Annotated in this window: 49 protein-coding genes (1 of these 49 cut by a window edge); 21 read left to right on the plus strand and 28 right to left on the minus strand. The window is 71.7% G+C overall.

All coding sequences use genetic code 11. The features are described from left to right. Both ACFYQ6_RS06585 and ACFYQ6_RS06590 read right to left on the minus strand, forming a co-directional pair. Positions 1–439: the 5' portion of a type 1 glutamine amidotransferase domain-containing protein gene (locus ACFYQ6_RS06585; protein ID WP_361573194.1), read on the minus strand. 128 nt of this gene lie to the left of the window's left edge; 439 of the gene's 567 nt are visible here — the first part of the coding sequence; it begins with the start codon at positions 437–439; its stop codon lies beyond the left edge, outside the window. A gap of 128 nt (positions 440–567) precedes the next feature. Beyond that, positions 568–1,041, minus strand: a complete 474-nt coding sequence (locus tag ACFYQ6_RS06590; protein WP_361573192.1) for a DUF5709 domain-containing protein — start codon at positions 1,039–1,041, stop codon at positions 568–570. Between the two features lie 409 nt (positions 1,042–1,450). Here ACFYQ6_RS06590 and ACFYQ6_RS06595 point away from each other — a divergent pair, with 409 nt between their 5' ends. The 7 genes from ACFYQ6_RS06595 to ACFYQ6_RS06625 all read left to right on the plus strand — a co-directional run bounded on the left by ACFYQ6_RS06595 (position 1,451) and on the right by ACFYQ6_RS06625 (position 11,544). After that, positions 1,451–3,223 (plus strand): diacylglycerol kinase family protein, encoded by a 1,773-nt coding sequence (locus tag ACFYQ6_RS06595; protein ID WP_388761125.1) that lies wholly within the window; start codon positions 1,451–1,453, stop codon positions 3,221–3,223. Between the two features lies 1 nt (position 3,224). Next, positions 3,225–4,178 carry a YihY/virulence factor BrkB family protein gene (locus ACFYQ6_RS06600; RefSeq protein ID WP_361573191.1) on the plus strand — a complete coding sequence of 318 codons (954 nt, stop codon included), beginning with the start codon at positions 3,225–3,227 and terminating at the stop codon, positions 4,176–4,178. Next, positions 4,179–4,961 (plus strand): phosphatase PAP2 family protein, encoded by a 783-nt coding sequence (locus tag ACFYQ6_RS06605; protein WP_361573189.1) that lies wholly within the window; start codon positions 4,179–4,181, stop codon positions 4,959–4,961. Between the two features lie 75 nt (positions 4,962–5,036). Further along, on the plus strand, positions 5,037–5,663 hold the full coding sequence (locus ACFYQ6_RS06610) for an alpha-ketoglutarate-dependent dioxygenase AlkB (RefSeq protein ID WP_388761129.1): 627 nt from the start codon (positions 5,037–5,039) through the stop codon (positions 5,661–5,663). Positions 5,664–5,775: 112 nt separating this feature from the next. After that, entirely contained in the window at positions 5,776–7,092 is a 1,317-nt protein-coding gene (locus ACFYQ6_RS06615; RefSeq protein WP_361573185.1) for an ATP-grasp domain-containing protein, read from the plus strand. A gap of 35 nt (positions 7,093–7,127) precedes the next feature. Then, positions 7,128–9,161, plus strand: a complete 2,034-nt coding sequence (locus ACFYQ6_RS06620; protein ID WP_361573183.1) for a CocE/NonD family hydrolase — start codon at positions 7,128–7,130, stop codon at positions 9,159–9,161. Between the two features lie 169 nt (positions 9,162–9,330). Further along, positions 9,331–11,544 (plus strand): catalase, encoded by a 2,214-nt coding sequence (locus ACFYQ6_RS06625; protein ID WP_388761133.1) that lies wholly within the window; start codon positions 9,331–9,333, stop codon positions 11,542–11,544. A gap of 218 nt (positions 11,545–11,762) precedes the next feature. Here the strand turns inward: ACFYQ6_RS06625 and ACFYQ6_RS06630 are convergent, their stop codons facing one another. Beyond that, complete coding sequence (locus ACFYQ6_RS06630; protein WP_388761136.1) at positions 11,763–12,818, minus strand: YncE family protein; 1,056 nt, start codon at positions 12,816–12,818, stop codon at positions 11,763–11,765. Between the two features lie 141 nt (positions 12,819–12,959). After that, positions 12,960–14,771, minus strand: a complete 1,812-nt coding sequence (locus ACFYQ6_RS06635) for a hypothetical protein (RefSeq protein WP_388761139.1) — start codon at positions 14,769–14,771, stop codon at positions 12,960–12,962. A gap of 195 nt (positions 14,772–14,966) precedes the next feature. Here ACFYQ6_RS06635 and fes point away from each other — a divergent pair, with 195 nt between their 5' ends. Then, positions 14,967–16,238: an enterochelin esterase gene (gene fes, locus ACFYQ6_RS06640; RefSeq protein ID WP_388761142.1), complete on the plus strand. Its 1,272-nt coding sequence runs from the start codon at positions 14,967–14,969 to the stop codon at positions 16,236–16,238. A gap of 73 nt (positions 16,239–16,311) precedes the next feature. Here fes and ACFYQ6_RS06645 read toward each other — a convergent pair whose 3' ends face one another. The 8 genes from ACFYQ6_RS06645 to ACFYQ6_RS06680 form a co-directional block, all read right to left on the minus strand. Continuing rightward, positions 16,312–16,506, minus strand: a complete 195-nt coding sequence (locus ACFYQ6_RS06645; protein WP_361573173.1) for an MbtH family NRPS accessory protein — start codon at positions 16,504–16,506, stop codon at positions 16,312–16,314. Beyond that, positions 16,503–20,435: an amino acid adenylation domain-containing protein gene (locus ACFYQ6_RS06650; protein ID WP_388761145.1), complete on the minus strand. Its 3,933-nt coding sequence runs from the start codon at positions 20,433–20,435 to the stop codon at positions 16,503–16,505. Before ACFYQ6_RS06650 ends, ACFYQ6_RS06645 begins: the two co-directional genes overlap by 4 nt. Continuing rightward, the gene (locus ACFYQ6_RS06655; protein ID WP_361573169.1) at positions 20,432–20,659 is read right to left on the minus strand and encodes a phosphopantetheine-binding protein; all 228 of its coding nucleotides are present in this window, start codon (positions 20,657–20,659) and stop codon (positions 20,432–20,434) included. Before ACFYQ6_RS06655 ends, ACFYQ6_RS06650 begins: the two co-directional genes overlap by 4 nt. Before the next feature lie 6 nt (positions 20,660–20,665). Then, positions 20,666–21,298, minus strand: a complete 633-nt coding sequence (locus ACFYQ6_RS06660; protein WP_388761148.1) for an isochorismatase family protein — start codon at positions 21,296–21,298, stop codon at positions 20,666–20,668. A 122-nt stretch (positions 21,299–21,420) separates the two neighbouring features. Beyond that, positions 21,421–23,070, minus strand: coding sequence for a (2,3-dihydroxybenzoyl)adenylate synthase (locus ACFYQ6_RS06665; protein ID WP_361573165.1), 1,650 nt, complete (start codon positions 23,068–23,070; stop codon positions 21,421–21,423). Then, positions 23,067–24,266, minus strand: a complete 1,200-nt coding sequence (locus ACFYQ6_RS06670) for an isochorismate synthase (RefSeq protein ID WP_388761152.1) — start codon at positions 24,264–24,266, stop codon at positions 23,067–23,069. Before ACFYQ6_RS06670 ends, ACFYQ6_RS06665 begins: the two co-directional genes overlap by 4 nt. Positions 24,267–24,321: 55 nt before the next feature. Beyond that, positions 24,322–25,110, minus strand: coding sequence for a 2,3-dihydro-2,3-dihydroxybenzoate dehydrogenase (locus tag ACFYQ6_RS06675; protein WP_361573161.1), 789 nt, complete (start codon positions 25,108–25,110; stop codon positions 24,322–24,324). Continuing rightward, positions 25,107–26,090, minus strand: a complete 984-nt coding sequence (locus ACFYQ6_RS06680) for an iron-siderophore ABC transporter substrate-binding protein (RefSeq protein WP_361573159.1) — start codon at positions 26,088–26,090, stop codon at positions 25,107–25,109. The genes ACFYQ6_RS06675 and ACFYQ6_RS06680 overlap by 4 nt, the downstream gene beginning before the upstream one ends. A 161-nt stretch (positions 26,091–26,251) precedes the next feature. On the opposite strand from ACFYQ6_RS06680, the gene ACFYQ6_RS06685 reads away from it, so the two are divergent. From ACFYQ6_RS06685 to ACFYQ6_RS06695, 3 genes are all read left to right on the plus strand, one after another. Next, entirely contained in the window at positions 26,252–27,337 is a 1,086-nt protein-coding gene (locus ACFYQ6_RS06685; protein WP_388761155.1) for a FecCD family ABC transporter permease, read from the plus strand. 110 nt (positions 27,338–27,447) lie between these two features. Next, positions 27,448–28,488, plus strand: a complete 1,041-nt coding sequence (locus tag ACFYQ6_RS06690; protein WP_361573155.1) for an iron ABC transporter permease — start codon at positions 27,448–27,450, stop codon at positions 28,486–28,488. 8 nt (positions 28,489–28,496) lie between these two features. Next, a complete protein-coding gene (locus ACFYQ6_RS06695) occupies positions 28,497–29,315 on the plus strand; it encodes an ABC transporter ATP-binding protein (protein ID WP_361573153.1) in 819 nt (272 codons plus the stop codon). Here ACFYQ6_RS06695 and ACFYQ6_RS06700 read toward each other — a convergent pair. The 4 genes from ACFYQ6_RS06700 to ACFYQ6_RS06715 all read right to left on the minus strand — a co-directional run bounded on the left by ACFYQ6_RS06700 (position 29,299) and on the right by ACFYQ6_RS06715 (position 33,659). Continuing rightward, complete coding sequence (locus ACFYQ6_RS06700; protein ID WP_361573151.1) at positions 29,299–30,657, minus strand: MFS transporter; 1,359 nt, start codon at positions 30,655–30,657, stop codon at positions 29,299–29,301. The genes ACFYQ6_RS06695 and ACFYQ6_RS06700 overlap by 17 nt on opposite strands. 72 nt (positions 30,658–30,729) lie before the next feature. Beyond that, complete coding sequence (locus ACFYQ6_RS06705) at positions 30,730–31,650, minus strand: amidohydrolase family protein (RefSeq protein WP_388761158.1); 921 nt, start codon at positions 31,648–31,650, stop codon at positions 30,730–30,732. A gap of 273 nt (positions 31,651–31,923) precedes the next feature. After that, entirely contained in the window at positions 31,924–32,607 is a 684-nt protein-coding gene (gene ligK / locus ACFYQ6_RS06710) for a 4-carboxy-4-hydroxy-2-oxoadipate aldolase/oxaloacetate decarboxylase (RefSeq protein WP_388761161.1), read from the minus strand. Between the two features lie 26 nt (positions 32,608–32,633). Further along, positions 32,634–33,659 carry an amidohydrolase family protein gene (locus ACFYQ6_RS06715; RefSeq protein WP_388761164.1) on the minus strand — a complete coding sequence of 342 codons (1,026 nt, stop codon included), beginning with the start codon at positions 33,657–33,659 and terminating at the stop codon, positions 32,634–32,636. 209 nt (positions 33,660–33,868) lie between these two features. On the opposite strand from ACFYQ6_RS06715, the gene ACFYQ6_RS06720 reads away from it, so the two are divergent. Then, entirely contained in the window at positions 33,869–34,537 is a 669-nt protein-coding gene (locus tag ACFYQ6_RS06720; RefSeq protein WP_361573143.1) for a GntR family transcriptional regulator, read from the plus strand. A 252-nt stretch (positions 34,538–34,789) separates the two neighbouring features. Here ACFYQ6_RS06720 and ACFYQ6_RS06725 read toward each other — a convergent pair whose 3' ends face one another. From ACFYQ6_RS06725 to ACFYQ6_RS06750, 6 genes are all read right to left on the minus strand, one after another. Beyond that, complete coding sequence (locus tag ACFYQ6_RS06725; RefSeq protein WP_361573141.1) at positions 34,790–35,197, minus strand: SHOCT domain-containing protein; 408 nt, start codon at positions 35,195–35,197, stop codon at positions 34,790–34,792. 71 nt (positions 35,198–35,268) lie between these two features. Further along, positions 35,269–35,763: an FBP domain-containing protein gene (locus ACFYQ6_RS06730; RefSeq protein WP_356743607.1), complete on the minus strand. Its 495-nt coding sequence runs from the start codon at positions 35,761–35,763 to the stop codon at positions 35,269–35,271. 50 nt (positions 35,764–35,813) lie between these two features. Continuing rightward, positions 35,814–36,320: an NUDIX domain-containing protein gene (locus ACFYQ6_RS06735; RefSeq protein WP_361573139.1), complete on the minus strand. Its 507-nt coding sequence runs from the start codon at positions 36,318–36,320 to the stop codon at positions 35,814–35,816. Between the two features lie 73 nt (positions 36,321–36,393). After that, entirely contained in the window at positions 36,394–37,293 is a 900-nt protein-coding gene (locus ACFYQ6_RS06740; protein ID WP_361573137.1) for a hypothetical protein, read from the minus strand. Next, positions 37,290–38,309, minus strand: a complete 1,020-nt coding sequence (locus ACFYQ6_RS06745; protein WP_361573135.1) for an SPFH domain-containing protein — start codon at positions 38,307–38,309, stop codon at positions 37,290–37,292. The genes ACFYQ6_RS06740 and ACFYQ6_RS06745 overlap by 4 nt, the downstream gene beginning before the upstream one ends. Before the next feature lie 252 nt (positions 38,310–38,561). After that, a complete protein-coding gene (locus tag ACFYQ6_RS06750; protein ID WP_361573133.1) occupies positions 38,562–39,203 on the minus strand; it encodes a TetR/AcrR family transcriptional regulator in 642 nt (213 codons plus the stop codon). A 165-nt stretch (positions 39,204–39,368) separates the two neighbouring features. Here ACFYQ6_RS06750 and ACFYQ6_RS06755 point away from each other — a divergent pair, with 165 nt between their 5' ends. Together ACFYQ6_RS06755 and ACFYQ6_RS06760 are read left to right on the plus strand one after the other, a co-directional pair. Next, complete coding sequence (locus ACFYQ6_RS06755; protein WP_388761171.1) at positions 39,369–40,181, plus strand: phosphatase PAP2 family protein; 813 nt, start codon at positions 39,369–39,371, stop codon at positions 40,179–40,181. Next, positions 40,178–41,272: a hypothetical protein gene (locus ACFYQ6_RS06760; protein ID WP_361573129.1), complete on the plus strand. Its 1,095-nt coding sequence runs from the start codon at positions 40,178–40,180 to the stop codon at positions 41,270–41,272. The genes ACFYQ6_RS06755 and ACFYQ6_RS06760 overlap by 4 nt, the downstream gene beginning before the upstream one ends. A 72-nt stretch (positions 41,273–41,344) precedes the next feature. Here the strand turns inward: ACFYQ6_RS06760 and ACFYQ6_RS06765 are convergent, their stop codons facing one another. Further along, positions 41,345–41,920 (minus strand): PadR family transcriptional regulator, encoded by a 576-nt coding sequence (locus ACFYQ6_RS06765; RefSeq protein ID WP_361573127.1) that lies wholly within the window; start codon positions 41,918–41,920, stop codon positions 41,345–41,347. 33 nt (positions 41,921–41,953) lie between these two features. After that, positions 41,954–43,969 (minus strand): FAD-dependent oxidoreductase, encoded by a 2,016-nt coding sequence (locus tag ACFYQ6_RS06770; protein WP_388761174.1) that lies wholly within the window; start codon positions 43,967–43,969, stop codon positions 41,954–41,956. A gap of 380 nt (positions 43,970–44,349) precedes the next feature. On the opposite strand from ACFYQ6_RS06770, the gene ACFYQ6_RS06775 reads away from it, so the two are divergent. Both ACFYQ6_RS06775 and ACFYQ6_RS06780 read left to right on the plus strand, forming a co-directional pair. Continuing rightward, a complete protein-coding gene (locus tag ACFYQ6_RS06775; protein WP_361573123.1) occupies positions 44,350–44,901 on the plus strand; it encodes a DoxX family membrane protein in 552 nt (183 codons plus the stop codon). Positions 44,902–44,943: 42 nt separating this feature from the next. After that, on the plus strand, positions 44,944–45,786 hold the full coding sequence (locus ACFYQ6_RS06780; protein ID WP_361573121.1) for a DUF1206 domain-containing protein: 843 nt from the start codon (positions 44,944–44,946) through the stop codon (positions 45,784–45,786). Positions 45,787–45,825: 39 nt separating this feature from the next. On the opposite strand, the gene ACFYQ6_RS06785 is transcribed toward ACFYQ6_RS06780, so the two are convergent. The 4 genes from ACFYQ6_RS06785 to ACFYQ6_RS06800 all read right to left on the minus strand — a co-directional run bounded on the left by ACFYQ6_RS06785 (position 45,826) and on the right by ACFYQ6_RS06800 (position 50,412). Further along, on the minus strand, positions 45,826–47,205 hold the full coding sequence (locus ACFYQ6_RS06785) for a deoxyribodipyrimidine photo-lyase (RefSeq protein WP_361573119.1): 1,380 nt from the start codon (positions 47,203–47,205) through the stop codon (positions 45,826–45,828). Next, positions 47,202–48,713: an SDR family oxidoreductase gene (locus tag ACFYQ6_RS06790; RefSeq protein ID WP_388761179.1), complete on the minus strand. Its 1,512-nt coding sequence runs from the start codon at positions 48,711–48,713 to the stop codon at positions 47,202–47,204. Before ACFYQ6_RS06790 ends, ACFYQ6_RS06785 begins: the two co-directional genes overlap by 4 nt. 199 nt (positions 48,714–48,912) lie before the next feature. After that, positions 48,913–49,296, minus strand: coding sequence for a Sec-independent protein translocase subunit TatA (locus tag ACFYQ6_RS06795; RefSeq protein WP_361573115.1), 384 nt, complete (start codon positions 49,294–49,296; stop codon positions 48,913–48,915). Positions 49,297–49,419: 123 nt separating this feature from the next. After that, positions 49,420–50,412 carry a sporulation protein gene (locus tag ACFYQ6_RS06800; protein ID WP_388761182.1) on the minus strand — a complete coding sequence of 331 codons (993 nt, stop codon included), beginning with the start codon at positions 50,410–50,412 and terminating at the stop codon, positions 49,420–49,422. Positions 50,413–50,564: 152 nt separating this feature from the next. Here ACFYQ6_RS06800 and ACFYQ6_RS06805 point away from each other — a divergent pair, with 152 nt between their 5' ends. The 5 genes from ACFYQ6_RS06805 to ACFYQ6_RS06825 all read left to right on the plus strand — a co-directional run bounded on the left by ACFYQ6_RS06805 (position 50,565) and on the right by ACFYQ6_RS06825 (position 56,346). Further along, a complete protein-coding gene (locus ACFYQ6_RS06805) occupies positions 50,565–51,059 on the plus strand; it encodes a helix-turn-helix domain-containing protein (protein WP_361573111.1) in 495 nt (164 codons plus the stop codon). Between the two features lie 96 nt (positions 51,060–51,155). Beyond that, the gene (locus tag ACFYQ6_RS06810; RefSeq protein ID WP_361573109.1) at positions 51,156–53,285 is read left to right on the plus strand and encodes an MMPL family transporter; all 2,130 of its coding nucleotides are present in this window, start codon (positions 51,156–51,158) and stop codon (positions 53,283–53,285) included. A 514-nt stretch (positions 53,286–53,799) separates the two neighbouring features. Further along, complete coding sequence (locus ACFYQ6_RS06815; RefSeq protein ID WP_361573107.1) at positions 53,800–54,468, plus strand: TetR family transcriptional regulator; 669 nt, start codon at positions 53,800–53,802, stop codon at positions 54,466–54,468. Further along, complete coding sequence (locus ACFYQ6_RS06820; protein WP_361573105.1) at positions 54,465–55,241, plus strand: SDR family NAD(P)-dependent oxidoreductase; 777 nt, start codon at positions 54,465–54,467, stop codon at positions 55,239–55,241. Before ACFYQ6_RS06815 ends, ACFYQ6_RS06820 begins: the two co-directional genes overlap by 4 nt. 64 nt (positions 55,242–55,305) lie before the next feature. Further along, positions 55,306–56,346 (plus strand): NAD(P)-dependent alcohol dehydrogenase, encoded by a 1,041-nt coding sequence (locus ACFYQ6_RS06825; protein ID WP_356743630.1) that lies wholly within the window; start codon positions 55,306–55,308, stop codon positions 56,344–56,346. Positions 56,347–56,380: the final 34 nt, after the last annotated feature.

A 56,380-nucleotide genomic window follows, 5' to 3' on the forward strand; every position in this document is an offset into this window, starting at 1 on the left:
CCCCCGCGTTGCGGATGTCGGTCCGCAGCGAGGCGTACGAGGTCAGCCGCTTGCCCGAGACGACACCCGCTTCGACCAGGGCCCAGGGGCCGTGGCAGATGGCCGCCACCGGGCGTCCGGACTCCGTGAAGGAACGGATGATCCCGTTCGTCTCGTCCTGGAGACGCAGGGTGTCGGCGTTCAGGGTGCCGCCGGGGACGAGCAGCAGGTCGTAGTCGCCGGGGACGGCATCGGTCAGGGTGAGGTCGGGGCGGACCGTCTTTCCGGGGTCCTTGTCGCCGACCAGCGTGACGATGTCGTCCATCGACACCGCCGCGACATCCACCTGGGCTCCCGCCCCGCGGAGGTGTTCGACAGGCACCACCAGCTCGTCCTGCTCCACGCCGTAGTTGGTGACCACGGCCAGCACCTTCCGGTTCTTCACGTCGTTGTCGGTCATCGCCTGTCACCTTTCCTCCGGGGGCCACCGGGTCGTGGCCCGCCTCCGTGACGTTCCCCTGATCAGCGGGTGTACGCATCCGGACGCGCCGGTCAGGGGCGCCCAAAGCTCGGTCGCAGGGCCCGGGGTCAGGACCCCGTCCCGTCCTCCTGGATGTGCACCGCGGCCTCCTCGGCGGAGGCCGCGCCTCCGTCGATGCCCACGTCGCGGCCCAGCACCCTGTTGTTGCGGGCGGCGAGAGAGTCCTCGGCCGCCGCGACGCGTCCGGCCCGTTCGTTGCCCGCGTCGCCCTCCTCCGGACCGTTGTCCTCGGGCTCTTCCTCGGTCTCGCCCTCGGTCCGGGCCGCGAGGAAGGGATCCTCCTCGGGCTGCTCCTGCGCGATGCGCTGGTCGAGGGACTCGCCCTCCCTCTGCTCCTCGGCGGTCGTGCCGTACTTGGACACGCCCAGGGGCTTCTCCGGCGGGGAGTACCCCGTGTCCAGCATGTCGTCGAGATCGGGCTCGTCGATCACGTTCTCCGGATCGAGCTCGTCCGTCGGCCGGTTGTCCGCGTCCGATCCTTCCGGCTGGTAGACGTCGTCTCCGCGTCCTGCGTCCGACACCGGCTGCTCCTTCCGTTGAGGTATGCCGCATCCGCCGTCGCCCGTACTCCCGGGTCGTACGGCGTCGCCGCTCTCCTGCCCACCCGAGGCCAGGTCATTGATGCGAACCGGCCGGATCTCGCCGGTGGCTGTTCCGTTCGCCCGGCCCGCACGCTCCGTCGCCCGTGGGCGGACAGCCGGGCATATGGCCTGGTCAGTCCGCTACGGCCCGCTACCGGTCGGCCCCGGCAGCTTATGACCGATATCCGGCCGCTGCGACCGGGCGACGACGCCCGCCGCGGCGAGCAGGCACGGAGGCAGTGCGCAGCCGCAGGTCTGCCCGAGCGCAGAGGGGGCAGACGGCGAAACGCCGGGGCGGGCCGCCCCGGTCCGACTCGCGGCCGAGAGCCCCAGGAACGACGGGAACGCCATGCCCACCGACATACCGGAAAGACACACAGCCCTCCAGGGCGCACCCGCCGGGGTGCTGCCGCCCGGTTCCGCCGAGCCGCGCGAGGCCGAAGCCCCCCGCCCCGCAGCTGAGGCTGCCCGCCCCGCACCCGAGACAGCCGGGGGCATGGGACGCGCTGCCGGAATCATCGCCTCGACGGCGACGTGCCAAGCGGCGCTGATGGTGGGCCTCGGCCTCCTCATCACCGGCCCCGGGGCCGGCGTGTGGCCCATGACGTCCGAGGACGCGGTAGCCCGGACCCTGGAGCGAGCCCGCACCGGCACCCTCGACACGATCTCCCTCGTCGTGTCCGAGGCGGGCAACACGGCCACCGTCGTCGCAGGCACCCTCCTCAGCTGTCTCGTGCTCCTCGTGGTCCCGCGGCTGCCCCGGTGGAGGGAAGCGGTCTTCCTCGCTGTCGCCGTGTCACTCCAGTCCCTGGTCTTCCTGCTCATCACCGAGGCCGTGGACCGCACCCGGCCCGATGTCGAGCGTCTCGACGCCTCGCCCCCCACCTCCAGCTACACCTCCGGGCACACCGGCGCGGCGACGGCGCTCTACGCCGGTCTCGCGGTCCTGGTCCTGCGCCGGGCCAAGGGGCCGTGGCGCCGGCCCGTGGCCGTACTGCTGATGCTCCTGCCGGTCCTGGTGGGGATCGCCAGGGCCTACCGGGGGATGCACCATCCGACGGACATCGCGGGAGGCCTGCTCAACGGCGGGCTGTCCCTGCTGATCGTCGGCAGGGCCCTCCTGGCGGGCCCGCACGTGCCCGCGCCCGCCCCGTCCGGTGAGGCCCCGCTCACGGGGCCCGCAGCCGAAGCGCCGCAGGCCGGGGCGCCCGGCCGCACCGTGGTGGTCTTCAACCCCACCGTCACCGACGAGAGCGGCCGCGCCGCCCTGAGCGAGGTCCTGGAGCGTCACGGCCACCGGGCAGCGGAGTTCCTCCCGACCACGGCCGACGACCCGGGCGCGGGCCAGGCGGCCGGCGCGGTACGCGCGGGAGCCTCACTGGTCGTCGTCTGCGGCGGCGACGGTACGGTCCGGGCGGTCTCCGAGGCCCTGGCCGGCACCGGCGTACCGCTCGCGGTGGTGCCCTGCGGCACGGGCAACCTCCTCGCCCGCAACCTGGGCCTGCCGGTCAAGCCCGCCGAGGCGCTGGCCGCCGCGCTGGGCGGTGCTCCGCGCCGGATCGACCTCGGCCTGATCGAGGGCGACGGCATGGCCCCGGCGCACTTCACCGTGATGTCGGGGGCAGGGCTCGACGCCGCGATGCTGGAGAGCACCAGCGACCGCGCCAAGGCCGTGCTCGGCTGGCCCGCGTACGTGGTCGGCGGCCTGCGGGAGCTGCGCGCCCCCCGGATGCGCCTGACTGTGAGTCTGGACGGTGGGCGGCCCCTGCGCCGCAGCGCGCGGATGGTGCTCGTCGCCAACACCGGCAAGGTGCAGGGCGGGGCGGCGCTCGTACCGGCGGCCCGGCCGGACGACGGCCTGCTGGACCTGCTGATCCTCGATCCGCGAGGCCCGGCGGGCTGGCTCAGCGCCGTCGTCGCGCTGCTCCGCCGCGACACGGGCAGGAAGGGCGCCGAGGGTTCCCGTTCCGTGGAGTACTTCACGTTCCGCCGCGCGGACATCCGCTTCGACGCGCCCCAGCCGCGCGAGCTGGACGGGGACCCGGTGCCACCCGGCCGCCAGTTCACCGCCCGGGTCGTGCCCGGCGCGCTGACGGTCCTGCTGCCCGGGCGGGGGGAGTGACATGGGAACCGCCACTCGCGTCCCGCAGACACGGGACATGATCGGCAGCGAGCTCTCCGGTGACGAGGCGCTGGCCACCCTGAAGCGTTACGGCCGCTGGCCGCTGCTGCGGGACTCCTTCGTGCGTTTCCGCTACGCCGACGGCTTCAGCCACTCCCGCGCCCTCGCCCTGCAGACCGTGCTGGCCGTGGTGCCGCTCGTCATCGCCTTCGTCGGGCTGTCGACGGCCCTGCACACCGAGGACCTCGGGCGGGTCGCGGAACTGACGATCCAGCGGATCACAGCCGGGCCGAGCGCCGAGGTGGTCGACGACGCGCTGGACCGCAGCCGCCGGAACGCCGACGAGGGGGCCCAGGTGGCGCTCTGGTTCGGGCTCGTCTTCTCGCTGGCCAACACGACGACGGCCATGTGCCAGATAGAGCGCGGAGCCAACCGGATATACGGGGTCGAGCGCGACCGGGTCTTCCACCGGAAGTACCTGCGAGGGCTGGTGATGTCGCTGACCGCGGGCATACCGCTCGGCCTCGGTTTCGTCGCCATGGTGGCCGGACGCGACCTGGTGGCGGCGGTGGTCGACGTGTACGACCTGGGCACCGACGCCCGGTCCGCCTGGGACCTGCTGCGCTGGCCCGTGGGCATCGCCCTCGTGCTCCTCTCCGCGAGCGCGATATTCCGCCGCTCGCCACGACGGCGGCAGCCGGGCTACACCTGGCTCGCCTTCGGCGCCGCCGTCTACCTCGTGCTCTGGACCACGCTGACCTGGCTGCTCAGCCTCTACCTCCAGGTCAGTGGGTCCTTCGACACCGTCTACGGGCCGCTCACGGCCTTCATGTCCCTGCTGCTCTGGGCCTATCTCACCTCCATCGCCCTCTTCCTGGCCCTCTCCTTCGCGGCCCAGCTGGAGGCGGTGCGGGCCAAGCGGCCCGGACCCGTACAACCCGACCCTGGAGCCTGAATGCCCGCACGACCTCCTGCCCCCGCCCTCCGACCGGGGCGCCGTGACGCCGACCGGCGTTTCGGGATCCGGCTGTTCGGTTCCGCCGCCGTCGCCGCCGTGGCCGCCGTCCTCTTCGGCCTCCTGCTCGTCCTGGTGGAGAGCGGATGGCACCCGCTGCGGCGCCTGGACGCGGGCGCCGCGCGGTGGCTGAACCGGACCGCCCTGGACCACCCGGCGTGGACCGGCACCCTGCGCTTCCTGTCGGACGTGGTCTGGGACCCCGTGACCCTGCGCGCCGCGGTCGCGGTGCTCACCCTGTGGCTGCTGCATCGCCGCGCCTGGCGGCTCGCCGCCTGGTCGGCCGTCACCGCCGTGGCCGGAGGCCTGACCGGACTGCTGGTGAAGGTCGTCGTCGAGCGGGCGAGGCCCGCCCTGCCGGAACCGGTGGCGCACGCTCCCGGCTTCTCGTTCCCCTCCGGTCACGCGATGACCGCCACGACCTCGTTCGCGATCCTGCTGCTCGTCCTGCTGCCGATGGTGCACCGCAGGCTGCGTCCCCTGTTCTGGGCGGTCGCCGTGGTCTCGGTGCTGGGTGTCGGATTCACCCGCATCGCGCTGGGCGTGCACTGGTTCAGCGACGTGGTCGGCGGCTGGACCCTCGGGCTGGCCGTGGTCGCCCTGACGGGCTGGTCCTTCGAGGCATGGCGCGCGGACGCGGGACTGGGCCGCAGCGAGGTGGCCGAGGGACTGGAACCGGAGCTGAGCGTCGACGACGACCCGGAGGACCCCGGCGCCGGCTGACCGCACGCGCGGGGCGCGGGTCCCACCTCGCGGCCAAGGGAACGTTTGTTCTAATCAGCGCGTAGACTTGTCGCCATGTCTGTTCATCTCCAAGGTTCGCTCTTCGACCAGGCCGACGGCCCGTGCCTCAGCCCACTGACCGGGCTGCGGCGGACGGTCCTCGGTGACGGCGCGTGGACGGACCTGCTGCCCGGCTGGCTCGGCGGCGGCGACGAGCTCTTCGCGGAACTCGCGGCGGACGTCCCCTGGAGGGCCGAGCGCCGCCAGATGTACGACCGGACGGTCGACGTTCCCCGGCTGCTCGCCTTCTACGGCGAGCGGGACCCGCTGCCCAGCCCCGTGCTGTGCGAGGCCCGCGAGGCGCTCTCCTCCCACTACGGCGACGAGCTCGGCGAGCCCTTCGTCACGGCGGGCCTCTGCTACTACCGGGACGGCCGCGACAGCGTCGCCTGGCACGGTGACCTGCACGGGCGCAGCTCCTACGAGGACACGATGGTGGCGATCCTCTCCCTCGGTGCCCCGCGCGACCTGCTCCTGCGCCCGTGCCGGGGCGGCGACACGGTGCGGACGCCGCTCGGCCACGGGGACCTCATCGTCATGGGCGGGTCCTGCCAGCGCACCTGGCAGCACGCCGTCCCCAAGACGGCGCACGCCCAGGGACCGCGGATCAGCGTCCAGTTCCGCCCCCGCGGGGTGCGATGACCAGGGATCTCACCGGTCCGGGCCCCGTTCCGCGACGGGCCCCGCATGCCGGGAGCGGCTCCGGGCAGGCGGTGTTGTGGCAGGCAACACTTCCTACCGGAGGGACATCCCCATGCCCCAAGGGCAGCGCAAGAACATCTTCGTCGTCGGACTCGACGAGGCCAACCTGCGGACACTGGAAGCGGTCCCCGACGCCGGCTCGTACGAGTTCCACCGGCTCCTGACCGTCGAGGAACTGCAGGAGGGCGAGGTGTCCGTGCCCGCCCTGATGGACCGCGCGCGGGCCGTGCTCGACGCGCACGACGGCGTCATCGACGCGATCGTCGGCTACTGGGACTTCCCGGTGAGCACCCTGGTCCCGATGCTCGGCAAGGAGTACGGCGTCCGTACGACCAGCCTCGAATCCGTCGTCAAGTGCGAGCACAAGTACTGGAGCCGGCTCGAACAGCGCAAGGTCATCGATGCCTACCCCCGCTTCGGCAGGGTGGACCTCGACGCGGACGACCCGGAGCCCCCCGAGGGCGTGAACTTCCCCATGTGGCTCAAGCCGGCCCTCGCCTACTCGTCCGAACTGGCCTTCGGTGTATCGGACATGACCGAGTTCCGTGCCGCCGTCGACGAGATCAAGGCAGGCATCGGCCGGGTCGGCAGGCCCTTCGACTCCATACTCGACCTGCTCGAACTCCCGCCGGAGATGCAGGGCGTGGGAGGCCAGGTCTGCCTCGCCGAGGAGGCGATGACCGGCATCCAGGTGGCCGTCGAAGGTTACGTCTACCAGGGCAAGGCGCATGTGTACGGCGTGCTGGACTCGATCAACTACCCCTCTTCGCCCTGTTTCCTGCGCCACCAGTACCCGAGCACCCTCCCCGCGCCGGTGATCCGCAAGCTGCACGAGGTCAGCGAACGCACCATGGGCCAGATCGGCATGGAGTCGGCCACCTTCAGCATCGAGTACTTCTACGACCCGAAGACCGGCGACATCAGCCTGCTGGAGATCAACCCCCGGCACTCCCAGTCCCACGCCGAACTCTTCGACTACGTCGACGGAGCGCCCAACCACCACCGGATGATCAGCCTCGCCCTGGGACGCGACCCCGCGCTGCCCGGCGGTCTGGGCCGTTACGCGATGGCCGCGAAGTGGTACTACCGCTGGTTCGGCGACGGGAAGGTGCACGAGGTGCCCACCCCGGAGCGGATCGCCGCCATCGAACGCGAGATACCCGGCGTGCGCATCGACGTCGTACCGGAAGAGGGCCAGAAGCTCTCCACCGTCTCCCAGCAGGACAGCTACAGCTACGAGGTGGCGCACATCTTCACCGGAGGGGACGACGAGGAGGACCTCCGCCGCAAGTTCGACCGGAGCGTGGCCGCCCTCGGGCTGACCTTCGACGAGACGGAACCGGGAGGCCGCGGCACGAAGACCCGGTGAACCGGCACAGCACCACGAAAGGAGGTCGCCCAGGCATGCGTTACGTCGATCGACTGCCCTGCGCGATCCAAGAAGAGAAGCACGTCACCATCCCCATGGCGGACGGGATCAAACTCTCCGCCCGGATCTGGCGTCCCACCGCGTCGGACGCGGAACCCGTACCGGCCGTTCTGGAGTACATCCCGTACCGCAAGAACGACCTCACCTCCACCCGCGACGCCATCCACCACCCGTACATGGCAGGGCACGGCTACGCCTGCGTCCGCGTCGACCTGCGGGGGACCGGGGAGTCGGAGGGCGTGCTGCTCGACGAGTACCTCGAACAGGAACAGGCGGACGCCGAGTCGGTGCTCGCGTGGATCGCCGAGCAGCCCTGGTGCGACGGGAACACCGGGATGATGGGCATCTCCTGGGGAGCCTTCGCCGCTCTCCAGACGGCCGCCCGCAGGCCGCCGAGTCTGCGCGCCATCTGCATCGCCTCGTTCACGGACGACAGGTACGCGGACGACATGCACTACCTCGGCGGCGCGATGCTGTCCGACAACCTGGCCGAGGCCGGAACCATGTTCGCCTACGCCACCTGTCCGCCCGACCCGGCGGTGGTCGGGGAACGCTGGCGTGAGATGTGGCGGGAACGCCTGGAGGCGGCCCGCCCCTGGGTCCTGGAGTGGCTGCGTCACCAGCAGCGTGACGACTACTGGCGCCACGCGAGCCTCAGCGAGGACTACTCGGCCCTGCGCTGCCCCGTGCTCGCCTCCAGCGGCTGGGCGGACGGCTACTCCAACGCCGTGGCCAGGCTGCTCAGCCGGGTCGACGTGCCGCGCAAGGGCCTCGTCGGGCCCTGGTCGCACAAGCTGCCGCACCTCGGCGAGCCGGGACCCGCCATCGGATACCTCCAAGAGGTGGTGCGCTGGTGGGACCACTGGCTCAAGGGCGTCGACAACGGCGTCATGGACGGCCCCATGCTCCGCGCCTGGATGCAGGAGAGCGTCCCGCCCTCCACCTCGTACGAGGAACGGCCCGGCCGCTGGATCGGCGCGCCGTCCTGGCCTTCGCCGGACATCGCGGAGACCGTCTTCCCGCTGCGCGCGGGAGCCCTGGGGAATCCGGGGGAGCCGGCGGAAGAGCGGGAGGACCGGGTCCACACGGTGCAGTCACCCTTGTCCGTCGGGCAGTTCGCCGGTAAGTGGGCCTCCTACAACGCCCCGCCGGACCTGCCCTACGACCAGCGTGAGGAGGACGGCGGTTCCCTCGTCTTCCAGACCGAGCCCCTGGCCGAGCGCGTCGAGATCCTCGGCGCTCCCGTCGTCGAGGTGGAGGTGGCCGCGGACGCGCCGGTCGCCCAGCTGAACGCCAGGTTGTCCGACGTGGCACCGGACGGACGCTCCACGCGGGTGACCTACGGGGTCCTCAACCTCACGCACCGCGACAGCGAGGAGTCCCCGCAGGCCCTGGAACCGGGCCGGCGGTACCGGGTGCGCGTGCCGCTCCACAGCGTGGCGCAGGCGTTCCCGCCCGGACACCGGATCCGGCTCTCGCTGTCGACCTCGTACTGGCCGCTCGTCTGGCCCGCTCCGGAACCGGTCCTGCTCAGCGTGTACGAGAAGGGCAGCACGCTGACCCTGCCGGTACGCCCCGCCGACGTACCGGAGGACAAGGCCCTGCGTCCCTTCGGGGACCCCGAGGGGTGCGCGCCGCCCGCGGTCACCCGGCTGAGTGAGCCGGAGCAGGCGTGGACCGTGGCCAGGGACCTGGTCGACTACCGGTCGGTGCTCGACATCGTGAAGGACAGGGGACGGCAGAGGCACGAGGACACGGGTATCGAGACCGGGCTGCGCGCCCACGAGACGTACAGCTGGACCGGCGAGGACTTCGGTTCCGTACGCGGCGAGTCGGCCTGGGAGATGCGCTTCAGCCGCACCGACTGGGACGTCCGGGTCGAGACACGCACCGTACTCAGCTCCGACAAGGACACCTTCCAGGTGGACGCGACGCTCGACGGATACGAGGACGGCCGGAGGGTCTTCTCCCGGACGTGGAACGAACGCATCCCGCGGGAGAACGTCTGACCGCCCCGCCAAGCACCCCGACGGACTCTGCCGAACGGGTGGCGGCCGGGGACTCGCCGTGGCTGGCAGCCGGTGCGCGGCAGGTATTACCCGTGCCCGTGCGAAGCGGCGCCTCGGACGAATCCGTACGCCGGTCCGGTGACGGGCTCCACATCCAGGAGGACGAGAAGTGACGGACAAGCAAGGGAAACAGCCCATCCCGGGCGTACCCGCAAGCCTTCCCCCGTCGGTGGAGGAGCCGACGGAACCGCGTGAGCCGCTGCCGCCCAAGCCCGACCAGAGCGGCCCCGAGACGGTCAGCCCCACGGGCCAGCCCACCGGTGCGGACCCCGCGCGCACCGCACAGAGCGGTGCCTACCTCACCACCGCGCAGGGCGCGCGGCTCTACGACACCGATCACTCCCTGAAGGCGGGGCCCCGCGGACCCGTCCTTCTCCAGGACCACCATCTGCGGGAGAAGATCACCCATTTCGACCACGAGCGCATCCCCGAACGCGTGGTCCACGCGCGCGGTGCCGCCGCCCACGGTGTGTTCCGCGGATACGGGACGGCCGCGAAGGTCTCCAAGGCCGCCTTCCTGGCCAAGGACGTGGAGACTCCGGTCTTCGTACGGTTCTCCACCGTGCTCGGCTCGCGGGGCTCGGCCGACACGGTACGCGACACGCGAGGCTTCGCGACGAAGTTCTACACCGAGGAAGGCGTCTTCGACCTGGTCGGGAACAACATCCCGGTCTTCTTCATCCAGGACGCCATCAAGTTCCCCGACATCATCCACGCGGGGAAGCCCCACCCCGACCGCGAGATCCCGCAGGCACAGAGCGCCCACGACACGTTCTGGGACTTCGTGACGCTGCACTCCGAGGCGACGCACCACACGCTGTGGAACATGTCCGACCGGGGTATCCCGCGCTCGTACCGGATGATGGAGGGCTTCGGCGTCCACACCTTCCGGCTCGTCGACGCCGAAGGTGCCTCCACCCTGGTCAAGTTCCACTGGAAGCCCAAGCTGGGCGTCCACTCCCAGGTGTGGGAGGAGGCCCAGATCGCGGGAGGCGTCGACCCGGACTTCCACCGCAGGGATCTGGCGGACGCCATCGAGGCCGGTGCCTTCCCCCAGTGGGAGCTGGGCGTGCAGACCTTCCCGGACACCCCCGAGCAGATGTTCCAGGGCATCGATCTGCTGGACCCGACGAAGATCGTCCCCGAGGAGCTCGCCCCCGTGCAGCCGATCGGCCTGATGACGCTCAACGCCAACCCGTCGAACTTCTTCGCCGAGACGGAGCAGGTGGCCTTCCACCTCGGCAACATGGTTCCGGGCATCGACGTCACGAACGACCCGCTGCTCCAGGGGCGGCTGTTCAGCTACGTCGACACCCAGCTGACCCGGCTCGGCGGTCCCAACTTCCCGCAGCTGCCCATCAACCGGACCCATGCGCCGGTCAACGACATGCTGCGGGACGGCATGCACCAGACGGCCGTCCACCGTGGCGTCGCACCGTACCGGCCCAACTCCCTCGACGGCGGCTGCCCGTTCGTGGCGGGCGCGGACACCGGTGCCTTCGTCGAGGTGCCCGCGGAGGTGGCCGCGAGCCGGAAGGTGCGTGAGGCCCCCGAGTCCTTCGACGACCACTTCAGTCAGCCCCGCCTCTTCTGGCTGAGCATGACGCCCGTGGAGCGCGAACACATCGTCGCCGCTTACACCTTCGAGCTCGGAAAGTGCTACGAGCAGGCGATCAAGGAACGTGCCCTGAAGGTGCTCGCGCGGATCGACACCCAGCTGTGCGAGCAGGTCGCCACCGGTCTGGGACTGCCCGCCCCGCAGGCGGAGGGGGCGCTCGCCGACCCGGCCCCGAGCCCCGCCCTGTCGCAGGTCGGCGGTGTCTGGCCGGTCGACGGCCGGGTCATCGGCATCGTCGCCGACAAGGACGCCGACCTGGACGGTGTCCGGGCCGTACGCGACGCCGTGCAGGAAGCCGGCATGGTGCCCCTGGTCATCGCCCCCGCCGGAGGTGTCCTCGACGCGGGGGGTGACCCCGTCACCGTCCAGCGCACCTTCGCCACCGCGCGCTCGGTCGAGTTCGACGCCGTCCTCCTCGCCGGCGCCCCCGCGGCCGGCGCCGACGCCATCGGCGCCCGGGACGCGAAGGCCGGGTCCGGCGGCAGGGCCACCGACCCGCGGCTGCTCCTCCTGCTCGACGAGGCGTACCGGCACGCCAAGGCGATCGGCGCCTGGGCCGGCGGCGACGCGGTCCTCGCGTCGGCGGGCGTGCCGCAGGACGCGCCGGGCGTGGTGAGCGGCGGCTCCGGCACCGAGGTGCTGGAGCAGGTCGGGCAACTCCTGGGCGGACACCGGGTCTGGGAGCGCTTCCCCGCCACGCTCTGAGGGGCGAGCATCGCACAGCCGGCCACCGGCGGCACCTGAGGACGTCGGGTGCCCCAGGGCCGGCCCGCCCGTCGCCGTGAGGGCGTTCGCTCCGGTGACGGCAACGAGCCGGGTGTCCGGCCCGCCGCTTCTCGCGGTGGGCCGGACACCCGGCTGTGAAGTATGTGGGGGAGGCGGAGCGGCCACCGGCCGTGAGGCGTGGGGCGGTGGAGAGGCGGTCAGCGGGTGACGCGGAAGCTGTGGATCTGGTCGGCGCCGTTCAGGCCGGCTCCGGACTTGTCGACCACGTACGCGGTGCCGCCGGTGATCTCGACGTGGTTCGGGTTGGTGCCCGTGGTGACGGTCCTGACGACCTTGCCCGCCTTCGGGTCGACGACCGTCGCCGTGGCGGCGGTGCGGTTGACGACCACGATATTGCCCGTGCGGTCGTCGTTGGCGACCGACAGGGCGCCCGCTCCGGTGGCGACGGACTTGGTGACGAGGCCCTTCGTGAGGTCGATCACCGAGACGTCACCGCTGGTCTGGTTGGCGGTGTAGGCGGTCTTGCCGTTCTTGGACAGGGCGATCGAGATCGCACCGTCACCGGCGGGAATGAGCCGCGGGGTCGCGGACCTGGTGGTGACCTCGATGACCTGGTCGTTGTTGAGGTCGGCGGCGTAGGCGGTGCCGGTCCGCTCGTTCACGACGAGTCCGGTCGGACCGGTCCCCGCGACGGTGATCCGCTGCTTCTCCTGGAAGGTCTTCGAGTCGAAGGCGACGATGGTTCCGTCGGTGAAGGCGCTCGCCCACACGGTGTCGTGGCGCTCGTCGACCACGATCTCCCGTGCGTGGTTCACGTTCGGGAGGGTGGCGAGGTGCTTGCCGGTGCGCTGGCTGTAGACGGCGACCGTGTTGTTACGGGTGTTGGTCGTCCAGACGGTGTTGTGCTCGTCGTCCACGGCTACGCCGTAGACGGCCTCCAGGGCGCCCGTTGCCGCGTCGGTGACGGGCGGGGTGATGGTCTGCTTCACCTCGAAGGTGTCCGGGTCGACCTTCAGCAGGCTGGAGCTCACGACCGGCGGGCGGCCCACGGCGGCGGTCGTCCACAGGACGTCGTTCCGCTCGGAGTACGAGGACTGGTACAGGCCCTTCACGAGCGGCGCCACCGTGACGGCGTCGCTCGCGGCGTGCGCGGAGGCGGTCCCCGTCAGTGCGGCGGTGGTTCCGGCGGCGATCACGACGGCGACGGCGGCGCGGGTGACGGTGCGACGGCTTCTGCGGTTGGACGTGGTCATGCGGGGGTCAACTCCCTGACAGGGGTCTCAGTAGGAACAAGAACAACTTAGCTTAGGCTTACCTAAGTAACGCGCCTTCAGGTGTGTGACGCAGGCGACAACTTCGCTGTGCGGGTGTTGTGCCGGGTCACGCGCCCGGCGTCAGCCCTGTGCGACGGGCCCGGAGGTGCCGACGGGTCCGGCCGTTCCGCCGGGACGGCGGCGTACGACGAACAGGGTCGTGGCCGCTGCGCCCGCGGCGCCGCCCACGGCTGCCGCCGCGGCCGACCAGGCGATCGTCGGGTACGAGACGGAGCTCTCCGACGAAGCCGCGGTGACGGTGTTCGGCGCGGTCTCCGGCGTGGTGGCCGCCGCGTCGGCCGCGACGGCCGTGGTGCCGGGTGCGGTGACCGTGAAGCCGACCTTCAGGGTGGTGGAGGGGTTCGGGGCCAGGAAGCGCAGCCAGTGGGCTCCCGTGGGTGTTTCGGCGGGGATCGTGACCTCACCCTTGTACGAACCCGAGGCGTCGGCCTTCCACTGGCCGAGGATCTCCTCGTCGTCCAGCTTGATGGTGACGGTCTGTCCGGCCGGGAACTTCGTGACCTCGAAGGGGATCTTGCCTCCCGGCTGCACCTCGCTGGCCGAGATCGTGGCCTTCGCCCCCCGCGAGTTCGACGCGCTGGCCGGCGCGCCCGTGGCCGCGGGTACCGCGCCGGTGCCTGCGGTTGTGCCCGTGGAGCCCGAGGAGGAGCCGCCTCCCGCTTGTCCGGCAGAGGCTCCGGAGGTGACGGTGAAGTCGGCCCGGAGGCTCGTCGACGGGTTCGGGGCGAGGAAGCGCAGCCAGTGGGCGCCCTTCGTGGCGTCCGCCGGGACGGTGACGCTGCCGGACATCGAGCCGTCCGCGCCGATGCCGTTCGCCCACTGGCCGATGATCTCGGAGTCGTCCAGCTTGACCGTGAGCCGCTGTCCCGCCGGGAAGCCCGTCACCCGGAAGGAGACCTTGCCGCCCGCCGCGACCTGGGAGCCTGCGGTGATCGTGGCGGAGGTGCTGCCGGAGCCGGCGCCGGTCGAACCGCCGGTGGTGCCGGAGCCGCCGCCGGTGCCTGAGGGGTCCGAGCCGCCGGTGCCCGAACCGCCTGAGCCCGAGCCGCCCGTGCCCGAGCCGCCGTTGCCGCCCGTGCTCGACGACGTCACGAAGATGTCCGCCCGCAGGCTCGTCGAGGGGTTCGGCGCCAGGAAACGCAGCCAGTGGGCCCCGGCCGAGGCCGACTTGGGGACGGTGACCGTCGCCGTGAGGGTGCCGTCGGCCTTCACGGCCGAGTGCCACTGCCCGATGATGTCGGCGTCGTCCAGCTTGACCGTGACGCTCTGGCCCTTCGCGAAGCCGGACAGTGTGAAGGTCACCTCGCCACCGGCCGCGACCTCGGAGTCCGCCAGCCGTACCGCCGGCTCGGCGGCCGCCGGCGGCTCGGTCGGGGGCGGCGTGGGCGTGGGGGTCGGTGTGGGCGTGGGGGATGGCGTGGGGGTGCTGCCGGTCACCGTCAGGTTCTCGCTGCGGACGCTCGTCTGCGGGGCCAGGAAGCGCAGCCAGTGTTCGCCGCCCGGGGTGGCGTCGGCCGGGACGGTCACCGAACCCGAGACGCTCCCGTCGTCACCGATCGCGAACTGCTTGAGCAGGGTCCTGTCGTCGAACTTGACGCTCAGGGTGGCTCCGGCGGGGAAGCCGGTGGCCTCGAACGGCACATCGCCGCCCGGCTTCACGGCGGCGGTGCCCAAGGTGACCCCGGGGGAGAGGGTGTCGGCGACGAGGGCGACCGTGCCCGTCGCGTCCGCGTCCGCGGTGCCGGCGGCGACCGGGGCCCCGGCCAGCGCGCCGATACCGAGGGTCGCGCCTGCGGCGAGGGCGGCCATGCGTCCCAGCCGGGCGCGCGAGAAGGCGGACGCGGGTGTGCGGGAGGGTCTGGCGGGGTTCATGATGTGCTGCTCCTGGCGGGCGGAGAAGAGTGTGAGAGTGAGGGCATGCGGGACAACGGCCTTGTGAATCAGCCGGTCTGAGCCCTTCGAACTCGCTTAGGTTAGCCTAACCTCAGCTGTGTTCGGCATCCCGTTCGGGGCGTGGAAGGTAAGGTGACCCTAAGTTGCTGTTCCATCGTGTTCGGAGTACCTCTCGTGACCACCTCAGAGCCGCCGCAGGACGTCACGCGCCGGCCGCCCAGGATCGTGCGCCCGGACGACGTGCCCAGGCTCCCGCTGCCCGGATTCCCGCTCCCCGGACCCGGGGAGACCGAGGACTTCTGGGCCCGTGCGCGCGGCACCGGCACCCCGCTGCTCGCCCCTGATCCCCAGGGCAGTCCCGACCACAGTGCCGTGACGTTCCTCTGGCGAGGCACCCCTGCCACCCGGGCGGTGCAGGTCCTCCCCAACAAGATCGGTGATCCGCGCGCCCCTGAGGGCAACATGATGGACCGGGTCCCCGGCACGGACGTCTGGCACTGGTCGCTGCGTCTGCGCGACGACTGGCGTGGCACCTACGACTTCTACGTGGACGAGGGCGACGGCCCCGAGCCCGGTACCCCCGGCTACTGGCAGTGGCTGCGTACCCAGCGCCGCAACGACCCCTTCAACTCCTCCACGCTGCCACGGCGGTGGGACGGGGACCCGGTCTCCTGCGCCGAGCTCCCGGCGGCCCCCGCCGGCCAGGACTGGCTGCCGAGGCCGGAGGTCGCCCGTGGCCGGGTCGCCGCCCACGAGGTGCCGTCGGAGAAGCTCGGGGGCACCCGGCGGGTCTGGCTCTACGAACCCCCGTACGCCCCGGGGCATCCGGAGGAGCTCCCCGTCCTCGTGCTCCTCGACGGGGAACACTGGCAGCCGCAGCTGGGCCTGGCGAACCTGCTGGACAACCTCATCGCCGACGGCCGTATCCCGCCGGTGGCCGCCCTGCTGCCCGACTCCGTGGACTCCGGTACCAGGTGGACGCATCTGACCTGCCGTCCCGAGTTCGTGGCCTTCCTGGCCGACGAGCTGCTGCCCTGGGCGGCCGAACGGCTGCCGGTCACCGGGGACCCCGCGCGCACGGTCGTCGCCGGGCAGAGCCTGGGAGGGCTCTGCGCGGCCTACGCGGCGGTGTCGGCCCCCGGTCGTTTCGGCAACGTCCTGGCGCAGTCCGGCTCCTTCTGGTGGCCCGACGGGCCGCAGGCCGAGTGGCTCACCGACCGCATCGCGAGGACACCACGCCTGCCGGTCCGCTTCTGGCTGTCCTTCGGTGAGCAGGAGTGGGTCGCCCTGCCCGCAGCCCGGCGCCTGCGCGAGGTCCTGAATGCGGCGGGCTACGAGGACGCCCGCTACCGGGAGTTCAACGGCGGGCACGACTACCTCTGCTGGCGTACCGAAATCGCCGACGGCCTGGTGGACCTGCTCGGCCCGTTCACCCCCACGCCGTGACGCCAGGTGCCCGCGGCGTGAGGGCGCGCCCTCACGCCGCGGGCACCACACCGGTGCCGTGACGGCAGGTCACTCACGCCTGCGCCCGTCCCGGCTCCAGCGTGTCCACGCACGTCTCGTGCGGAGCCGGGCCGAAGCGCACCGACCACCCCGGGGGCATCTCTCGCCAGGCCGGCCAGAGCGACAGCCGGCCGTCGGTGTTCTCCAGCACCAGATGGGTGGCGACGCCCTCGGGGCCCGGGTCGAACGGTCCGCTCCACGTACTCACGCGTCCAGCTCCTTCAGACGGGCCGCCACGACGGCGGCGATGTCGTCGAGATGGCGGTCCTGCATCAACTGCGGATGGGTGCAGTCGAGATCGTGGTTGTCGATCGCCCCGGTCACGTGCGCCCGCCATGCCTCACGGGTGAGCCAGTCCTCCGCGCGCGGGGCGGCGGCCGTGAAGAACAGCAGATCGCCCGAGTAGGCCCGGTGGCGGTGTTCACGCATCATGCGGGCATGGTTCGGCACGATGTCGACGATCTTCGACAGCGTGCGGTCGCTGAGTCCCGCGAGCGGACTCCCCGCCTTGCGCAGGGTCGCCAGCACGTCCTCACGGTCGCGCTCGTGCGTGCGCTCGAAGCCCGCCATACGCAGCACGGCGGTCAGCGCGTCACCCTCCTCGGGCGCGGGCCGCTCACGCCACTGCTCGGCCGGGAAGGAGTCCAGCAGGGCGAGCAGCTCGACCTCCTCGCCGTCCTCCTGGAGCAGTACGGCCACTGTGTGCGCCAGCACCCCGCCCACCGACCAGCCCATCAGCCGGTACGGGCCGTGCGGCTGGACCGCGCGGATGTGCTGGACGTAGTCCTCCGCCTCCTCCTGGAGGGTGCGCGGCAAGGCCTCGTCGCCGGCCAGGCCGCGCGCCTGGATGCCGTACACCGGCTGCTCCGGGCCGAGCCTCGCGGCCAGTCCGGCGTAGCACCAGGCGATCCCGCCGGCCGGGTGGACGGCGAACAGCGGTGGCCGCCCGTCCCCGCCGCGCAGCCGCAGTACGACGTCCAGCGCGTCCTCGGAGGCCGGCCCCGTGGAGCCGAGCCTGGCCGCCAGCGCGGCCGGTGTCGGGGACTCGAACAGCGAACCGATGGTCAGCTCCGCGCCGAACTCCTCCCGGACGCGGCCCACGAGACGCACGGCGAGCAGAGAGGTACCGCCCAGGTCGAAGAACGCGTCGTCAGGGCCCACCGTGCCGACGCCGAGCACCTGGGCGAACAGCCGCGTCAGCGCCTCCTCCCGCGCGTCCGACGGCCGCCGCGAACCGGCGCCGCCGCTGAACACCGGCGCGGGCAGAGCGCGCCGGTCCAGCTTGCCGTTGGGGCTGAGCGGAAAGGCGTCCAGCGCGACCACCGCGGACGGCACCATGTGCTCGGGCAGTTCCCGAGCCAGCGAGGCGCGTACCGCCACGGGGTCGGCGCTGCCCGTGACGTAGCCGACGAGCCGCTGCTCGCCCGGCCGGTCCTCGCGTACGAGCGCACACGCGCCGTCCACCCCGTCATGGGCCGTCAGCGCCGTCTCGATCTCCCCGAGTTCGATGCGCTGCCCGCGCAGCTTGACCTGGTCGTCGGTGCGGCCGAGGTACACCACCTCACCCTGCTCGGTCCAGTGCGCCAGGTCCCCGGTGCGGTACATGCGCGCACCCGGACGCCCGAAGGGGTCGGCGACGAAACGGGACGCGGTCAGCTCCGGACGGCCGAGATAGCCCTCCGCGAGCTGGCGCCCGGCCAGGAAGAGTTCGCCGGGGACGCCCGGCGGGCAGGGCCGCAGCGCCGCGTCGAGTACGTACAGACGGGTGTTCCAGACGGGCCGGCCGATCGGTACCGGTCCGGTGGAGTCCGCCGCGCACGCGTGGTACGTCACGTCGACGGCAGCCTCGGTGGGGCCGTACAGATTGTGCAGTTCGGCGTCGGGCAGCTCCCGCCCGAAGGCGTTGGCGGTCTCACGGGGCAGGGCCTCACCACTGCAGAAGACCCTCCGGAGGCTGCCGCACGCGCCGGCGTCCGCCTCCGCCAGGAACACCTGGAGCATCGAGGGAACGAAATGGCAGGTGGTGACGGCCTGTTCGCGGATCAGCCGGGCCAGGTACGCCGGGTCCTTGTGGCCGCCGGGCTCCGCGACGACCAGCACCGCGCCCTGACGCAGCGGCCAGAAGAACTCCCACACGGACACGTCGAACGACGACGGCGTCTTCTGGAGCACACGGTCCTCGGACGTCAGCCCGTAGGCGCTCTGCATCCAGCGCAGCCGGTTGTCGATCGCCCCGTGCGACACGACGACGCCCTTGGGCCTGCCGGTGGAGCCCGAGGTGTAGATGACGTACGCCGGATGGGCGGGGGTGAGAGGCCGCGAGGGGTTCACCCACAGGTACCCGGAGACGTCGAGCCCGTCCAGGACCACCAGAGGTGTGCCGGTGTCCTCGGGAAGCCGGCCCGCCCGGTCGGTCACCGCGCACACGGGTGCCGCGTCCTGGAGCATGTACGTGAGCCGCTGTTCCGGGTAGTCCGGATCCAGCGGCAGGTAGGCCGCCCCCGCCTTCAGCACGGCGAGCAGCGAGACGACCAGCTCCACCGAGCGGGGCACGGACACCGCCACCACCGCGCCGGGCCGGGCGCCGAGCGTGCGCAGGTGCCGGGCCAGCCTGTTGGCGCGGGTGTTCAGCTCCTCGTAGGTGAGGGAGGTGTCCCCGTACACCAGCGCCGTCGCGTCGGGTGTGCGTGCGGCGCGTGACTCGATGGGCCCGATCAGCGTGGTGGGCGGGAGCGTGCGGTCGGTGTCGTTGAACGTGCCGACGACCAGCTCGAGTTCGGCCTCGGTCGCGATGCCGTGCGCGGCCGTCGGCACGTGCGGGTCGGTCCGGCTCAGCCGCTCCACCAGATGCAGGAAGCGCTCCTGGTGCGCCGACAGCTGCTCCTCCCCGTACAGGGCGGGGTTGCCGTCGTGGTCGATGCGCAGCCCACGGCCGTCGGCGCGGTCGTAGATGTTCAGCGTCAGGTCGTCGACCGGCCCGGCCGACAGATTGCGGGCCCGCGCGGGGGACCCCGCGAAGTCCACGTCGTAGTCGAAGGGCATGACGTTGACGAGAGGCCCGACCAGTCCGCGGTTCTCACCGAGCAGCCGCAGGTCACGGCGGATGTCCTCGTAACGGAAGCGCTGGTGGCGGCGGACCTTGCGGATGCCCAGCACGACCTGGCGGACCAGCTCGGCGAAGGTGGCCTCCGGGGACACCTCCAGGCGCAGCGGCAGTACGTTCATCACCATGCCCGGCACACGGAGCGAGACCGACCCGATCCGGCCCATCATGGGCAGGCCGAGCACGACCTCCCGGTGGCCGGTCGCCCGTGAGGTGTAGAGGGCCTGGGCGGCGATCAGCACGTCCGGCCAGGTCGCGCGGAGCTGTTCGGCCAGCTCCCGAATCCCCTCCGTCGCCTCGGGGCCCAGGTGGGCCGTGCGGCGCAGGAAGGTCCGCGAGGGCAGTGCCCCGCGCCCGGCGAGCCGGGGCACCTCGGGGCGGTCGGCGAACGCCTCGTTCCAGTGCCGCCGGTCCGCCTCGAACGCCTCCGACGAGCGGTAGTCGTCGTCCTCGGCCACGAGGTCGGCGAGCGTCCCGAAAGTGCGGGGGCCGGGCTCCGCACCCTTGACGAGCGCCGTGTAGACCTCGGCGGTGCGGCGTACGAGGAGCGAGTAGCCGAAGCCGTCCATGACCAGGTGGTGGATCCGCTGGTACCAGAGCCAGCGCTCCTCGCCCACGCGGAACAGGGCGTGCCGGAAGAGCGGCCCGGCCGTCAGGTCGAAGGGCTCGGCCAGATCGGCGCGCATCCACTCGTCCGCCCGCGCGCCCGCCTCGGCGGCGTCCCGCAGATCCCGTGTGGTCAGCGGCAGTCCGACCGAGGCGAGGACACGCTGGCGCGGGCCTTCGGGGGAGTCCTCGACGCGGACCCGCAGGGCCTCGGCCTCGGAGGCCACCCACCGCAGCGCCCGTGCGAACAGCTCGGAGTCCAGCGAGCCCTCGATCTCCAGGCACTCCGCCGTGTTCTGCGCGGGACTGAGCGGGTCGAGCGACTGGGCGAACCACATGCCGGACTGCGCTGCGGTCAACGGCAGTACGGCCGCTTCCCCGGCCGGCGCGGGCCCGGCGCCCTCGGCGTCGGTGAGCAGCGTGGTCATGAGACCCCCAGCAGCGGGGCCCATGCCTCGACGGCGGGCTGCTCCGCGAGGTCCGCGAAGCCAGCCTCGACACCGTGGTCGCGGCGCCAGCGTCCCAGCAGCGCCATGATGCGTACGGAGTCCAGACCGTGGTCCAGGAGGTTCTCGTCGAGCGGGATGTCCTCGGGGTCCTCGCCGAGGGCGTCGGCGACATCCTGGCGGATCAGTTCAAGGGTGAGCGCCATGGTGTCTCAGATCTCCTTCAGAAGCGTGTCGGTCGTGGTGACGACCGCGCAGCGGCCCGCGGCCCAGCGCAGGGCCATGTCGTGGTCCTCGCGCGAGAAGTCCGCCACGGCGTCCGCGACCAGGAAGGCCCGGATGTCACGCATCCACGCGTCGCAGGCGCTCATGAGCACGCCGATGTGTGCGTACACACCGGTGATCACGAGCTGGTCGCGGCCCGACTCGCGCAGCAGGGACTCCAGTTCGGTCCGTACGAACGCGCTGTACTTCCATTTGGTCAGGACGGTGTCCCCGTCCGCCGGAGCGACCCCCGGCGGGATGGCCAGGGCCTCGGGGTCGTCGGCGGCGCCCGGGCCCCAGAAGTCGAGCTGGAGCCCGCGCTCCTCGGGCGTCTGGCCGCCGCGCTGCACCGAGTAGACGACCGGGACGCCGAGGGCGCGGGCCCGCTCGATGATCCGGGCGGTGTTGTCGAGCATGCCGGTGAGCGGCTGCTCGCCGGGCGGGAAAGCGCCGAGGAAGTGGTTCTGCAGGTCATGGAGGAGCAGCACGGCGCGCGCGGGATCGACGGTCCAGTCCACACGGTTGGCGGGCAGCTCGGCGTCGGTCGGCAGTGCGTAGGGAGCGATGGCGGGAAGTGCCATGGGGTGGAACCTTTCGGTGCCGCTCGGGGCGGAACTCGGTGCTGATCTCGGTGCTGATCTCGGTGCTGGGCGGACGGGTCCCGGCGCTGGAGGTACGGGTCCCGGCGCCGGGCGGACGGGACTCAGCGCCGGGCGGACGGGGCGAGGCCGGGGGCGGTTTCGGAGCGCAGGCCCTTCTTGCTGACCTTGCCGATGCCGGTCTGCGGGAAGGCCTCGACGAACTCGACGAGGTCGGGGACCTTGTAGGCGGCCACACCGCGTTCGCGCACGAGGCGCTTGATCGCGGCCGGCTTCAGGACCTCGGCCCCCTCGCGCAGGATGACGTAGGCGAGGGTGCGCTCACCGAGGTACTCGTCGGCCACGCCGACGACGGACACGTCGTGCACCGAAGGATGGGCGAGGATGATGTTCTCGATCTCCTCAGGAGCGACCTTCTCACCGCCGCGGTTGATCTGGTCCTTGGCACGCCCCTCGACGACCAGGTGCCCCGTCGGGGTGCGGCGCACGATGTCACCGGTGCGGTAGAAACCGTCCGCGGTGAAGGCCTTCGCGTTGTGTTCCGGCGCACGCCAGTACCCGCGGATCGTGTACGGACCACGGGTCAGCAGATGACCGAAACCGCCCTCGGGAACGTCCTCGTCGGCGTCGTCCACGACCCGGACCTCGTCGTCCTCGGAGATCGGCCTGCCCTGGGTGGTGACCACGGTCTCGTGGTCGTCGTCCAGACGCGTGTAGTTGACCAGTCCCTCGGCCATGCCGAAGACCTGCATGAGCCGGCATCCGAGCGCCGGCTCCAGCCTGCGTGCCGCCGACTCGCTGTACTTGGCGCCGCCGACGAGGACCAGCTCCAGGCTCGACAGGTCGTGCGCGGTGTCCTGGCCGGCCTCCGTCCACACCAGGGCGAGGGGAGGCACCATGCCGGTCATGGTGACACGCTCGCGCTCGACGAGTGCGAAGGCCGTCGCCGGGTCGGGGCCGGGGCACATGACCACCGTCCCCCCGGCGTACAGCGTGCCGAGCCAGCCCGGCGAGCTCATGGGGAAGTTGTGGGCGGCGGGGAGCACCACGAGGAAGCGGGTGTCACCGTCCACGCCGCAGATCTCGTTGGACCCGCGAAGCGAGTAGATGTAGTCGTCGTGCGTACGGGGGATGAGCTTCGGCACCCCCGTCGTGCCGCCCGACAGCTGGAGGAACGCCAGGTCGCCGGGCGCGGGCTCGTACCCGGTGTCCACGGAGGCGCACGGTACATCCGAGAGCGCCGTGTGTTCGCCGGGCGAGCCGACGACGAACACGTGCCTCAGGCCCGGGGTGCGCTCCTTGACCTTCGACGCGAGAGCGAGGTGGTCGAAGCCGGCGTGCCGGTCCGGGATCACGTACGCGACGGCCTCGGTGAACGAGCAGAAGTACGCGATCTCCGTCTCCCGGTGCGCGGGCAGCGCGTAGACGGGCAGCGCACCGATCCGGAAGAGCGCGAAGACGACCTCGACGAACTCGGCGACGTTCGGAAGCTGCACGACGACCCGGTCGCCCCGGGAGATGCCGCGTGCCGCGAAGCCGGCCGCCATGCGGGAGGCACGTTCGTCCAGTTCCCCGTACGTCCACTCGCGGCGCTCGGGGGCCGGGTCGACGATCGCGACGCGGTCGGGGTGGGCGGCGGCGCGCTCGCGCAATACGCCGCCGAACGTCTCGCCGCGCCAGTGGCCGGCCGCGCGGTAGCGCTCGGCGAACTCGGCGGGCCAGGTGGGCGCGTCGGCGCCCGTGGCGGCGGTCACAGGGCGGCTCCCACGGCGCTGAGGAACGTACGGAACTTGGCCCCGGTCTCCGCCGTCTCGGCGGCCGGCGAGGACTCGGCCACCACGCCCGCCCCGGCGAACAGCCGCAGGGTGCGGCCTTCGGCCTCGGCACAGCGGATCGTCACGACCCAGTCCCCGTCGCCGTCCGCGTCCTGCCAGCCGACCATGCCCGTGTACGCCCCCCGGTCGAAGGGCTCCGAGTCCGCGATGACCTGCCGGGCCACGTCGGTCGGGGTGCCGCAGACCGCCGGGGTGGGGTGCAGGGCGGACGCCAGGTCGAGGGCGGTGGACGCCGGGTCGCGCAGCTCTCCGGTCAGGGTCGTCGACAGGTGCCACATGGCGGCGGTACGTATGAGGGTGGGGCGTCCGGGCACGTCCAGGCTCACGCAGAACGGCGCGAGTGCCTCGCGGATGGCGTCGACGACGACCGCGTGCTCGTGGAGGTCCTTGGGCGAGTCGAGCAGCGCGGCCGCCCTGCGGACGTCCTCCGCCAGATCGCTGCTGCGCGGTGCGGAGCCCGCCAGCGGGTTGGCGACCAGCCGCGATCCCCGGCGCGCCACGAGGAGCTCGGGACTCGCTCCCACGAGCGTGCGGCCCGGGCCGCTGGGAACGGCGAAGGTGTAGCCCTCCGGGTCACGGCGGGCCAGCCGGCTCAGCATGGCCGGCAGATCGAGCTCACGCGCCGAGGTCAGTTCGAGGGTGCGGGCGAGGACGACCTTGTCGAACTCACCGGCGCCCATGCGCTGCACGGCGGCGGCGACCGCCTCGGAGTAGTCCGCGGCGGCCGGTACCTCGCGTATCCGCCAGTCGTCACCCTGCTCCACGTCGGGCCCGCGCAGGGCGATGAGCGGGTCCGCGCGCAGGGCGCCGGCCCACCGGACGGTCTCCGGGACGGCCAGGAACGCCTCACCGTCCGGCAGGAACGGGACGGAGCCGACGACCACCGGCGCGGGATCGCCCGCGCTCCGGGCGGCGTCCAGGACCTCCCGCACCCGCAGGGGCAGGGGCCGGGCGTCGTGCGGCACCGTGGCACGGGTGCCGGAGCCGAGCAGGGTGTGCCGGGGAGTGGCGAGGAAGCGGTCCGTGCCGGGCCGGTAGGCCTCCAGCAGGGCGGTCGCGACGCCGGGGGCGCTGTGAGGGGGAGCAGCGGCTTGGACGCGCAGAGAGGCAGACATGGGTGGTCTCCAGGGGGGATGGCTCGAACTGCGGCTGGGGACGACGGCGCGGGGTTCAGGCCCGCAGGGTGGCTCCGCCGTCGACGTACAGGTCGTGCATGGTGATGTGGCGGGCGCGGTCGGACGCCAGGAAGGCGACCGCGTCGGCGATGTCCGAGGGGTCCGCGATCCGGCCGAGGGGGATACCGGTGCGGTACGTCGCCGGGTCGCCCTCGACGACGCGCCGGGCGGAGTCCTCCTCGGCGCCGGCCGTCCACATGCCGCGCTGCATGTCGGTCAGGGTGGATCCGGGGGAGACGGTGTTGCACCGCACGCCCCGGGCCGCCACTTCGAGGCCCAGGCACTTGGTGAACATCACGGCAGCGGCCTTGGACGCCGCGTACGCCGACATGTTCGTGCGGGGGATGCCCGCGGCGTTGGACGCGACGGTGACGATGCTTCCCGAACCCCGCCCGGTCATCCGGCGGGAGACGGAGCGTGAGACGTGGAAGACCCCGTGGGTGTTGACGGCGAAGGTCGCCGCCCACTCCTCGTCCGGCATGTGGGCGACCGACGAACCGCTCAGGACACCGGCCACGTTGACCGCGATGTCCAGCGGGCCGAGGGCGGCCTCCGTCTCCGCCACGAGGCTCTCGACGGCCGCGGCGTCCGTCACGTCGAGCGTGCGGGCGGTCACCCGGCCGTCGTACGCCTTGGCGAGCGTGGCGACGCCCTCCTCGGTCAGGTCGGTGGCGAGGACGCGGGCCCCGCGGCCGGCGAGGGCGTGCACGACCGCCTCACCTATGCCGCGGCCCGCGCCCGTCACGAGGGCGAACCGGCCCGCGAACTCCTGATCGGCGGTCACTTGACCATGGCCTTCCGGATGTCGTCGAGGACCGAGACGGCGGCCTGGGCGCCACCGAGGCTCGTCCACTTGGTCCCGTCGATGACCGTGGCGTGCTTGTCGCGCACGGCGCCCAGCTGCTCGTAGGCGGGCTTCTTCGCCAGTTCGCCGAGCAGGTCGGCGTCGGTGGTCGCGTCGAGGGAGCCGATGAACAGCCAGTCGCCGTCGATCTCCGCGAGGTTCTCGTCGCTCAGCGGCGTCGAGTGGCCCTCGCCCTGCTCGTTCTGGATGCCGGGGCGCGTGAAGCCGAGGTCCTTCAGGACGTCACTGATGAAGACGCCTTGCTGCATGACCGCGGTGCCCTTGGCCGAGTAGCGGGCCACGGAGACGCTCGCGCCCGCCTGCGACCCGAGGTCGCTCTTGAGCGCCGAGGCCTTGGTCTCGTAGCCGGCGAGGAACTTCTCGGCCTCGTTCGACCTGCCGAGCGTCGTGCCGGTGAGCTGGAGGGCCTTCTTCCAGTCCTTGGTGCCGCCGATGGTGACGACGGTGGGCGCGATCTTGCGGAGCTGTTCGAGCACCTGCTCGTCGGCGAGCTGTCCGGCCAGGATCACGTCCGGCTTCGCCTGGACGACCTTCTCGATGTCCGGGCCGGTGACGGCACCCACCACCGGGATGCTCTTCGCCTGCTCCGCGAGGTACTGCGGAGCACCCTTCTGGCCGCGCCCCGCGGTCAGGCCGACCGGCTCGACGCCCAGGGCGAGAGACGCGTCCAGGTCCATCTCGCTGAGGGTGACCACGCGCTTCGGCGCGACGGGGACCTTCACCTTCGTCCCCGCCGCGTCGGTGACCTGAGTGGTCGCCGCGGCGCCCGCGCCGGCGGATTCGGCTTTGTCGTCGGAGGATCCGCAGGCGCTCAGGGTGAGAGCGCAGAGGGTGAACAGCGTGGCGGACACAACGGGACGTGCGATACCGCGGGACGAGAGGGACGAATACGGCGCCATGGCCTGGGATCTCCGTTTGCATTCAGACGAATTCGGTTCCGGCCGGGCGCTCTCCGGATCGTGGAACGGAGAGAAGTGGTACGCGACGCCCCACTTCAGGGCACAGGTGTGCCCTGGGACCCGCCAGAACCGGACGAGCTCGATTAGGTTAGGCTACCCTTATGTCGATAGCGCAAGGGGGTCGGCCGAGATCAGCCGGATCCCGCCCATCCGAGAGCCCTCCTCCTCCGGAGCGCCCGATCGCCTGGGCCACCACCGGACTTCTGCTTCTCCTCGCGGCTCTCGTGCTGCTCTCCCTCGTCATCGGCACCGGTGAGAGCGCCGTCGGACGGGCCTGGGACTTCCTCGTCGGCGACCCGGCAGCCCGCGCGGACGCCCAGGTCCGACTGGCCGTCATGGACGTACGGCTGCCGCGCACGCTCGCCGCCCTGCTCGTCGGCACCTGCCTGGGCGCAGCCGGCTGCCTGCTCCAGGCAGCCACCCGCAACCCCCTCGCCGAGACGGGCCTCCTGGGCGTCAACTCCGGAGCCGCCTTCGCCGTTGTGCTCGGGCTCACCTTCTTCGGCGCCGACTCCCCGGGCGCGCTGCTCGTCTGGGCGCTCGTCGGCGGCATGGCGGCGAGCGCCGTCGTCCTCCTGTTCGCCGGATCGGGGCGTACGGCGGGCTCACCGCTGCGCCTCGTCCTGGCCGGATCCGCACTGGGCGCGACCTTCCACGGCTGCACCTCCTACGTGCTGCTCGGGACCCGGTCGACCTTCGACACCTATCGCTACTGGACGATCGGCTCGCTCGCCGGGGTCGAGATCTCCGACCTCGTCCCCCTCCTGCCGCTGGCCGCCCTCGGCCTGCTCGTGGCCCTCGGCTCGGCACGCCCCCTGTCGGCGCTCGGCCTCGGGGACGACGGAGCACGCTCACTCGGTCATCACCCCGGCCGTATCCGGCTCGTGGTCGCCGGAGCGGTCACGCTGCTCGCCGGCTGCGCGGTCGCCGTCGCCGGTCCCATCGCCTTCCTGGGCCTGCTGGCCCCCTACGCCGCGAGGGCACTGACCGGACCCCGCATGACGGCCCAACTCGCCCTGTCCGCACTCATCGCGGCCGACATCATGATCCTCGCCGACATCCTGGCCCGGATCGTCATCCGCCCCTGGGAGACCCCCGTCAGCGTGCTCCTCGCCTTCGTCGGCGGCCCCCTGCTCATCTGGATCGCCCGCTCCTCCCGCCTGTCCACCGCGGGGGCCGAAGCGTGAGCGACCTGAGAAAAGCCGGGGCCCCGGTCCGAGGCACCGGGGAAACCACCGGAAGGCCGTCCCGGAACACGACAGAACCGGCCGAGGGCCCGGTCCGGCACACCACCGATGTGACACCCCCCGACAGCGTCGTCCTGCGCACCGGCACGCTCTCCTGGCTCCTGCCGCGCCGCAGCGCCCTCGCCGCCGCGCTGCTCCTGCCCGTCCTCGTCGTGCTCGTGGCCCTGGCGGTGACGGCGAGTTCGACCGGGATGAGCCTGCCCCGGACCGTCTCCGGGCTCCTCGGTACCGGCGACGCCGGAACCGTGATGATCGTGCGGGAGTTCCGGCTGCCCCGGATCTTCACCGGGCTGATGGTCGGGGCAGCACTCGGCATCGCCGGATGCCTCACCCAGACCCTGGCCGGCAATCGCCTCGCCACCCCCGACCTGGTCGGCGTCAACGACGGCGCCACGGCGGCCGTGGTCGCCGCCGCCGCGGGGTCCACCACCGGCATGGTGGGCGACTGGTGGCTCGGCCCGGTCGGTGCCGTCGTGGCCGCGGCGATCGTCGTCCTGTGCGCGGGCGGAGCCGGGAGCGCCGGATACCGCGTGCTCGTGACGGGCATCGGCGTCTCCACGTTCATCGGCGCGGTGAGCGACCTGATCATGTCCCGCGAGAACGACAACACCGCGGGCGGCGTGTTCCTCTGGACCGTCGGCAGCCTCAACGGCCGGGACTGGGGCGTCGGTACGCCACTGGCGATCGTCCTGCTGGTCCTGGTGCCGCTCGCCCTCGCGGCCGGGCACCGGCTGCAACTCCTGCGCTTCGACGACGACGTGGCATCCTCGCTCGGCGTGGACCTGCGACGTCTACGGGCGGGCGCCCTGGCGCTCGCCGTCGCACTCGCGGGCACGGCCGTCGGCGTCGGCGGGCCCATCGCCTTCGTCGCCCTCGCCGCACCCGTCCTGGCCCAGCGGCTCGCGGGCCCCACCCGCGTCCCGGTCGTCGGCTCGGCGCTGACCGGCGCGGCCCTGATCGCCGCGGCCGACGCGCTGGGACGCGTCGCCGCACCCGTCGAACTGCCCGTCGGGGTCGTCACCAGCGTCCTCGGCGGCCCCTTCCTGCTCTGGGTCCTGTTCCGCCCGGACCGTGCCACCGGAAAGGCCTGACCGACCCCATGACCGACACACCTCGCGAGCCCGTGCCCGGACTCGAAGTCAGCGCTCTGCGCGCCGGATACCCAGGCCGCCCCGTCGTCCACGACGTCGACCTCACCGTCCCCGCGGGCCAGGTCGTCGCGATCGTGGGCCCCAACGGGTGCGGGAAGTCGACCCTGCTGCGCACCGTCGCGCGGCTGCACCGCCCCGACGCGGGCACCGTCCGGATCGACGGCCACGACATCTGGGAGCTCAGCCGCCGCAGGGCCGCCCACAGCGTCGCGCTGCTTCCCCAGTCGCCCCGCGCCCCCGAAGCCGTCACGGTGGCAGGGCTCGTACGCTACGGCCGCCACCCCCAGCAGGGCCTGCTGCGCCAGTGGTCCCGGGAGGACGAGAACGCCGTACGCGACGCGCTCGAGGCCACCGGCACGACGGAACTGGCCGCCGAGCGCCTCGACAGGCTCTCCGGCGGCCAGCGCCAGCGGTGCTGGCTGGCGATGGTCCTCGCCCAGCACACGCCGGTCATCCTGCTCGACGAACCGACCAGCGCCCTCGACCTCGGCCACGCCGTGGAAGTACTGGAACTGGTACGGGAGGTCGCCGCGGCGGGACGCACCGTCGTCATGGTCCAGCACGACCTCGTGGCCGCGGCTCGCTACGCCGACCTCCTCGTCGCCATGAAGGACGGACGGGTCATCGCCCGGGGCAAGCCTCACGAGACGGTCGACGAGACCCTGGTGAAGGAACTCTACGGACTGGACGCGGACATACTCCGCGCACCCGGGGACGCCGCGCCCGTCGTCGTGCCGAGGAGCAGCCGGCTCACGAAGCTGCCGTGACGGCCTTCGGCCCGCGTGCGGCAGGGCGGCACGGCCTGGTGCGGGGGCCGAACACGGCGAGTGCGACGGCACCCACCATCCACACGCCGGCGATGAAGTAGAAGACGCTCTGGTAGCCGGTGCGGTTGTAGAGCGCCGCGATGATCAGAGGTCCCGCGGCGTTCGACAGCCGGCCGATCCCGTACGTGATGCCCGTACCCAGGGAACGGCTCCGGGTGTCGAAGAGCTCGGGGGAGTAGGCGTACGCGAGGGCGGTGTAGCCGCGCTCGAAGAGGTTCACCAGGAACCCGAAGATCACGATCAGGATCGGGTCGAAGGTCAGCCCGTAGAGCAGCCCGCAGGTGGCGATGACCGTGCCGAAGGCGACGAGACACCACTTGCGCTCGAACCGGTCGGTGACCAGGGACGCCAGGAAGGAGCCGAGGGGTGCGCCCACCGTGGTGAGAGCGACGTAGAAGACGGACTTCTCGACGCTGAAACCCTCCTTGGACAGCAGCGTGGGCGCCCAGCTCGAGTAGCCGAAGAAGCCGATGGTCTGGGTCACCCAGAGGACGGTGAGCAGCAGCGTCGGCGCCAGGTAGCGCTTCTGCAGCAACAGGCGGACCGGGGCCTTGACGGCCGGAGGCTCCTCGACGGGCTCCGCCGGTTCGGCCAGCGGCCCCTTCTCGGCGCTCACCTTCGCCTCGATCTCCCGCAGGACGGCGTCGGCCGCGGCGTGATCACCCTTGCTCTCGTGCCAGCGGGGCGACTCCTTCAGGTGCTTGGAGAACAGCACGAGGAGCACGCCGAGCGCTCCCCACAGGTACACCAGACGCCAGGACCAGTCGCTGAGCGGGACGACGAGACTGGCGATCAGGTTGGTGGCCGGCGTACCGCAGATGCCGATGACCATCGCGTAGGCCTGGTACTTGCCGCGCACGGCGGCCGGGTACATCTCGTTGACGTAGATGACGGCCACGACGGTCATCGCTGACAGGCCCGCCGAGGTGAGCACCCGGAAGACGCCCAGGGAGACGACGTCCCACGCGAACACCGAGACGAACGAGAAGAACCCGAAGAAGAGCGTGGTGCGGAGCAGCGTCTTCTTGCGCCCCCACCGGTCGGCGACGGCCCCGGCGACGACGGAGCCGATGAACATGCCCACGAACGACAGCGAGGTGACGTAGGCGACCTGGTCGACCGTCACTCCCCACAGATCGATGAGCTTGGGCGCGGTGGTCGCGAAGCTGTTGATGTCCGCGAACTCGAAGAAGTAGGCGAAGGCGACGGCGAGCAGGGTGGTCTTGTGGAAGCGGGAGATCGGCAGCCGGTCCAGCCGGTTCGCCGCATTGGCGTGCTGCATGGGGACGGTCCCTGTCGGAGTGCGGGTGAGGTGTCGGAGTGCGGGTGAGGTGTCGGAGTGCGGGTGGGGGAGTCAGACGCCTTCGCCGGGCCAGTACAGGTTCATGGGGTTGTCGACGAGGAGCTTGCGCTGCTGCTCGGCGGTGACGGCGACGAGCGGTACGTGGTCGACCAGGAGGCCGTCGTCGGGCATGTGACCGGTCAGATTGGGGTGGGGCCAGTCCGTGCCCCACAGGACCCGGTCGGGGAACTCCTCGACCACGCGGCGGCCGAAGGGCACCACATCGGCGTAGGCGTGCCGCTGACCGTCGAGAGCGGGAGGGCCGGTCAGACTGAGGCGCTCCGGGCAGGTCACCTTCACATGGACGTCGTGGGAGCCGACGAAGCGGAGGAAGCGGCTGAACTGCGGTCCGCCCACCGGCAGCTTCACGTCCGGGCGGCCCATGTGGTCGATGACCAGGGGTGCGGGCAGTGAGCCGAAGAAACCCTCGAGCTCCGGCAGATCAGCGCTCTCGAAGTAGAGCACGATGTGCCAGCCCAGCGGGGCGACCTTCTCGGCGATCGTGCGCAGGTCGTCCTTCGGCGAGGTGTCGACCAGCCGGCGCAGGAAGTTGAAGCGGACTCCGCGCACCCCGGCGGCGTCCAGCTCGCGCAGTTCGGCCTCGGAGACGTCCGGCCGCACGGTGGCGACACCGCGCGCCCGGCCGTCGGCCGCACGGACGGCGTCGATCATGGCGGTGTTGTCCGCGCCGTGACAGGTGGCCTGGACGATGACGGCACGGCTCACGCCCAGATGCCGGTGGAGCGCGGCGAGTTGTTCCCTGCTCGCGTCGCAGGGGGTGTACTTGCGCTTCGGGGCGAAGGGGAATTCCGCCTGCGGCCCGAACACATGGCAGTGGGCGTCGACGGTGCCCGCCGGCAGTTTGAAGGCGGGCACGGACGGATCGGGGTGCCAGTCCAGCCAGCCCGGTGTCACAGGGGAGGGCACGCTCATGAGATCTCCTGGTGGTTCGTGGGGGGACGAAGCGACGCGGACCCTCGGGGGGTGGGAGTGACCGGGGTGCGTGCCGTGTGTTCGCGGGGCCGCCGGGGCCGGGCCGGCCGGCTCGCGCGGGCCGCCGCCGACGGGCCGCGGTCCTCTGCCGGCCGGGGTATCGGGGGTGGTCGACGTCGAGGTCTCCGGTCCGGCCGAGGTCTCCGGGCGGTCGATGCGGCGCGGGGCCGGTCGAGGTCTCCGGTCCGGTGGATGCGGCGCGGGGCCTTCGGGTCAGTCGACGTAGCGCAGGCCCGCTGCTTCGAGGGGGCCCCGCATGCCGTACATGTCGAGCCCGAGTTCTCCCGCGGCGAGCCGGCGGCGCTTGTCCGCCTCGTTCTCCTCCCGGCGGCGGGAGGCGTCCGCGACCTCGGCGACACGGCCGGCCGGTACGACGACCACGCCGTCCGCGTCCGCCACGACGACATCGCCCGGGTGGACCAGGGCGTTGGCGCAGACGACCGGCACGTTGACCGAGCCGAGCGTCGCCTTGACGGTTCCCTTGGAGTTGACGGCCCGGCTGAAGACGGGGAAATCCATGTCCCGCAGTTCGTCCACATCACGGCACCCGCCGTCGATGACCAGCCCCACCCCGCCCCGGGCGCGGACGGAGGTGGCGAGCAGCTCGCCGAAGAAGCCGTCCTCACATTCGGTGGTGCAGGCTGCCACGAGCACGTCACCGGGCCGCAGTTGTTCCACAGCCACGTGCATCATCCAGTTGTCGCCGGGCTGCAGGAGCACGGTGACCGCTGTGCCGCACAGGGCCGCGCCGGGGTAGACCGGGCGGATGTAGGGGCGCATCAGGCCGGTGCGGCCCATGGCCTCGTGGACGGTACTCACACCGAAGGGCTTCAGCGCTTCGACGTCCGCGCCGTCGGGGCGCTCGACCCTGCGGTGGACCACTCCGAGTTCGTTCATGCCGTGCTCACTTCCTTTCGCGGGGTTCAGCGGCCCTGACGCTTCAGCAGCGCGTCCAGGCGCGGGTACACGGAGCGGGCGTTGTGTTCCTGGATGTCGGCGAGGGCCTCCGCGGGCAGCCCGGCGGCCTCGGTGTAGCGGCGGGTGTCGTCGAAGTGGTGGCCCGTCCGCGGATCGATGTCACGGACGGCGCCGATCATCTCCGAGGCGAAGAGGATGTTCCGCGTGGGGATCACGTCGAACAGCAGGTCCGAGCCGGGCTGGTGGTAGACGCAGGTGTCGAAGAAGACGTTGCCGAGCACGTGCTCCTCGAGCGGCGGCCTCCCGAGCGCCACGGCCAGACCGCGGAACCTGCCCCAGTGGTAGGGGACGGCGCCGCCGCCGTGGGGGATGACCAGCCGGAGGGTGGGGAAGTCCGAGAAGAGGTCGCCCTGCACCAGCTGCATGAACGCGGTCGTGTCGGCGTTGAGGTAGTGGGCGCCCGTCGTGTGGAACGCGGGGTTCACGCTGGTGCTGACGTGGACCATCGCCGGGATGTCGTACTCGACCATCTTCTCGTACAGGGGGTACCACGAGCGGTCGGTGAGCGGCGGTGCGGTCCAGTGTCCGCCGGAGGGGTCCGGGTTGAGGTTGAGCGCGACAGCGCCGTACTCCTCCACGCACCTGGTGAGTTCGGGTACGCAGGTCGCCGGGTCCACGCCGGGTGACTGCGGGAGCATCGCGGCGGGGACGAAGCGCTCCGGGTAGAGCCGGCTGACACGGAAGCAGAGCTCGTTGCAGATGGCCGCCCATTCCGACGAGGTGCTGAGATCACCCACGTGATGGGCCATGAACGAGGCCCTCGGGGAGAAGATCGTCATGTCGATCCCGCGCTCGTCCATCAGCCGCAGCTGGTTCGTCTCGACGGTCTCGCGCAGCTCGTCGTCGCTGATCTCCAGGTCGGCGCGTCGAGGAGCGGCCGACGGGTCGGTGAGGCTCGCGATCTGCCGATTCCGCCAGGCCTCCAGTGCGGGCGGGGCCGTCGTGTAGTGGCCGTGGCAGTCGATGATCATCGCTGTTCCTCTTCGAAGTGCCTGCGTGTACGGGGCGGAGAGGCCGCCCTCCGGCCCGTCCCATCCGGCCGGCTGTCACGCCACCGTAACCGTCGATGAAATTGTTGACAATATGCCTGACGAGAAAGTTTCGGGCATCATCGCTGCTGACGCCGCTGGGGAGTCCATGCGGCACGGGGAGTTTCCGACGATGTACGGAAGGCGGAGGGGTGACGTCGAATCAGGTCACCGGCCGGGCGGGCCGGAGCGCGGTCTCCAGCGGAATCCGGGAGGCGCTCGCGGCGGGGGACATGGTGCCCGGACAGCGCCTGGTCGAGCAGGAGTTGTCGGAGGTCTTCCAGGCGACCCGGAGCTCGGTGCGTGAGGCGCTCCAGGATCTGGCCGCCGAGGGACTGGTCGAGCTGATCCCCCGGCGAGGTGCGCGGGTCCGGGTGATCTCCGTCGAGGAGGCGATCCAGATCACCGAGTGCCGGGCCCTGCTGGAAGGGTTGTGTGCCCGGCGGGCCGCGGAGTACGCCTCGGACGAGGTGCGCGGGCAGCTGAAGGACATCGGTGCCGCGATGAGCCGGGCCGTGGCCGAGGGGGACCCCGACGCCTACTCGGTGCTGAACCGCAGGCTGCACGAGTGCCTCGGCGAGGTGAGCGACCAGAAGGTGGCCCAGGAGCTGCTGGAGCGGATGAACGGCCAGATGGTGCGTTACCAGTTCCGTCTCGCGCTGCGGCCGGGGCGCCCGGCGCAGTCGCTGCCGCAGCACCTGGCGATCATCGACGCGGTGATCGCGGGCGACCCCGACGCGGCGGAGAGGGCTGCGCGGGCGCACGTGGAGAGCGTCATCGAGGCCCTGCGGGAGACGCCGGTCGCCACCCGCGCCCACTGAAGGGACGCGGGCCGGCTCGGGCCCGTCGCAGGGACGCGCGGCCGGCTCGGGACCGCCGAAGGGACGCGCGGCCGGCTCGGGCGCGGTCCGGTGACGCGGGTCGAGGGGGCCGGTCGGTCGTGGCCGCGACGCTCCTCGGGCCGGGCGCCCTCGCCCCGGGCTCGGGGCCGGACGCACGTCTCCCGCCCGGCTTCGGCCGCCGGGCGGGAGACAGGTGCTGAGGGCGCGGGTCAGGCGATGCTGGGCGTGCCGTCAGGCGAGGAGCTTGGTCTTGGCCTTGTCGTACTCCGCCTGGCTCAGGTGTCCGTTCTCCTTGAGCTCGGCGAGTTTGGCGAGGTCGGACACGTGGCCGCCGCCGGGGCCCGCCTCTCCTTCGGGCCGTGCGGCCTGCTGTACGTACTTCCGGAAGGCGGCCTCGCGGTCCTCGGCCTGCTTGGCCTCGCGCCGGCCCATGCCTCGCCCGCGTGCGATCAGGTAGACGAGTACGCCCGCGTAGGGCAGCAGGATCACGAAGATCACCCAGGCCGCCTTGGCCCAGCCGTTCAGCGAGTGGTCCTGGAAGATGTCCGTGATCACCTTGAAGAGCAGGAAGAACCACAGCACCCAGAGGAACAGGTACATCATGGTGAGGAAGGCGTTCAGGAGCGGATAGTCGTCCATGGGTCTACTCCGATCGTGCGGAATCTCCCTTATTGGTACATCCGACTTCGAACTGCCGCATTTCCAAGGCTTCAGGCGGATAGCGTGTCGATGAAGGCCGTGAGCTTGCCCCTGGTCCGCTCGATCTGCTGCTCGACCGTCAGCGACTCCTCGAAGCGCCCGCCGGGGGCCGGGGACTTCTTCCCCCGTACGTACAGCGAGCAGTCGAGGTCGGTGCAGAGGTAGATGCCCACCGAGTTGCCGTCCCTGCCCGCCTGACCCGTCCTGCGGGCGGTCATGAGCGAGACGCCGTTGCCCGGGTGCGTGGTCAGGCAGACGGAACACATGCTCCGGTGCAGGAAGCCGCGCTGTCTGGAGGGGAAGCGCAGCGTGATGCCGGTCAGTTCGCCGCGCAGTTCCGTGACGATGTAGCTGCGGTCGGGCGCCGAGAGGTCGCGCCAGCCCAGGAAGTCCAGGTCGCCCCAGGGCTGCTCCTCGAGGTCGCGCGGGAGCGGCAGGCGCTTCGCCTCTCCCTTGGAGCAATTGACGAAGGATGCCCGGATGTCCTGCTCACTGATGGCTCTCATGACCTCGACGCTAACCGTGCCTATGAGCCCTAGGCAAATGGTTATCAGCTCTAGGACTTTTCCTCGGCCGGCACGATCCGCAGCAGATGGGCCGCGGGGTGCTCGATCCCCAGATCGGAACGCCACGCGGCAAGGATCTGCGCCGAGGGGTCGAAGAGCGGGCCCGGCAGTTCGCCGGGAGCGGTCCAGGACCACGCGCTGACGATGTGCGGCTCGGTGACCTGGGCGATCGCCGACTCCACCCTCACCAGGGCGGCCATGCTGATGCGGTTGACGCCCCCGACCACGTCGTGCAGCATCGCGAAGACGTTCACGTCACGCTCGGGCACATGCAGCCCGGTCTCCTCGCGGAGCTCACGGGCCGCCGCCGCCGCGACCGACTCGTGCGTGGGGTCGACCTTCCCGCCCGGCAGCTCCCAGGTGCCGCCCCGGTGCCTGCCGAGCAGGATCCTGCCCTCCGCGTCCTGCACGATGACACCGACCCCGAAGGCGGCCTGGGCGAGCGGAGGACGGGAGTTGCGTGCCGGGACGTCGGCGTCCACGGAATCGGTGGCCATGTGCTGCTCTTCTCCCCGGCTGACCGGATACGGAACTCCACGGACCCGGCCATCCTGTCCCGGACGAGCGGGCCTACGCCACCAGATTGAGGGTGGTGTCCGAGATCCCGAGCCGGACGGACTGGCCCCACGTCAACTCCAGCGCGTCGGACTCCATGCCGTCGCCGAAGACCACCATCCGGTCCGACTCGACGGTGAGCCTGAGCCCGTCCCGGGCCTCCAGCTGACCGGAGACCATCGATGTGCCCGTGGCGGGCGAGGGCCAGGCCTCGCGGACGAACCAGACCAGTCGCGGATCGGACGGCGCGGGCAGCCTGAGCCGGCTGCCGCGCTCAAGCCAGAGGGAGCGCAGCCAGCCGGTGGAGCCCGTCCCCGTTCCCACCAGCACGCCCGAGGACGCCTGGGACTCCCCGGCGGCACCACTGCCGTCCGGACCGATGCGATAGCGCGCGGTCTGGTGGCCGGGCGGACCCAGGTAGATCTCGTTGAGGGCGAGCAGCCGCTGTGTGTCGTCCGCGACGGCCTCCGCCATGGTGAGCGGGTCCACCCGGCCGCCGGCCGCGACGGCGGCCCGGCACAGCGCCGCCGCGTCCCGGGGCCGGTGGCGCACCAGGACGCCCGGATTGCGTCCTGGGTCGGTGTCGATGCCCACCACCGGCTGACCGGACAGGTACTTCGCCGCGTTGGCGACGAGGCCGTCCTGCCCGACCACGATCACGACGTCCTCCGGCCCGAACAGGAAGCGGTCGAGGTCCGCCCGCTCGACCTGGGTCCGGCGCCAGCGCAGCGGCAGAGCGGCGGCCACCTCGTGCAGCGCCTGCGCGTTGCGTCGATGGCGCTCGGCCACCTCCTCGACGGACCGGCCGCGGCCGGCCAGCACGAAGGCGGCCTGACCGTGGGTGCCGTGCCGGGTCAGCAGTTCCTCGTACTCGGTCGTGCGGTGCACCAGCACCGCGCGCGGGGCCAGGCTCACGCGTGCGCCTCCGGCTCCGGTCCCGGCCTGCCGATCCTGGCGAGCAGGCCGGTGAGGACGTCGGGGGAGACGGTCAGGCTGTCGATGCGGGGCAGGTTGTCGGCCAGTCGCGTCGCCGCCAGGGCGTGCAGCGTGCCGGGGTCCACGTCCGCGTGCGCCCGCAGCCAGGCCGACTGCGCCTCGGCGCGGGCGGCCCCGACCTCGCGGGCGGCCTCCGCCTCCGCACGGGCCAGGCGCACGGTGCGGGCGGCCTCGGCCTCCGCGCGCACCCCGTCGGCGGCCGACTTCTCCTCGGCCTCCCGGCGGGCGTTGGTGCCGCGCTGGTCGACCAGCTGCTCCTCTCGGCGCGCCAGCTCGATCTTGCTGGCCAGCTCGTTCTCGGCGATCGCGCGCTCACGCTCGACGGCGACCGCCCGGCGTTCGTAGACCGACCTGTCGGCCTCCTGCTGGATCTGCTCCCTGGCCGGGGTGCGCAGGGCCCGCTCCACCTCCGCCTCGGGACGGATGGCGACGACCCGCACCGCGACCACGTCGATGCCGGTCCCGGGCAACCGGGGTTCGGCGGCGAGACCGTCGGCCACCCGTTCCCGTACGGAGGCGACGCCGTCCACCAGTGCGGCGGCGAGAGGGGTGCGGGCCAGGACGTCCAGGGCGTGCTGCTGCGCGGTCTCCGTGAGCAGGGTGGCGATCTGTTCCAGGGGCGCGCCGCGCCAGACCCCGGTGTCGGGGTCGACCGAGAAGTCCAGGCGGCCGGCGGCCACCGCGGGATCGCTGATCCGGTAGGTGACGGTGGCCTGGACCGTCACGTCCTGGAAGTCGGCCGTGCGGGCGTGGAACGCCATGGCCAGCTCCCGGTCGTCCACCGGGACCTCGGACAGCGCCGCGGACAGCGAGCGGTACCAGAAGCTCAGCCCCGGGCCGTCATGGGTGAGCTTGCCGCGCTTGTGGTGGCGGATGTGCGCGGTGGGCGCGGAGCGCAGATGCCGCCAGCCGAGCCGCCGGGTGATGTCTGCCATGTCGGGACCCCCTCTTTCTCGTCATGGCGACGATAACCGGGAGTCCTGTATATCGTCAAGGGGACGAGAAGGGGGCGGCCGCGCCCGGCTGAGGCGGCGGTCCGGGGGTGATGCCGAGGCGGGGGGCAGGTGCTGAGTACGCGACCGGCCGGTGGTTTCGGAAAACCACCGGCCGGCCGGGTGTGCGCCGTCCCCGTCCCCACGGTGCGGCGCAGGTGGACCGTCGTCATCCGCTCGGGCGACGGTCCACGTTCATCGGGGCCCGCTGCCGGGGGAGGCGGGCGGGGTGAGTCCGAGTGCGGGGAGTACCGCGCACTCGATGAAACGGGTGAGGAAGGCCTCGTCCGTGTACCGGCCCTCCAGGAGTGGCCTGGCCCGCATGATGCCGAGGATCTGGGCGGCCACGTAGTCCGCCGCCGGGTTGTCGGCGTCGATCTCGCCGCGCCGGACCGCGCGCTCGACCATCGCGTCGATCGCGGCGATCGACGGGGCGATCAGCGTCGAGCGCAGTGCGCAGAGCAGGTCGGGGTTCTGGAGCGCGGCATGACTGAGTGCGTGCATGAGCGCGGTGTCCTCACCCGACGCCGCGTCCACCGCCCGTGCCGCCTCGTACAGGTCGCCGCTCAGGCTGCCGGTGTCGATGTCCGAGAGCAGGGTCCTGCGGGTGCCGTGCAGGGCGGCGACGACCAGTTCCGGCTTCGATCCCCACTGCCGGTACAGCGTGGACTTCCCGCACCGGGTGCGGGAGGCGACACCCTCCATGGTCAGCGATTCGTAGCCGCTCTCCCGGAGCAGGTCCAGCACGGCGGTGTACAGCTCCTGCGCCCGCTCCGGTGTGATCTTCGACCGGCGTGACGCGGGTACGGACTCCTGGGCTGAACCGGGCGACGGCATGACTTCCCTCTCTGCGGCTGTGCGGCTGGGGACCCTCGATACGCCAGTGTACCGATACGCGTGTGTACCGATACGCCTCCGTATCGGTACACTGGCGTATCGATACGGCGTGGAGTGGCCACGCCGACCTCGTAAGAGCGCACCGTCAGCAAAGGGGCACGGGTGATGCACACCCGCAGTGAGCCTGCGGAGCGGGAGCCGGACACCTCAGCCCGACCGCCCCTCGTCCGCGAGCTGCTACTGGTAGCCGGACTCTTCCTCGTCTACAAACTCGGCCGGCAGGCAGCGACCGGCCACGTCGACGAGGCCTTCCACAACGCCGGGCACATATGGAGCTTCGAACGGGCCGCGGGGCTCCCCGGTGAAGGGGCCGTGCAGGGTGTCCTGCTGCACAGTCACACCCTCGTGCAGGCGGCGAACACCTACTACGCGACCGTGCACTTCCCGGCCACGCTGGCCTTCCTGGTCTGGCTCTACTGGCGCAGGCCGCTCCACTACGTCTGGTCGCGCCGCGTCCTGACGGCGATCACGGGCGCGGCGCTCGCCCTGCACCTGCTCTTCCCCCTCGCGCCGCCGCGCATGCTGCACGCCGCGGGCCTGGTCGACACCGGTCAGGTCTACGGCCCGACGGTCTACGGGGACAGCCCGGCGACCGACCCGATGGCCAACCAGTTCGCCGCCATGCCCTCCCTGCACTTCGGCTGGGCGCTGGTGGTCGCCGTCGGCCTGATCGCCGCCACCCGCTCCCGGTGGAGCCTGCTGTGGCTGCTGCACCCGCTGCTCACGCTGCTCGTCATAGTGGGCACCGCCAACCACTACTGGGTCGACTCCATCGTGGTCTCCGCCCTGCTCGCCGTCGCCTACGCGGCGCTCAGGCTCCCCCGCACACCGGCCCTTCCCCCTCTTCCGTGGCCGTCCGCCGTCCCGGCCCAGGGCTACGCCTCGCCCGCGTACGCACGCGCGGGGGTGCGCCGATGAACGCCACGCTCATAGCCGTCGCCCTCTCCCTCGTGTCCGCCGGCGCCTACGCCTCCGCCGCGGTGGCACAGGCCAGGCTCGCCGGCCGCACCGAGCCCTCCACCGGGGCGCTGCGGCTGATGGGCCGCGGAGCCTGGTGGTCGGCGGTCGGCCTGAACGCGGCAGGAGCACTGCTGCACGTCGCCGCGCTGAAGTACGGGCCGCTCACCTTGGTCCAGCCGCTCGGCGCGCTCACCCTCGTCGCCGCCGTCCCGCTCGGAGCCCGCTCCGCCGGCCGCAAGGTCAGCCGTACGGAGTGGCGCGGAACGCTGCTGACCCTGCTCGGTCTCGCCGCGCTGCTCCTGGCGGCCGGCGGCGCCGCGCCGCACGACACGCTGACGCTCCCGGAGGCGGTGGGTGTCGGCGCCGTGACCATGGTCTTCGTCGCCGCGCTCAGCCGCCCGGGCACCCGGCCCGGCCTGCGGCACGCCGCGGCCTCGGGCATCACCTCCGGCGTGGCCTCCGCCCTCACCCAGACGCTGACCGTCGCCGCCACCGATCACTCGGGGCCGTTGCTCAGCTGGCGACTGGTCACCGTGGCACTGCTCGTGTCCTTCTTCGCGCTGGGCGGCCTGCTGCTCTCCCAGACCGCCTACCGGGGTGGGCTCGGCGCTCCGCTCGCCGTGGTCACGCTCGCCAACCCCGTGGCCGCCGCTGCCATCGGCCTGGTCCTGCTCGGCGAACGCCTCCAGGGCGGGCTGCTCGGCCTGATCCCCGCGCTCGCCGGGGCCGCCGCCGCGGTGCGGGGCGTGTTCCTGCTCAGCCGCGCGCAGGCGGGTGGTTCGCCTGCGGGCGCTGCGGCGGCGGGCCCGACGGGTCCGGACGCGGCAGATGCGTACACCGTCGGCACCGGCGTCAGCCGCACCCGCGCCGGTGGTTCCGGCGGCGGTTCGGGCGACGTCATCGACCCGGACGGCGGCACCGGCCCGTCGACGCGCGTCGTCATCGCCGCTCCTGCCTTCCCCGCCGCCGTCTCCCTCACCGCACCGCGCGGATCCGAACCGGCCGCCCTGTGGCCGGAGCCGGTCGGCACGCCTGGCGGCCCGGGCTAGGGAAAGGGCCCGGGCCGCAAAGCCGGTCCACGTGCCGGGCGGGAGCCGTACGTCACCCGGGAGTGGCGCCGGTCAGGGACCGTCCGGCAGGCGGGCAGGCGGGTTGTCATCCGGCCCGGCACCCTCGAGGTCGTGGATCGCCCTGGTCAGCCAGCCGGTCCAGAACGTCTCCAGGTCGATGCCGCCACGCAGTACCAGATGACGCAGCCGGTCCTCGTCCGCGGTCCGCTCCGGAGGGAAGTCCCGCTCCTCGATCTCCAGATACTCCGCGAGCTGCCCCTGGTGCAGCGCGAGGTGCCTGCGCAGCTCCACCGCGAGTCCGGGTGCCCCGACCACCGCCGCCGCCCGCATCCTGAGCAACAGCGGGTCGCGGACGGGCCGGGGGTCCTCCGCGAGCGAGACCCAGGACCGCAGCTCCTCGCGGCCCGCGGGCAGCACCTCGTACTCCTTCTTCTGCCCTCGGGCCGGCACCGCCGAGGGCAGGACCCGGATGTGCCCGGCGTGTTCCAGCTTGCCCAGCTCCCTGTAGATCTGCTGATGCGTGGACGGCCAGAAGTAACCGATCGACCGGTCGAACCTGCGCGTCAGTTCGAGACCCGAGGACGGCTTCTCGAGCAGGGCGGTGAGGATCGCGTGGGGCAGGGACATGCGGTGCATCCTAGGGCGGCGGGTCCGGGCAGGTCACAGCTCCGCGGCGAGTTCCGTTCCCTGACGGATCGCGCGCTTGGCGTCCAGCTCGGCGGCCACGTCGGCGCCGCCGATCAGGTGGACGGGACGGCCCGCCGCACGCAGCTCCTCGTACAGCTCACGCCGTGGTTCCTGGCCCGCGCACAGCACCACCGTGTCGACCGGCAGCAGGTGCTGCTCGCCGTCGACGGTGAGGTGCAGGCCCTCGTCGTCGATCCGGTCGTAGGTGGCGCCCGCGATCATCGTCACGCCTCGGTGACGCAGCTCGGTCCGGTGGATCCAGCCGGTGGTCTTTCCGAGTCCGGCCCCGACCTTGGTCGCCTTGCGCTGGACGAGGTGGACGGTGCGCGGCGGCCTCGGACGCTCGGGGGCCCGCAGCCCGCCGCGGTCCGCGTAGCCGGTGTCCACGCCCCACTGCCGGAAGAAGACCTCCGGGTCCAGGCTCGCCTCTTCGCCTCCGTCGCTCAGGAACTCGGCGACGTCGAAGCCGATTCCGCCCGCGCCGACGACCGCCACCCGGTCGCCGACCCGCACGCCGTCGCGCAGGACGTCCAGATAGCTGACGACGCTGGGATGGCCGACGCCGGGAATCGCGGGGGAGCGCGGCTCGACGCCGGTGGCCAGGACGACCTCGTCGAAGCCGTCGAGCGAGGAGGCCGTCGCCGGTGTGCCGAGCCGGAGTTCGATGCCCTCCTCGGCGATGCGCGTACGGAAGTAGCGCAGTGTCTCGGCGAACTCCTCCTTGCCGGGGACGCGGCGCGCCACGTTGAGCTGGCCGCCTATCTCGTCGGCCGCGTCGAACAGCGTCACCGCGTGTCCGCGTTCGGAGGCGGTGACCGCGCAGGCCAGTCCGGCGGGCCCGGCGCCGACGACGGCGACGCTCTTACGCGTGCGGGTCGGTGACAGCACCAGTTCGGTCTCGTGGCAGGCACGGGGATTCACCAGGCACGAGGTGATCTGCAGGCTGAAGATGTGGTCCAGGCAGGCCTGGTTGCAGCCGATGCAGGTGTTGATCGCGTCGGCCCGGCCCTCGGCCGCCTTGGCGACGAAATCAGGGTCGGCGAGGAAGGGGCGCGCCATCGACACCATGTCCGCGCGGCCCGATGCGAGGATCTCCTCGGCCAGCTCGGGGGTGTTGATGCGGTTGCTGGTCACGAGCGGTACGGAGACCGCGCCCCGGACCTTCTCCGTGACCCAGGTGAAGGCCCCGCGCGGAACGGAGGTGGCGATGGTCGGGATACGGGCCTCGTGCCAGCCGATTCCGGTGTTGATGATGGTCGCCCCCGCCGCCTCGATCTCACGGGCGAGGTGGACGACCTCCTCCAGCGTCGAACCGCCCGGCACCAGGTCGAGCATGGACAGCCGGTAGATCAGGATGAAGTCGGGCCCGACCCGCTCGCGGACCCGGCGCACGATCTCCACGGGGAAGCGGATGCGGTTCTCGTACGAACCGCCCCAGCGGTCCTCGCGGTGGTTGGTCACGGCGACGATGAACTCGTTGATCAGATAGCCCTCGGAGCCCATGATCTCGACACCGTCGTAGCCGGCGCGCCGGGCGAGTTCCGCCGCCCGGACGAAGTCCTCGATGGTCTCCTCGACCTCGTCGTCCGTCAGCGCGTGCGGGGTGAAACCGCTGATCGGGGCCTTGAGAGCGCTCGGTGCGACCAGATCCGGGTGGTGGGCGTAGCGCCCGAAGTGCAGGATCTGCATCGCGATGCGGCCACCCGCCGCGTGCACGGCAGCGGTGACCTCGGCGTGCTGCTCCGCCTCCGCCTCCGTGGTCATCTTGGCGCCGCCGGGAAACGAGCACGCTCGCTCGCTGGGTGCGATACCGCCGGTGACCATGAGGCCCACGCCGCCGCGCGCACGGGCGGCGTAGAAGGCCGCCATCCGCTCGAACCCGCGCTCGACCTCCTCCAGACCGATGTGCATCGAGCCCATCAGCACCCGGTTCGGGAGCGTGGTGAACCCGAGGTCCAGCGGGCTCAGCAGGGTGGGGTAGGGGCTCATCCGGGTCTCCTCGCAGGTGTCGTCGAGCCAGTTCTAGAGCATCGGGAAGAGGTTATGCAACTAGTTGCACAATGACGTACGTCGCACTTGGCGACGCCCGTCGTGCTTGACGACGCCCGTCGTACGTGACGACGCACGTCGCACTTCCGGCGCGGCTCGCGGTCGGCGATCGTCGGGCGGCCCTCTCGCCCGTGCGTCCAGCCGCGTGGCCGCCGCCGCTGCCGGCGTCCAGGACCCCACCCGGAGGCCCGCGCCTCCCCGGCTCCCGCACCGCGGGTCCACGAATGGCCTAACACCATCCCGTCCCACGACCACGCCGGGACGACAGTGGATCCGTACGCCTTCCCCGCGCGCACCCTCCTTGTGGACAGGAGTCACCCATGACCTGCATCAACCGACGTGACCTCGGCCTCCTCGTACTCAGGGTCGGCACGGGAGCGGTCCTGGCGGCCCACGGCAGTCAGAAGCTGGCCGGATGGTTCGGCGGTGGCGGCATCCAGGGGACCACCGCCGCCATGGAGGCCATGGGCTTCCATCCGCCGAAGCACAGCGCCATGGCCGCAGGAATCGGTGAGGCGGGAGGCGGGGTTCTGCTTGCCCTCGGCCTCGCCACCCCGGCGGCCGGTGCCGCGGCGGCCGGCACGATGGCGGGAGCCGTCGCCGTGCACGCGCCGGCGGGTTTCTTCGCGACCGGCGGCGGTTACGAATACCCGGCGTTCCTCGGTTTCACCGCTGCGGCGATCGGGCTGACGGGCGCGGGACGCTACTCCCTGGACCACGCCACCGGGCACGCCCTGGACCGCCCGTGGGTCGTCGCCCTCGCGTTCGCGGGCAGTGCGCTCGCCGCCGCGGCCGTCGTCGGCCGCCGCGCCAAGGGGCAGGGCGAGGGTGAGGACGCGGGCGAGGGAGAGGCTGCGGACGGCAGCGCCTGACGCTTTCGCATTGATCGCCGTTTCAGGGGCATCCGGCAGTGCATGAATACGAACGCGCTGTCGATGAACGCACGGGGCCAGGCCAGACGGGCGGCCAACAGCCGGGCCATGGACGCCGGAGCCCGCGCCGGCTTCGTGGCCCGTGGTGTGATCTACCTCCTGGTCGGTCTGCTGTCCCTGCGCATCGCCTTCTCCGACGGGGGCGGGAAGCAGGCCGACCGCGGTGGCGCCATCGCGGAGATAGCCGAGAAGCCCTTCGGCAACCTGCTGCTGTGGGTGCTGGGTGTGGCTCTGGCGGGGATGGCCCTCTGGAGGCTCTCCGAGGCCCTCTTCGGGCAGGTGGGCCCCGACGGGCACAAGGCGAGCAAGCGGGCCATGGCCGCAGCCCGCTTCCTCTTCTACACCTTCGTGTCGTACTCCGTGCTCTCCTACGCCGCGGGTGACCGGAGCAGCGGAAGCGGATCCAGCGACCAGCAGACCGACGACGTGACGGCGCGGGCCCTGCAGTGGACGGGCGGCCAGTGGATCGTCGGTGTCGCCGGCGTCGCTGTGATCTGCGCGGGTCTCTGGATGGCTTTCCGGGCTCTCACACGCAAGTACCACAAGCACCTGAAGATGGCGGAGATGACCAGGAAGGTCCGTCAGGCCGTCGACGTCGTGGGCGTCTTCGGCGGCACCGTCCGCGGTGCGGTCTTCGCCACGGCCGGCGGTTTCGCCGTCGCAGCCGCCGTGCAGCACGAACCGGGCCGTGCCAAGGGCATGGACGACACCCTGCGCTCCTTCACCGAGACGCCTGCGGGCCCGTGGCTGCTCGTGCTAATCGCGCTCGGCCTTGCCGCGTTCGGTCTTTTCTCCTGGGCCAACGCCCGCTGGCGCAAGGTCTGAGACCAGGTCCGACGGACGGCGCGCTCGGCCGAGCGCGCCTCAGTCGAGTCCGCGCGCCTTCTTGAAGCGCGCCAGGGCGTCGGGAAGCGCGACGAGAGGCTCCGGATAGTCGTAGCGGGAGCGCTCGGCCTCCGGCAGCTTCCACGGTTCGTGCACGGCGGACCCGGAGATCCCCGTCAGCTCCGGTACCCAGCGGCGTACATAGGTCCCCTCCGGGTCGTACCGCTTGGCCTGGGTCACCGGATTCAGTACCCGGTTGGGCCGGGTGTCCGTGCCCGTCCCGGCCACCCACTGCCAGTTGAGCTGGTTGTTGGCGATGTCCCCGTCGACCAGCAGATCGAGGAAGTGGCGTGCGCCGGTGCGCCAGTCCACGTACAGCGTCTTGGTGAGGAAACTCGCCGTCAGGAGCCGGCCCCTGTTGTGCATCCAGCCTTCGTGAAGCAGTTGACGCATCGCGGCGTCGACCATCGGATAGCCGGTGCGGCCCTCCTTCCACGCGGCCGTGTCGTCCGACGCCGCCCGTCCGGTGCGCCAGCTGTCCTGCCGCGGGCGGTAGTCGGTACGGGAGGCCGCCGGACGCGCGGCCAGGACCTGGTGGTGGAAGTCCCGCCAGCACAGCTGCCGGACGAAGGCCTCGGCACCCGGACTGCCCGCGGCGCGCGCCCGGCCGACCAGCTCGGCGGGGGACAGGGTGCCGAAGTGGATGTGCGGTGACAGCCGGGAGGTCCCGTCGCCGGCGAGATCGTCATGGCGGTCCTCGTAGGCCGAGAGCCCCTTGCGGAGCCATGCGCCGAACAGTCTGCGCCCCTCGGTCTCCCCGCCCTCGGCCAGCCCGGGGGAGCACCCCTGGATCCCGGACCGCGACGGCACGGCCGCCGACCCCGGACCCTCCGGTACCCGCACGGCCCTGGGCGCGCGGAACGGCGAGCGGATACCTTCGCCGGACCAGCGCCGGAAGTACGGAGTGAAGACCGAGAAGTGGTCCCTGCCCGCACCCGTGGGCACCACCACACCGGGGGCCACCGCCGTGACCACGGCGTCGTGCACCCGCAGACGGCAGCCCACGGACGTGAGCGCTTCGCGCAGCCGTTCCTCACGGCGGTGCGCGAAGGCGCTGACATCGGCCGCCATGTGGACCGCGTCCGCGCCGGTCTCCCGCACGATCCGGGCCACCTCGTCGACGACGTCGCCCTCCCGGACGACCAGACGCCCGCCGCGCGCACGAAGACCCGAGTCCAGGTCCCGGAGGCAGTCGGCGAGGAACGCCCGCCGGTTGGGCGCGCCGAACCCGGCAGCCTCCACCGCGTCGTCCAGGACGAACAGCGGAACAACCTCGTCCGCCGACGCGAGGGCCGCGTGCAGGGGCGGGTGGTCGTGCAGCCTCAGATCGGATGTGAAGAGGACGACCGACACACTCACGCCGCCACACCCGCCGTCTTCCTGGTCGCTGCCCGTGCGATGTTACGGGCCATCCCGCCGAAGACCACCGCGTGGAAGGGGGACACGCTCCACCAGTACGCGTGGCCGAGCAGTCCGTAGGGATGGAACACCGCCCGCTGCCGGTAACGGGAGCGGCCGTCCGCGCTCCGCTCGGCGTACATCTCCAGCCAGGCCAGACCCGGCAGCCGCATCTCCGCCCGGAGCCGGAGCAGCCGCCCCGGTTCGATCTCCTCGACTCGCCAGAAGTCCAGCGAGTCGCCGACCCTCAGCCGTTGGGCGTCCCGTCTTCCCCGGCGCAGACCGACTCCTCCGATCAGCCGGTCCAGCCAGCCTCTGACCGCCCAGGCCAAGGGGAACGAATACCAGCCGTTGTCACCGCCGATCCCCTCGATGACCCGCCACAGGGCGTCGGACGACGCGTCGACGTCGAGTTCCCGCACGTCCGTGTAGAGACTCCCGCCCGCCCAGTCGGGGTCGGTGGGCAGCGGATCGCTGGGAATCCCCGGGGTGGAGGCGGACGACCACCGGGTCGTCACCCTGGCCTCGCGGACCCTCTGCAGGGCGAGCGAGAGGGCGGTGTCGAAGGAGAAGGGCTGTCCGGGCCCGTCGGGGACGTGCTCGGCGATGTCGTGCTCGTGGCACACGACCTCGTAGCGCAGGGACTCCGCCAGGGGGCGGGCGATCGACGCGGGCACGGGGGTGACCAGGCCGACCCAGTGGCTGGAGAGGCCGGGCGACAGCATGGGCACCGGCAGGATCAACCGCTGGCGGAGCTTGGCCACCTGCGCGTACTTCTGCATCATGTCGCGGTACGTCATCACGTCGGGCCCGCCGATGTCGAAGGCGCGGTTGACCTCCGGAGGCATGTGGGCGCTGCCCACGAGATAGCGCAACACGTCCCGGACCGCGATCGGCTGGATCCGTGTCGAGACCCAGCTGGGGGTGACCATGACCGGGAGGCGCTCGGTGAGATAGCGGAGCATCTCGAACGAGGCCGAACCCGAACCGATGATCACCGCGGCGCGCAGCGCGGTGGTCGGCACCCCGGACTCCAGCAGGATGCGTCCCACCTCGGCACGCGAACGCAGATGCGGGGACAGATCGCGCTCCGGCACGTCGGCGGGAGTGAGCCCGCCCAGGTAGACGATGCGCCGGACACCCGCCGCGCGCGCCTGTTCGCCGAAGATGCGGGCCGCCTCGCGATCGGTCCTTTCGAACCCCGCTCCGCTCGTGAGGGCGTGCACCAGGTAGTACGCCACGTCGATGCCGCGCATCGCCGCCCGCACCGACTCCGCGTCGGTCACGTCACCCTTGGCGATCTCGGCATCGCCCGCCCACGGGTAGTCACGCAGCTTGTCGGGGGTACGGGCCAGGCAGCGCACCCGATGTCCGGCGTCCAGGAGCTCGGGTACGAGGCGGCCCCCGATGTATCCCGTCGCGCCCGTCACCAGACACCGCAGTCCGCCGCTTTCGTCCTTGCTGTCCATGACCCCTCGCTCCGGCTCGTGTGTCCTTCGTCCACCGTGTGCCCGTGCTGGGCATTTTGCTTGCCGAGGGGCCCCTGACACGCCGAAACCCACCCCACCGAGTGGCGAGGTGGTCGAACCTCAGTGCGATCTCGTGATGCTCGCGGTGGTTCGACCGTTCGAGTGGGGCAGGAAAGGACGGTGGCTCGGTCCCGGCGGCTCAGCCCCGGCCGGTCTTCTCGGTAAAGGTGCCCTTGATGACACGCGGTCCCGCCCCGCCGTCGTGCGCGTCCGCCCGGCTGTCGTGCGCGTCCGCCCGGCTGTCGTGCGCGTCCGCCCGGCTGTCGCGTGGCCCCTCGTGGCCGCCGTACGGCTTCGTCCGCCCGTTGTGCTCTTCACCTCGGCCGTGCTGTGGTGCCGCCTCTCCTGCGCGCAGGTCCGTGGGGGAGGTGGCAGACCTCCCGTCCGACCTGAGTGTCCGCGCCTCGCTCTTCAGGATGCGGGCCGACTTGCCCAGGGAGCGGGCGAGTTCCGGAAGCTTTCTGGCGCCGAACAGCAGGACGGCGAGGATGATGAAGATGGCGATCTCGCTGACTCCGAGCATGCCGACTGTCTCTCCCTGAGGGTGTGGGACGCACTCGCGGCGGCCCTCGAAGACGCCCTGGTGTCTCCGGGGCGCGCTGCAATTTCTGCGGGGGTGAGGGCAGGGCGACGCCCTGCCCGGGCCTCAGCCCTCCTCGTCCCCCTCTTCCTCCTCGTCCTCGTCACCTTCGAAGAAGTCGCCCTCCTCGTCGACGACTTCGGCAGCCACCATTCCGCCCACGACGCCGACCGCGAGACCTGCCGCTCCGGCCGCCGCCGCGCCACCGAGGCCGTGCCCCGAGTGGGTCCGGGCCTCACCGTGGCCGTACGTCTCGGAGGCGCCGTAGGTCTCGTGCGTGTCGTGCGGCGGCCGGCCTGCGGCAGCCGTCCTGATCCACCCGTCGACCTCGGTGACCCAGTCGCGATCCAGGGACTCGTGACGGCCGATGACGAAACGGCTGAGGGTGTCGCCCTCGGGATGCAGGCCCGCCCGCTTGTCGGCCTCCAGTACGACCTCCAAGGTCTCGGCCCCGGCGAGGAACGTCACCTCGATCTCGCTGATCCGGTCCGCGTACTGCGGAGCGGGCGAGAGCTCGATCTCCTGGTAGAAGGGCAGTTGCTGTCCGCTGCCCCGGATGTGCCCGAGCTCCAGATCCGCGGACCTGAAGCCGAAGCCGAGCCGGCCGAGTGCTTCGAGGACGGCCTCCTGGGCGGGGAGCGCCGTGACGGTGAGCCGGTCGAGGTCACCCTTGTCCCTGGCGCCGGCGACGGCGAGCTCGGTGCGGACGCCGAGGACGACTCCCAGGTCCTGGCCGTGGAGTTCGGTGACCGGCGTCTCCCACGGGAGCGTCACGGTGAACGGGATGCTGTGATCCGCCTCCGCTGTCAGTACGAACCCGCCGGCGACGGCGAAGTGAGCGAAGGTGACGGCGCCTTCGTACTCACCTTCGTCCCGCTCGGCCTCGACGACGGCGACCAGCTCCAGGGTGATCTGCTCGATCGTGCAGTCGGCGCTGCCGCCCTTCAGTCGTACCTGGCCGGTCAGGCTGCCTCCGGGGGTGGCGGCGCCCGGTTCCAGCACCGTGTCCACGGTGGGGCCGCCCACGCCGAGCGAGCCGAGCAGCTTCTTTAACACCATCGTGGTGTCCACTCCTTCTTCCGTACGCGAGGAACGCGTCCGATCAGCCTCTACAGAACTGTAGAAGCATAGCTGCGGCACGGGCTGCGGTGCGGCCGTAGCGCTGCCGGGGAGGCGGGCCGCGGGTGATCCCTGCGCCCTACTATGGGGCGGTGAACAGTGCGGACGACTCTCGTGAAGGATCGGGCCCCGGCGCGACAGGGCTTGCGGAGTTGCAAGCTCTCGCTGTCGAAATGCGCCGTATGAACGGCGAGATCAACCGCTTGGTTCATGCCTTCGCGCACGCGCAGGGCCTTCACGCCACGGACGTACAGGCGCTCGGTGCCATTCTCGACGCGGACGGACCGCTGACCCCCGGCAGGCTGCGCGATCACCTCGGTCTCACGTCCGGGGCGGTCACCGCGTGCCTGGACCGGCTGGAGCGTGCCGGCCACATCCGCCGCGCGAGGGAAAGCTCCGACCGGCGTGTCGTGCATCTCTACTACGAGTCCGGAGCGAAGGCGGCCGCCCGGTCCTTCTTCATGCCCCTCGCCGAGGCTGCGGCGGGTGCGCGCGCCGCGTCCGAGCCGCATGAGCTGGAGGCGGCCCTCCGCTTCCTCGCGCGGATGAACGGTGAACTCGCTCGAATGCAGGTTCCCCGGCGCTGAAACGCCATGCCGGGGGTAAGGGAGTGGTGTCGAGCATGTAATCTCAATCATTGAGATACATCATGATTGAGAGATCGCGGCCGACCCAGGAGCGCCATGTCCACCGCATCGAAGCCGGTTCGCCGGCTGTTCCTTGTCCCTGTATTCCTTGTCCTCGCCTGGCTCGTCGTCGGCGGCGCGTTCGGCTCGTATGCCGGGAAGCTCGGTGAAGTAGCCACCAACGACCAGGCCTCGTTCCTGCCGCAGAGCGCGGAGTCCACCCAGGTTGTCGAAGCGCAGAAGGCGTTCAGCAAGCAGCAGACCGTCCCCGCCATCGTGGTCTGGACGTCCGACGAGGACGGAGGGAAGCTCGACGCGGCGCAGCAGAAGGCGGCGACCGCCGCCCTCGCCTCCGTGGAGGACGGGCCGGGCGTGACCGGTCAGGTGAGTCCCGCGCTTCCGTCCAAGGACGGCCAGGCGCTGGAAGGCGTCGTCCAGTTGCGGCCGGACCTCGGTGAGGAACTCCCCGACGCGATCGAACACATCCGCAGTGCCGCGGAAGGCGTCCCCGGAACGGTGGTGGGGCTCGCCGGCCCCGCGGCCTCCCAGGCCGACCTGTCCGAAGCCTTCGCCGGCATCGACGGACTCCTCCTGGGTGTGGCCCTGGTGACCGTGCTCGTCATCCTGCTCCTGGTGTACCGGAGCGTTCTGCTGCCGCTGATCATCATCGTCGGCGCGGTCTTCGCCCTCGGTGTCTCCTGCGCGATCGTGTACGTACTGGCGGACAACGACATCGTGCGGGTCGACGGGCAGGTCCAGGGCATTCTGTCGATCCTGGTCATCGGCGCGGCCACCGACTACGCCCTGCTGCTCACCGCGCGGTTCCGGGAGGAGCTGGGCCGGCATGAAGACCGGTGGACCGCGATGCGGGCCGCGCTCCGCGAGTCCGCGGGGCCCATCACGGCAAGCGCCGCGACCGTCGCTCTGGGCCTGCTCGCGCTCCTGCTCAGCGATCTGACGAACAACCGCGCCCTGGGGCCCGTGGGCGCCATCGGCATCGTGTGCTCCGTCCTCAGCGCCCTGACCTTCCTCCCCGCTGTTCTGGTCCTGCTCGGCAGGACCGCGTACTGGCCGGCCAAGCCCAAGAAGGGCGACGCCGAGCCCGAGGCCGGCTCGAAGGGCATCTGGTCCCGGATCGCGGGTCTGGTCGACCGCTCCCCGCGCAAGGTGTGGGCCATCACGCTGATCGGTCTGATCGCCTGTGCCGCCTTCATGCCGACGCTCAACTCCAAGGGAGTCCCTCTCAAGGAGATCTTCGTCAACGACGCGCCGTCCGTGGCCGCCCAGGAGACGCTGGGCCGGCACTTCCCCGGTGGATCGGGCAACCCCGCCATCGTGATCGCCGATGCCCGCAGCTCGCAGAAGATCGTCACCGCTGCCGAGGACGTGCAGGGTGTCGCGAGTGCCGCCGTGGTGACGACCTCGGGCCGTCCCGGGGACGGGGAACCGCTCGTCGTGGACGGCCGGGTGCGTATCGACGCCACACTTGCGGACGCGGCCGACAGCGACGCCGCGAAGGCGACCGTCACCCGGCTCCGTGACGCGGTCCACGCCGTCCCCGGCGCCGAGGCGCTCGTCGGCGGCTACACCGCGCAGCAGTACGACACCCAGAAGACCGCTGAGCACGACCGCAACATCATCGTGCCCGTGGTGCTGGTCATCATCCTCGTCATCCTGATCGGCCTGCTCCGCTCCCTGCTGATGCCGCTGCTGCTCGTCGCGACGGTGGCACTCAACTTCCTCGCCACCCTCGGAATCGCGTCGCTGGTCTTCGAGCACGTCTTCGGTTTCAGCGGCACCGACTCCTCCGTGCCGCTGTACGGATTCGTGTTCCTGGTCGCGCTCGGCGTCGACTACAACATCTTCCTGATGTCCCGGGTCCGCGAGGAGTCCCTGATCCACGGCACCCGGCAGGGCGTGCTGCGCGGACTGACCACCACGGGCGGGGTGATCACCTCCGCCGGTGTCGTGCTGGCGGCCACCTTCGCGGCCCTGGGGGTCATCCCGCTCGCCTTCCTGGTGCAGATCGCGTTCATCGTGGCGTTCGGAGTCCTGCTCGACACCCTCGTCGTGCGTTCGCTCCTGGTGCCCGCCCTCGTCCGGGACATCGGGCCCACCGCTTGGTGGCCGGGCGTGCTCAGCCGGGGCGGCAAGGAGGCGTCGGAGGTGAGCGAACCCCGTTCGTAGCCCGCACGCACGCTGGTTGTGCTCCGGCCCGTGTCGCGGCCGGACGCCATCACGGACGGCGCCCCGGTTGGGGGCCGAGCCGGGGCGTCGGCCGCGGAGGCCCTCGGCAAGTGCTTCCGGAGCATTCCGGCAACCGTGTCCTGCCCGCACCGCCCCGGCGGTGCGGGCAGCGTCAGTCGGGCCCGTGTACGAGGCGCCGCGTGTGCTGTGAGTCATGCACCAACCGTGGCAGCCGACGATGCGTCAGACCTCCCTCGCCGGTGTGATCCGCCTCCCTCAGGAGAGGGAGGCGGAGGCGTCCCGGGCGTGTTGCTTCCGCTCCTGGCGCCGCCGGGCGGCCGTGCGTGCTGCTTCCGCCCCTCGCGCCAGCAGGGTGTCCCGGGCGCTCCGTTTCCGCGCGTCATCGGGCGTTCCCGAGAGGCCGGGAGCCGCCGGCCGTTCGGTGGAGGAGCGCACAAAATGTCATGGTGAGACAGATGTCCCACTGCGACACTTAAAGGTGTACGATGCAATTATGAATCCGCAGGGGAACAGCCCGGAACGGCGCGGCCGCAAGGCGCGCAGGACCCGGGACGCGCTGGCGCAGCACGCGTTCGACCTCGTACTCGATCGCGGACTGAAGGACGTGACGGTCGAGGAGATCGCGCAGGCGGCCGACGTCGACCGGCGCACCTTCAGCCGGTACTTCCCCAGCAAGGAGGCCGCCGTCCTCGACGCAGTGCGAGGCGACGGCGACAGGATCAACCGAGCGCTCCGCGAGCGCCCCGTGACCGAGCCACCGCTCACCGCCTACCGTCTGGCCGTCCTCGACTGGCTCGGCGACCCGGAGGCCGAGCCCTGGCACCTACGGCCGCGCATCTTCGACCTGCTGGTCATGGCCGAGGAGGAACCGACTCTCTACGCGGCGTACCACCACATCCGTGTGGACGCCCAGGAGGAGTCGGTACGGATCATCGCGGAACGCCTCGGTGTCGACCCGCGGCAGGACCTCCGCCCCGCCGTGACCGTCGCCGCAGGAGCCGGAGCGCTCCTCGCGGCCCAGGCGGCATGGGTACGAGGCGGTCGTCCGGCCGCCTTGCCCGAGTTCGTCGTACAAGCCTTCGACGCCCTCTCCGCGCATCTGCTGGAATTCCGGCAGGACGGGCCGGCGCCCCACAGCACCACGCAAGGAAGCACAGCATGAGCACCAACCTTCCCACCTCCTACGAGGCGGAATTCGCCGGCAAGGTCGCCCTCGTCACCGGCGGCGCGTCCGGCATCGGCCTCGCCCTCTCCAAGCGGCTCGCCGCGAGCGGTGCGGCAGTCGTCGTCGCCGACTACGACGAGGAGAGCGCCCGCAAGGCCGCCGACGAGCTGCAGGGCACCGGAGCGCGCGCCGTCGCCGTCGCCCTGGACGTCACCGACCCCGCCTCCGTGGAGGCCGGCGTACGCTTCGCCGTCGACACGTTCGGCGCACTGCACCTCGCCGTCAACAACGCAGGTATCGGCGGTCCCGCGCAGACCACCGGCGAGTACGGGATCGAGGACTGGAACAAGGTCGTCGCCACCAACCTCAGCGGTGTCTTCTACTCGATGCGCTACGAGCTCCCGGCCATCCTCGCCGCGGGCGGCGGCGCCGTCGTCAACATCTCGTCGATCCTCGGCACCAACGGCTTCGCGAACTCGCCGGCCTACGTGGCCGCCAAGCACGGCGTCGTCGGTCTCACCAAGACCGCCGCTCTCGAGTACGCGGCACAGAACGTCCGCGTCAACGCGGTCGGCCCCGGCTTCATCGACACTCCGCTGCTCCGCAACACCGACGGACCCGCCCGCGACCACCTCATCTCCCTCCACCCCGCGGGCCGCCTCGGAACCTCCGAGGAGGTCGCCGAGCTCGCCGCCTTCCTGCTCTCCGACCGCGCGTCCTTCATCCACGGCAGCTACCACCTGGTCGACGGCGGCTATTCCGCCTCCTGATCCCCGAGTGGCGCAACGCCACCACGAGGGTCACAAAGGGAGTACGGAGAAACGAAGGAGTGTCATGAAAGCCGTCCAGTACCGCACCATCGGCGCCGCGCCCGAGGTCGTCGAGATTCCTGAGCCCGTCGTGGGGCCCGGTCAGATCCTGTTGAAGGTCAGCGCCGCGGGTGTATGCCACTCGGACATCGCGGTGATGAGCTGGCCCGCCGAAGGGTTCCCCTACGAGCTGCCGCTCACGCTCGGCCACGAAGGCGTCGGCACCGTCGCCGCCCTGGGCGAGGGCGCCGAGGGTGTCTCCGTGGGGGACTCGGTCGCCGTCTACGGCCCCTGGGGCTGCGGAACCTGCGTGAACTGCGCGGAAGGCCGGGAGAACTATTGCCTGCGCGCTGCCGACCTCGGCATCAACCCGCCCGGACTGGGCAGGCCGGGTGCCATGGCCGAGTACATGGTCGTCGACGACGCCCGTCACCTGACGCCGATCGGCGACCTGGACCCCGTCAAGACGGTCTCGCTGACCGACGCGGGCCTCACCCCGTACCACGCGATCAAGCGCTCCCTGCCGAAGCTGCTGCCCGGAGCCACCGCGGTCGTCATCGGCACCGGCGGCCTCGGACACGTCGCCATCCAGCTGCTGCGCGCCATGACAGCGGTCCGTGTCATCGCCCTCGACGTCACCGAGGAGAAGCTCGCCCTGGCCCGCGCCGTCGGAGCGCACGAGACCGTCCTCTCCGACGAGAACGCGGCCGCCAAGGTCCGCGAGCTCACCGGCGGCATCGGCGCCAAGGTCGTCTTCGACTTCGTCGGCGTGGAGCCGACGGTGAAGACGGCCGGAGCGGTCGCCTCCATCGACAGCGACGTCACGATCGTGGGCATCGGCGGCGGCCTGCTGCCGGTCGGCTTCGGAGTGCTGCCGTTCTCCACGTCGGTCACCGCGCCCTACTGGGGTTCGCGCAAGGAACTCGCCGAAGTCATCGAGCTCGCCCACGCCGGCTCCGTCGACGTGCACGTGGAGACGTACTCCATCGACGAGGCCCCCCTCGCCTACGAGCGCCTCCACGCCGGCAAGATCAACGGCCGTGCGGTCATCCTGCCGAACGGCTGACCGCCACGGACGGTGAGCCGGGAACGACTCGCCG

This window comes from Streptomyces sp. NPDC005494 (assembly GCF_042872025.1).
Classification (GTDB): Bacteria; Actinomycetota; Actinomycetes; order Streptomycetales; family Streptomycetaceae; genus Streptomyces.

Coding starts and splice junctions, on each gene's coding strand:
- ACFYQ6_RS06620 (WP_361573183.1), top strand. CDS start 7,128: ATGCGTTACGTCGATCGACTGCCCTGCGCGATCCAAGAAGAGAAGCAC.
- ACFYQ6_RS06800 (WP_388761182.1), bottom strand. CDS start 50,412: ATGGTGTTAAAGAAGCTGCTCGGCTCGCTCGGCGTGGGCGGCCCCACC.
- ACFYQ6_RS06810 (WP_361573109.1), top strand. CDS start 51,156: ATGTCCACCGCATCGAAGCCGGTTCGCCGGCTGTTCCTTGTCCCTGTA.
- ACFYQ6_RS06755 (WP_388761171.1), top strand. CDS start 39,369: ATGCACACCCGCAGTGAGCCTGCGGAGCGGGAGCCGGACACCTCAGCC.
- ACFYQ6_RS06745 (WP_361573135.1), bottom strand. CDS start 38,309: ATGGCAGACATCACCCGGCGGCTCGGCTGGCGGCATCTGCGCTCCGCG.
- ACFYQ6_RS06730 (WP_356743607.1), bottom strand. CDS start 35,763: ATGAGAGCCATCAGTGAGCAGGACATCCGGGCATCCTTCGTCAATTGC.
- ACFYQ6_RS06780 (WP_361573121.1), top strand. CDS start 44,944: ATGAATACGAACGCGCTGTCGATGAACGCACGGGGCCAGGCCAGACGG.
- ACFYQ6_RS06700 (WP_361573151.1), bottom strand. CDS start 30,657: ATGCAGCACGCCAATGCGGCGAACCGGCTGGACCGGCTGCCGATCTCC.
- ACFYQ6_RS06705 (WP_388761158.1), bottom strand. CDS start 31,650: ATGAGCGTGCCCTCCCCTGTGACACCGGGCTGGCTGGACTGGCACCCC.
- ACFYQ6_RS06670 (WP_388761152.1), bottom strand. CDS start 24,266: ATGTCTGCCTCTCTGCGCGTCCAAGCCGCTGCTCCCCCTCACAGCGCC.
- ACFYQ6_RS06660 (WP_388761148.1), bottom strand. CDS start 21,298: ATGGCACTTCCCGCCATCGCTCCCTACGCACTGCCGACCGACGCCGAG.
- ACFYQ6_RS06765 (WP_361573127.1), bottom strand. CDS start 41,920: ATGTCCCTGCCCCACGCGATCCTCACCGCCCTGCTCGAGAAGCCGTCC.
- ACFYQ6_RS06750 (WP_361573133.1), bottom strand. CDS start 39,203: ATGCCGTCGCCCGGTTCAGCCCAGGAGTCCGTACCCGCGTCACGCCGG.
- ACFYQ6_RS06650 (WP_388761145.1), bottom strand. CDS start 20,435: ATGACCACGCTGCTCACCGACGCCGAGGGCGCCGGGCCCGCGCCGGCC.
- ACFYQ6_RS06610 (WP_388761129.1), top strand. CDS start 5,037: ATGTCTGTTCATCTCCAAGGTTCGCTCTTCGACCAGGCCGACGGCCCG.
- ACFYQ6_RS06630 (WP_388761136.1), bottom strand. CDS start 12,818: ATGACCACGTCCAACCGCAGAAGCCGTCGCACCGTCACCCGCGCCGCC.
- ACFYQ6_RS06715 (WP_388761164.1), bottom strand. CDS start 33,659: ATGATCATCGACTGCCACGGCCACTACACGACGGCCCCGCCCGCACTG.
- ACFYQ6_RS06615 (WP_361573185.1), top strand. CDS start 5,776: ATGCCCCAAGGGCAGCGCAAGAACATCTTCGTCGTCGGACTCGACGAG.
- ACFYQ6_RS06655 (WP_361573169.1), bottom strand. CDS start 20,659: ATGGCGCTCACCCTTGAACTGATCCGCCAGGATGTCGCCGACGCCCTC.
- ACFYQ6_RS06725 (WP_361573141.1), bottom strand. CDS start 35,197: ATGGACGACTATCCGCTCCTGAACGCCTTCCTCACCATGATGTACCTG.
- ACFYQ6_RS06605 (WP_361573189.1), top strand. CDS start 4,179: ATGCCCGCACGACCTCCTGCCCCCGCCCTCCGACCGGGGCGCCGTGAC.
- ACFYQ6_RS06770 (WP_388761174.1), bottom strand. CDS start 43,969: ATGAGCCCCTACCCCACCCTGCTGAGCCCGCTGGACCTCGGGTTCACC.
- ACFYQ6_RS06790 (WP_388761179.1), bottom strand. CDS start 48,713: ATGGACAGCAAGGACGAAAGCGGCGGACTGCGGTGTCTGGTGACGGGC.
- ACFYQ6_RS06795 (WP_361573115.1), bottom strand. CDS start 49,296: ATGCTCGGAGTCAGCGAGATCGCCATCTTCATCATCCTCGCCGTCCTG.
- ACFYQ6_RS06680 (WP_361573159.1), bottom strand. CDS start 26,090: ATGGCGCCGTATTCGTCCCTCTCGTCCCGCGGTATCGCACGTCCCGTT.
- ACFYQ6_RS06820 (WP_361573105.1), top strand. CDS start 54,465: ATGAGCACCAACCTTCCCACCTCCTACGAGGCGGAATTCGCCGGCAAG.
- ligK (WP_388761161.1), bottom strand. CDS start 32,607: ATGAACGAACTCGGAGTGGTCCACCGCAGGGTCGAGCGCCCCGACGGC.
- ACFYQ6_RS06685 (WP_388761155.1), top strand. CDS start 26,252: ATGTCGATAGCGCAAGGGGGTCGGCCGAGATCAGCCGGATCCCGCCCA.
- ACFYQ6_RS06825 (WP_356743630.1), top strand. CDS start 55,306: ATGAAAGCCGTCCAGTACCGCACCATCGGCGCCGCGCCCGAGGTCGTC.
- ACFYQ6_RS06735 (WP_361573139.1), bottom strand. CDS start 36,320: ATGGCCACCGATTCCGTGGACGCCGACGTCCCGGCACGCAACTCCCGT.
- ACFYQ6_RS06635 (WP_388761139.1), bottom strand. CDS start 14,771: ATGAACCCCGCCAGACCCTCCCGCACACCCGCGTCCGCCTTCTCGCGC.
- ACFYQ6_RS06760 (WP_361573129.1), top strand. CDS start 40,178: ATGAACGCCACGCTCATAGCCGTCGCCCTCTCCCTCGTGTCCGCCGGC.
- ACFYQ6_RS06695 (WP_361573153.1), top strand. CDS start 28,497: ATGACCGACACACCTCGCGAGCCCGTGCCCGGACTCGAAGTCAGCGCT.
- ACFYQ6_RS06775 (WP_361573123.1), top strand. CDS start 44,350: ATGACCTGCATCAACCGACGTGACCTCGGCCTCCTCGTACTCAGGGTC.
- ACFYQ6_RS06595 (WP_388761125.1), top strand. CDS start 1,451: ATGCCCACCGACATACCGGAAAGACACACAGCCCTCCAGGGCGCACCC.
- ACFYQ6_RS06600 (WP_361573191.1), top strand. CDS start 3,225: ATGGGAACCGCCACTCGCGTCCCGCAGACACGGGACATGATCGGCAGC.
- ACFYQ6_RS06815 (WP_361573107.1), top strand. CDS start 53,800: ATGAATCCGCAGGGGAACAGCCCGGAACGGCGCGGCCGCAAGGCGCGC.